Origin of the sequence: Edwardsiella anguillarum ET080813, assembly GCF_000264765.2 — a bacterium.
Lineage (GTDB): Bacteria > Pseudomonadota > Gammaproteobacteria > Enterobacterales > Enterobacteriaceae > Edwardsiella > Edwardsiella anguillarum.
Map to the genome: position 1 here is coordinate 1381716 of NZ_CP006664.1, position 54055 is coordinate 1435770.

The window sequence follows — 54055 nt, forward strand, 5'->3', positions numbered from 1 at the left end:
CGCAAGCTGCAGACCCTGATGGACGTCGGCCTGGGCTATATTCGCCTGGGGCAGTCGGCCACCACCCTCTCCGGCGGCGAGGCTCAGCGGGTCAAACTCTCACGCGAGCTCTCCAAGCGTGGCACCGGACAAACACTGTATATCCTGGATGAGCCGACCACCGGTCTGCACTTTGCCGACATTCAGCAGCTGCTGGCGGTACTGCACCAGCTACGCGATCAGGGCAACACCATCGTGGTTATCGAGCACAATCTGGACGTGATCAAAACGGCGGACTGGATCGTGGATCTGGGGCCGGAAGGCGGCAGCGGCGGCGGCGAGATCTTGGTCGCCGGCACGCCGGAGACCGTCGCCCGCTGTGAAGCCTCCCATACGGCCCGCTTCCTGCGTCCGATCCTGGACAATGCCTAAGGGAACCTGACGGCGTGGAAAAACACGCTGTCATCCGCCCCTACGCCGGATGCCACGCACCGGCGACGGGGCGCCGACGGAGGGGCTACTGCAGCGGGTGCGCGTCGCTGGCCTGGTGCAGCGCCAGCTGATAGGAACTGTCCACCAGCTGATACAGCAGCGAGTCGTTGATAGCGCCGTCCAGAAACACAGTGCTCCAGTGCGCCTTGTTCAGCCGACGGCTGGGCACGATGTCTTTATGCTGGCTGCGCAGTCGGGTGGCCTGCTCGCAGCTAGTTTTCACCGCGACCGCCGGACGCCCTTCGCCGTTTTCAACCATGGCGAACAAAATACCGCCGACGCGCGCCTGGTGCGTCCGCCAGCGGTTTTGCTGGCTCTGCTGCGCGCCGGGCTTTGACAGGCAGTATTGCATAAAAGCCGAATCATTCATCAATCCTATCCCCTTGTATGGTTGCTACAATACGGCGCGCGCCGCCCTGTATGCGGTGTTCGCCAAGCCAAATACCCTGCCAGGTTCCAAGCTGTAACGCGCCCTGGCGCACCGGCACCGTCAGCGAGACGCCCAGCAGAGACGACGCAATATGGGCGGGCATATCGTCCGCGCCTTCATCGTCGTGCGCATAGGGAGCGCCATCCGGCACCGTGCGCGAAAAATAACCTTCCATGTCATAGCGCACTGTGGGATCACAGTTTTCATTGAGGGTAAGCGACGCAGAGGTGTGCTGTAACAGCAGGTGCAACAGCCCGACCCGCACCTGACGCAGCGCGGGCAGGCCGGCAATAATCTCGGCAGTAATCAGGTGGAAACCACGCGCTCTCGCCCGCAGAACCAGGGTATGCTGATACCACATCTTGCGACGTCCTCAATAAGTATATTCTTTGTACAGTCGGCGGCAAGAAAACGCAGCGGAAAGTTCTGTAAAGATAGCCAGACGCCGCGTCAGTAACGCGTAGACACGGGGAGATACGCGTGCCTAAACGCAGAATCTACGCAGCGCCGGCCATTATTCCTGCGGCGCCATCACGCGAACCAGCGCGGTGGCCACGCGATCGAGGTTACTCTCGTTGAGTCCCGCCATGCACATACGCCCGCTGCCGACCAGGTAAACGCCGTCGCGCCGGCGCAGATCGCCGACCTGCTGCGCACTGAGTCCGGTATAGCTGAACATGCCCCGCTGCTGACACAGGTAGTCAAAGCGACGCGACGGCAGCGCCAGGTTGAGGCGCGACGCCAGCTGCCCGCGCATGGCGATGATGCGCAGGCGCATCGCCTCTACCTCTTCGCGCCACTGGCGCTGTAAATCGGCGTCATTCAGCACCGTAGCCACAAGGGCGGCGCCGTGCAACGGCGGGCTGGAGTAGTTGCGCCGCACCGTCGCCTTCAGCTGTCCCAGCACCCGCCCGGCCTCGACCTCATCGCTGCACATGACCGACAGACCGCCGACGCGCTCACCGTACAGCGAGAAAATTTTAGAGAACGAGTTGCTGACCAGGCAGGGCAGCCCTGCGGCGGCCATCGTCCGGATAGCATAGGCATCCTGCTCCATGCCGCCGCCGAACCCCTGATAGGCAATATCCAGAAACGGGATCAGCGCCCGACGTCGCAGCAGCGACACCAGACTATCCCACTGCGCCGGCGTCAGATCCGAACCGGTGGGGTTATGGCAGCAGGGGTGAAGTAGCACGATGCTGTGGGGCGGCAGCTGCGCCAACGTCTCCAGCATGGCATCGAAGCACACGCCCAGCGTCTGGGGATCAAAATAGGGATAGCGATGTACCCGGAAACCCGCGCCCTCGAAAATCGCGACATGATTCTCCCAGGTAGGATCGCTGACCCAGACCTCGGCACGGGGAAAATATCGCCGCAGAAAGTCTGCGCCCACCTTGAGTGCGCCTGACCCCCCCAGAGTCTGAATGGTCGCCACCCGCCGCGCGCGCAGCGCGGGATGATCCCCCCCCAGCAGCAGCGACTGTACCGCGCTGCGGTAGTCTGCCATCCCCTCCATCGGCAGATAGAGCGGCGCCGCCGGCGCCGCGGCGTTCAGCCGGGCCTGCGCCGTAGCGACGGAGGCCAGCATCGGCACCTCCCCCCGCGAGTCATAGTACAGGCCGATACTCAGATTCACTTTTTGCGCGCGGGCGTCCCGCTTATAGCTCTCCATCAGGGAGAGGATCGGATCGCCGGCATAGTCATCTACATGTTCAAACACGGGGGGCTCCTTGTTGGCACGGTCCTACGGTAAGGGAGCCATCACCGACGGTCAGCCCGGCACTGGCCGGGGCAGAACGTCGGCGCGCTCCTCGTCATAACATACCCTTAACCGAAGGGAAAACACCAGCGGGGTCACGCTCTCGCGGCGCCGCCTCTGCGCGGAGCTCCATCGCTGAGATGAATATGCTAAGGTGAAAATCTGACGGCCTATTCCCTACCCATCCGCAACGGAGATGCCCCATGTCCACCCCTCCCTTTATTACGCTGAATGACGGTAACCGCATTCCCCAGCTGGGGCTCGGCGTCTGGCAGGTCAGCGATACGCTGGCCCGTGACGTGGTCAGCGAGGCGCTGCGCGTCGGCTATCGCGCCATCGATACCGCCGCGATCTATGGCAATGAGAGCGGCGTCGGCCAGGCGCTGCAGCACAGCGGCCTGGCACGAGAGTCGCTGTTTATCACCACCAAGCTGTGGAACGCGGATCACATGGCGGTCGATCAGGCCTTTCACGCCAGCCTGCACAAGCTGCGCCTTGAGTATGTTGATCTGTACCTGATCCACTGGCCAATGGCGCTGCAGGATACCTTTGTTCACGCCTGGCGTCGGCTGATCGACCTGCGACGCCAAGGAGTGGTGAAAAGCATCGGGGTCTGCAACTTCAATATTGACCATCTCCAGCGCCTGCTGGATGAAACCGGCGTGGTGCCGACCATCAACCAAATTGAGCTACACCCACTGATGCAGCAGCGGGAGCTACAGTCATGGAATCATCACCACGGTATTGCCACGGAGGCCTGGAGCCCGCTGGCGCAGGGAGGAGAGGGCGTATTTGACGCGGAGCCGATCCGCCGTTTGGCGGCCAAATATGGCAAGACGCCGGCGCAGATCGTGATCCGCTGGCATCTGGACTGCGGGAGGATAGTGATCCCCAAAACGGTCTCGGCGATACGCCTGAGGGAAAATATCAACGTATTTGACTTTACGCTGGAGGCGAGCGAACGGGCGCAGATCGCCCGCCTGGAGTGCGGCAAGCGATTAGGCTCCGATCCCGCCACCTATATGCGCCTGTAGCCGGTGAGCGCAGCCCTGATGCTAAAGCATCAAGGCTGTCGGCAAGGGCGTTAGCGCGGCTTTTTAGCCTGTCCGGCGGGACGCGCCGGTCGGGCGTTACGCCCTTCGGGGCGAGCAGGACGGCCATTATTTCCCTTTCCGCCCGGACGGGCGGCAGGCTGTGCGGCGCCCTTCGCGGCCCCGCGCGTTGCTGGTCGTCCGCTACCCTGAGGATGTGCGCCGGTATGCTTGGTCATGGCTGGCGTCATATTGCGCTGGTAGCCGCGGCGCGCGGCGCGCTGCTCCTCCAGCGTCGGCGCAGGTACCAGACACTCGCGACGATTGCCGATCAGGTGCTGTAGCCCCATCTCCTCCAGCGCGGTGCGGATCATCGGCCAGTTGGCCGGATCGTGATAGCGCAGCAGCGCCTTATGCAGCCTGCGCTGACGCTCGCCCTTCGGCACCACCACATCTTCGCTCTTATAGTCCACCTTAGTCAGCGGGTTCTTGCCGGTGTAATACATGGTGGTCGAGTTGGCCAGCGGTGATGGATAGAAATTCTGCACCTGATCGAGGCGGAAGCGGTGCTGTTTTAGCCACAGCGCCAGATTGACCATATCCTCATCCCGGGTCCCCGGGTGCGCGGAGATAAAGTAGGGGATGAGGTACTGCTCTTTCCCGGCCTGCTTCGAATAGGCGTCAAACAGCTCCTTAAAACGGTAGTAGCTGCCCATCCCCGGCTTCATCATCTTGGACAGCGGCCCCTCTTCCGTATGCTCCGGCGCGATCTTCAGATAGCCGCCGACGTGATGCGTGGCCAGCTCTTTGATATAGCGCGGATCCTGTACCGCCAGATCGTAACGTACCCCGGAGGCGATCAGGATCTTTTTCACCCCCTGCAGATCGCGGGCACGCCGGTAGAGCTTAATGGTCGGCTCATGGTTGGTGTCCATATGACGACAGATATCCGGATAGACGCAGGAGGCGCGGCGGCAGGTCTGCTCCGCGCGCGGCGACTGGCAGCGCAGCATATACATGTTGGCGGTCGGACCGCCCAGATCGGAGATGATGCCGGTAAATCCGGGAACCTTATCGCGGATCTCCTCGATCTCGCGAATGATGGAGTCCTCAGAGCGACTCTGAATGATGCGGCCCTCGTGCTCAGTGATAGAGCAGAAGGCACAGCCGCCATAGCAGCCGCGCATGATGTTGACGGAGAAGCGGATCATGTCATAGGCCGGTAGGCGGGCCTTGCCGTAAGCGGGATGCGGTACGCGCTGGAACGGCAGGGCATAGACGCTGTCCATCTCCTCGGTGCTCAGCGGGATCGCAGGCGGGTTGACCCACACGTAGCGATCGCCGTGCTTCTGCATCAGGGCGCGTGCGCAGCCGGGGTTGGTTTCATGATGCAAAATACGCGAGGCGTGGGCATACATCACCTTATCGCCCTTCACCTTCTCAAACGACGGCAGCAGCACATAGGTCTTCTCCCACGGCTTTGGCTTAGGGGCGCGTACGCTGATCGGCGTCGCCTCATCCGCGGCCTTGGGCGAGCAGGCCAAATCATCGCCGTAGGGGTTCGGAATGGGATCAATGCGCCCCGGCATATCGATACGGGTCGAGTCCACTCCGCTCCAGCCCGGCAGGGCCTCTTTACGCATGACGGCGGTATTGCGCACGTCGCAGATAGAGGCGATGGGCTCACCCGCAGCTAAACGATGCGCAACCTCAACCAGCGGGCGTTCGCCGTTGCCATACATCAGCATATCCGCCTTGGCATCCACCAACACAGAGCGGCGTACCGTATCCGACCAATAGTCATAGTGCGCCACGCGGCGCAGGCTGGCCTCGATGCCCCCAAGGATAACCGGGACATCGCTGAAAGCCTCTTTGCAGCGCTGGCTGTATACCAGCGTGGCGCGATCCGGGCGCTTGCCGCCTTCGTTGTTCGGCGTGTAGGCATCATCGTGGCGCAGCTTACGATCGGCCGTATAGCGGTTAATCATCGAATCCATGTTCCCGGCGGTGACGCCAAAGAACAGGTTCGGTTTACCCAGACGCATAAAATCGTCTTTGCTGGTCCAGTCCGGCTGGGCGATGATGCCGACCCGGAAACCCTGCGCCTCCAGCATGCGGCCAACAATCGCCATGCCAAAGCTGGGATGATCCACGTAGGCATCCCCGGTCACGATGATAATGTCACAGCTGTCCCAGCCCAGCTTATCCATCTCTGCACGCGACATCGGTAAAAAAGGCGCGGTGCCGAAACATTCGGCCCAATAAGGGGTATAGGAGAACAGATCGCGCTCCGGTTGGATCAGGCTGACACTACTCATGACGGTACTCTTGTATTGATAAGACAGGCAGGTCTGGTGAACAAATCATCAGGATCAGGGCGGCGATTATACGCATTACGGCGGAGAAATGTGAGGGTTATTTGTCATTCCCCCGTCTACTGCTAGCCCGGGGAAATGGCGAGCAGAGCTTACTCCAGAGTGGGATTCATCTGACGCAGATCGTAAGGGGTTATCTGGTAAACGCAGTAGTTCAGCCAGTTACTGAACAACAGGTGACCGTGGCTGCGCCAGGTCGCCGACGGCGCATCGTCTGGGTTGTCGCGGGGAAAATAGTTAAACGGCAGCGCCGGCGCCAGACCCGCGTGCAGATCGCGCCAATACTCCGCGCCCAGCGTATGGGCATCATACTCCGGATGGCCCGTCACAAACACCGTCCGCTTATCGGCGCTGGCAAACAGGTAGGCGCCGGCCTGCGCAGACTCGGCAAAGATCTGCAGATCGGTATGCGTGCGGATCGCCTGCGACGGAAAGTCGGCATAGCGCGAGTGCGGCGCCAAAAAGCCGTCGTCAAAGCCGCGGGTCAGCAGCGCCAATGGATCGAGCGTCTTGTGCGCATATACTCCGGAGAGCTTCTGCGTCCGCGTCATCTTCGGTAGCCCATACAGTACATTGAGCGCCGCCTGCGCGGCCCAACAGACGAACAGGGTCGACGTCACGTGCGCCCGTGCCCAGGTAATAACCCGTACGATCTGCGACCAATAGGCAACGTCGCCAAAGTCCACCTGTCCCAGCGGCGCGCCGGTTACGATAAGCCCATCAAAGTTTTCTTGCTGAATGTCCTCAAAATGGCAGTAAAAGTTATTCAGGTGCTCCGCCGGCGTATTTTTTGACTCTCGCCGATCGATGCGTAGCAGCTGAATATCAATCTGCAGTGATGAGTTCGACAGCAGGCGCAGAAACTGATTTTCAGTCTCGATTTTCTTCGGCATCAGATTCAGCAACAGCACCTTCAGCGGACGAATCTCCTGCACCGCGGCCCGGGAGTCGGTCATGACAAAGACATTTTCATTACGCAAAAAATTAACGGCGGGCAACGCGTCGGGGATCCTGATTGGCATAAACGCTCTCCTGCGGCGATCAAAGGCGATCCTTGTCCATTTGGACATCTGGATAGCCAAATTAATCAGTTTTACACCGTTTGTACAGCGCAGACGCGTTGAGAAATTTTCATCTAGGCTGAGGGGGGCGCTACGGCGCCGCCCTCAACGGGCATTACTGCAGCTGCTGCAGGATGGTATAGGCGGCCTGAACCCGTGCCGGGTTCGGGTAGTTTTTATTGGCCAGCATCACGATCCCCAGCCGCGATCCGGGAATAAAGGCAATATAGGCGCCAAATCCATTGGTTGAACCGGTCTTGTGTACCCAGGAAGCCGCCTGCGGCGGCGTAGGCGGCACGAGCGGATGAACCTGCTGGGGCTGCAGAGCCACACGATTATCGCTGCCGTCTATCAAAGTCTGCGCCTTCAGGGGCCAGCTGAGCATCTCCCAGCCGAGCCCTTGATACATCTCACCAGACTGGTAGTAGCGCGACTGCGCCCGCAGCAAGGCCTGACGCAGCGTAGCCTGCGGTACCGCGGCGGGATCCAGGTTAGCCTGCAGCCAGACGGCCATATCCTGCGCGCTGGATTTAATGCCGTAGGCCTCCTGTTCCAGCATGCCCGGGCTCACGCGCAGTGCCCTACCCTCGCGGTATCCCCAGGCATACTCACCCTCAGCAACAGGCGGTACACGGAAATAGGTATGCTTCAACCCTAGCGGCTGCAGCACCCAGCGCGTCATCGCCTGGCTAAAATCCATCCCGCTGGGCCGCACCGCCAGCATGCCAAAAAGTCCAATGCTGGCATTGGAGTAGCTGCGCATCGTTCCCGGAGCCCAGCGTGGCTGCCAGCGCTGATAAAAGTCGAGCAGCTGCGCCGTATCGGTAACGGCATCGGGCACCTGCAGCGGTAGACCGCCCGCGGTGTAGGTCGCCAGCTGCTGCAGGGTTATCGCCCGCCACTGCGGGCCGTTTAACGCCGGCCATTGGGACGCGACCGTATCCTGCAGGCGGATATCGCCACGCTGCAGCGCATAGCCTCCCAGCACGCCGGTAAAGGTCTTGCTCACGGATCCCAGCTCAAACAACGTCTGTGGCGTCACCTCCCGCCGCGTAGCCTTATCGGCGACGCCATAGCTGAAATAGTAAGGAGTTCCCTGATAGATTACGGCCACGGCCATGCCGGGGATCTGCTGCTGCTGCATCAGCGCAGGGATCGTCTGCCTCACGGCCTCGGTAACCCGCATCGCTGCCGACGGCGGCGTAGAGGCCTGGGTTACCGGGGAGAGCAGCAGCGCGGAGAGCGCCAGTGTGCAGGATAATCGCGTGTTCATCATCACCAACCCATCATCAAAGCCAACGTTGAGTGCCGTATCACGCAGATCCTACTGCAGCGAAGATGCGGCGGCAGATCTCGCCAACGGCGCGTCTGACCGAGCACGATAGCGATACGGCCATCGAATACGTATAGGAAAACGCATAGTGTACGCCGCTGCATTTAACGGTGTGAATAGTATTAGGTCAACCGATTTCCCTTAAGCCAGCGACAGTGCGCAGAGACAGGTGGGCTAACCCTACGGGGGAGCCCTGCCCACGGTAGGGCAAAAAGCCGCCGGGCGGATAAACCCAAGGCCCCCGGCTTTCAGACATCGCTTCCTAGACGTTCCGTTCTGCTCCACGGCCGGCGCCGCGGTTCGCCTCAGGAGTCACCCACTGCCCGGCAAAACCTCGATAAACAAAAAGACCCCATGCTTGCGCATGGGGTCTTTCCGTTTGTTTGATGCCTGGCAGTTCCCTACTCTCGCATGGGGAGACCCCACACTACCATCGGCGCTACGGCGTTTCACTTCTGAGTTCGGCATGGGGTCAGGTGGGACCACCGCGCTATCGCCGCCAGGCAAATTCTGTTTTACCAACCGCCATCACTGGCCATCGGTTCCAATCTTGAACAAGCTAAATTCGTCTCTCTAAAAACACCTTCGGTGTTGTAAGGTTAAGTCTCACGGATCATTAGTACTGGTTAGCTCAACGTATCGCTACGCTTACACACCCAGCCTATCAACGTCTTAGTCTTAAACGTTCCTTCAGTGGGCTCAAGGCCCAAGGGAAGACTCATCTCGAGGCAAGTTTCGCGCTTAGATGCTTTCAGCGCTTATCTTTTCCGCACGTAGCTACCGGGCAATGCAATTGGCATCACAACCCGAACACCAGCGGTGCGTCCACTCCGGTCCTCTCGTACTAGGAGCAGCCCCTCTCAATCTTCCAACGCCCACGGCAGATAGGGACCGAACTGTCTCACGACGTTCTAAACCCAGCTCGCGTACCACTTTAAATGGCGAACAGCCATACCCTTGGGACCTACTTCAGCCCCAGGATGTGATGAGCCGACATCGAGGTGCCAAACACCGCCGTCGATATGAACTCTTGGGCGGTATCAGCCTGTTATCCCCGGAGTACCTTTTATCCGTTGAGCGATGGCCCTTCCATTCAGAACCACCGGATCACTAAGACCTGCTTTCGCACCTGCTCGAGCCGTCACTCTCGCAGTCAAGCTAGCTTATGCCTTTGCACTAACCTCCTGATGTCCGACCAGGATTAGCTAACCTTCGTGCTCCTCCGTTACTCTTTGGGAGGAGACCGCCCCAGTCAAACTACCCACCAGACACTGTCCCTACCCCGGATCACGGGGCCAGGTTAGAACATCAAACATTAAAGGGTGGTATTTCAAGGTCGGCTCCATGCAGACTGGCGTCCACACTTCAAAGCCTCCCACCTATCCTACACATCAAGGTTCAATGTTCAGTGTCAAGCTATAGTAAAGGTTCACGGGGTCTTTCCGTCTTGCCGCGGGTACACTGCATCTTCACAGCGAGTTCAATTTCACTGAGTCTCGGGTGGAGACAGCCTGGCCATCATTACGCCATTCGTGCAGGTCGGAACTTACCCGACAAGGAATTTCGCTACCTTAGGACCGTTATAGTTACGGCCGCCGTTTACTGGGGCTTCGATCAAGAGCTTCGCCTTACGGCTGACCCCATCAATTAACCTTCCAGCACCGGGCAGGCGTCACACCCTATACGTCCACTTTCGTGTTTGCAGAGTGCTGTGTTTTTATTAAACAGTTGCAGCCAGCTGGTATCTTCGACTGGCTTCGGCTCCATCCGCAAGGGACTTCACCTACATGCCAGCGTGCCTTCTCCCGAAGTTACGGCACCATTTTGCCTAGTTCCTTCACCCGAGTTCTCTCAAGCGCCTTGGTATTCTCTACCTGACCACCTGTGTCGGTTTGGGGTACGATTCAGTGTTATCTGGAGCTTAGAGGCTTTTCCTGGAAGCAGGGCATTAACCACTTCAGCACCGTAGTGCCTCGTCATCACGCCTCAGTGTTAAAGATGACCGGATTTGCCAGGTCATCACACCTACACGCTTAAACCGGGACAACCGTCGCCCGGCCGGTCTAGCCTTCTCCGTCCCCCCTTCGCAATAACACCAAGTACAGGAATATTAACCTGTTTCCCATCGACTACGCCTTTCGGCCTCGCCTTAGGGGTCGACTTACCCTGCCCCGATTAACGTTGGACAGGAACCCTTGGTCTTCCGGCGAGCGGGCTTTTCACCCGCTTTATCGTTACTTATGTCAGCATTCGCACTTCTGATACCTCCAGCAGCCCTCACAGGCCACCTTCAACGGCTTACAGAACGCTCCCCTACCCAACAACGCCTAAGCGTCGCTGCCGCAGCTTCGGTGCATGGTTTAGCCCCGTTACATCTTCCGCGCAGGCCGACTCGACCAGTGAGCTATTACGCTTTCTTTAAATGATGGCTGCTTCTAAGCCAACATCCTGGCTGTCTATGCCTTCCCACATCGTTTCCCACTTAACCATGACTTTGGGACCTTAGCTGGCGGTCTGGGTTGTTTCCCTCTTCACGACGGACGTTAGCACCCGCCGTGTGTCTCCCGTGATAACATTCTTCGGTATTCGTAGTTTGCATCGGGTTGGTAAGTCGGGATGACCCCCTAGCCGAAACAGTGCTCTACCCCCGAAGATGAGTTCACGAGGCGCTACCTAAATAGCTTTCGGGGAGAACCAGCTATCTCCCGGTTTGATTGGCCTTTCACCCCCAGCCACAAGTCATCCGCTAATTTTTCAACATTAGTCGGTTCGGTCCTCCAGTTAGTGTTACCCAACCTTCAACCTGCCCATGGCTAGATCACCGGGTTTCGGGTCTATACCTTGCAACTAGACGCCCAGTTAAGACTCGGTTTCCCTACGGCTCCCCTATTCGGTTAACCTTGCTACAAAATATAAGTCGCTGACCCATTATACAAAAGGTACGCAGTCACACCCCGAAGGATGCTCCCACTGCTTGTACGTACACGGTTTCAGGTTCTATTTCACTCCCCTCGCCGGGGTTCTTTTCGCCTTTCCCTCACGGTACTGGTTCACTATCGGTCAGTCAGGAGTATTTAGCCTTGGAGGATGGTCCCCCCATATTCAGACAGGATAACACGTGTCCCGCCCTACTCATCGAACTCACAGCTGTGCACCTTCGTGTACGGGGCTATCACCCTGTATCGCGCGACTTTCCAGACGCTTCCACTAATGCACAAACTGATTCAGGTTCTGGGCTCTTCCCCGTTCGCTCGCCGCTACTAGGGGAATCTCGGTTGATTTCTTTTCCTCAGGGTACTTAGATGTTTCAGTTCCCCTGGTTCGCCTCGTTAAGCTATGTATTCACTTAACGATAGTGCAACGGATTGCACTGGGTTTCCCCATTCGGACATCGCCGGCTAATAATGCTTCATATCAGCTCACCGACGCTTATCGCAGATTAGCACGTCCTTCATCGCCTCTGACTGCCTAGGCATCCACCGTGTACGCTTAGTCACTTAACCTCACAACCCGAAGATGTTTCACTTCGTGCTGTAAGCATTTGAGAGACTCTCGAATCACTTATTAAAAGCAATTCGATTGTTTTCGAATTTTCAGCTTGTTCCAGATTGTTAAAGAGCAAAATATTTCACAACATGCTGATTTATCAGTATGTTATGACATATGGTGGAGTCTATTCAGGATCTAACCGTAGACCTACCTGCGTGCAGAATACGAACTCTCGCAACTGAGCTATATCCCCATGACTTTACTGCCGATACCTTATTTCCACCGTCAGCTTCACCCAGGAAGGGAGTTGGTAGGCCAGATTGGACTCGAACCACCGACCTCACCCTTATCAGGGGTGAGCTCTAACCAGATGAGATACAAGCTTGCCTAAGGTATTTGCTCGAACATCTATCAGACAATCTGTGTGAGCACTACACAATTTCGTATCTTCAGGTAAGGAGGTGATCCAACCGCAGGTTCCCCTACGGTTACCTTGTTACGACTTCACCCCAGTCATGAATCACAAAGTGGTAAGCGCCCTCCCGAAGGTTAAGCTACCTACTTCTTTTGCAACCCACTCCCATGGTGTGACGGGCGGTGTGTACAAGGCCCGGGAACGTATTCACCGTGGCATTCTGATCCACGATTACTAGCGATTCCGACTTCATGGAGTCGAGTTGCAGACTCCAATCCGGACTACGACGTACTTTATGAGGTCCGCTTGCTCTCGCGAGGTCGCTTCTCTTTGTATACGCCATTGTAGCACGTGTGTAGCCCTACTCGTAAGGGCCATGATGACTTGACGTCATCCCCACCTTCCTCCAGTTTATCACTGGCAGTCTCCTTTGAGTTCCCGGCCGAACCGCTGGCAACAAAGGATAAGGGTTGCGCTCGTTGCGGGACTTAACCCAACATTTCACAACACGAGCTGACGACAGCCATGCAGCACCTGTCTCAGCGTTCCCGAAGGCACTCCCGTATCTCTACAGGATTCGCTGGATGTCAAGAGTAGGTAAGGTTCTTCGCGTTGCATCGAATTAAACCACATGCTCCACCGCTTGTGCGGGCCCCCGTCAATTCATTTGAGTTTTAACCTTGCGGCCGTACTCCCCAGGCGGTCGATTTAACGCGTTAGCTTCGGAAGCCACGCCTCAAGGGCACAACCTCCAAATCGACATCGTTTACAGCGTGGACTACCAGGGTATCTAATCCTGTTTGCTCCCCACGCTTTCGCACCTGAGCGTCAGTCTTCGTCCAGGAGGCCGCCTTCGCCACCGGTATTCCTCCAGATCTCTACGCATTTCACCGCTACACCTGGAATTCTACCTCCCTCTACGAGACTCTAGCTTGCCAGTCTTGGATGCAGTTCCCAGGTTAAGCCCGGGGATTTCACATCCAACTTAACAAACCGCCTGCGTGCGCTTTACGCCCAGTAATTCCGATTAACGCTTGCACCCTCCGTATTACCGCGGCTGCTGGCACGGAGTTAGCCGGTGCTTCTTCTGTAGGTAACGTCAATTGTGAACGCTATTAACGTTCACACCTTCCTCCCTACTGAAAGTACTTTACAACCCGAAGGCCTTCTTCATACACGCGGCATGGCTGCATCAGGCTTGCGCCCATTGTGCAATATTCCCCACTGCTGCCTCCCGTAGGAGTCTGGACCGTGTCTCAGTTCCAGTGTGGCTGGTCATCCTCTCAGACCAGCTAGGGATCGTCGCCTAGGTGAGCCATTACCTCACCTACTAGCTAATCCCATCTGGGTTCATCTGATGGCATGAGGCCCGAAGGTCCCCCACTTTGGTCTTGCGACGTTATGCGGTATTAGCTACCGTTTCCAGTAGTTATCCCCCTCCATCAGGCAGATCCCCAGACATTACTCACCCGTCCGCCGCTCGTCAGCGGAGAAAGCAAGCTTTCTCCCTGCTACCGCTCGACTTGCATGTGTTAAGCCTGCCGCCAGCGTTCAATCTGAGCCATGATCAAACTCTTCAATTAAAAGCTTGATGCTCAAAGAAATTAAACTGTTTATTCGTAATGAATTAACTGCTGTCACTCTTCAAGACTTTAAATATTTTGGCATTCCGAGGAATGCTTAATACGAATCTTGCGAGTGCCCACACAGATTGTCTGATAATTTGTTAAAGAGCAGTGACTTAGCAAGTTCTCCTTACCAAGTCGAGGTGGCGTATATTACGCTTTCCTCGGTGAGAGTCAACGTTTAATTTACCGTTTCACTCTCACTCTCCCCGGCTCATCCTGTGATGTTGTTCACATGTGCCGTGTCGATGGAGGCGCATTATAGGGCCTGTTTTACCGGGCGCAACCGCTATTTTGCCCCAAATGAACCGAATGGCGCATTACACAGCAATTGAACTGCTTATACCTCATTACGCACAGAGTTATCCACATATCGGCAGACGTTATCGATTGAATTCCCCCACCGGCGCGCTAGTATCGCCAACATCCCTTCCATTTTTCAGGCGGTCACCATGTCTCTATCCGTACGTCCCTATCTCTCTTTTATGCCGATCTTAGGCGAACGCCTCTTTATAGATGCAACCGCAACCGTGATTGGACAGGTCACGCTGGGTGATGACGTCAGTATCTGGCCTCAGGTCGTGATCCGTGGCGATGTTAACTCTATTGTCATTGGCGAGCGCAGCAATATCCAAGACGGCAGCGTGATCCATGTAGGCAACCGTTCCACGTCAACCCAGGGTCACCCGACCATTGTCGGCAGCGACGTGACGGTTGGCCATAAGGTGATGCTGCACGGTTGCTGTATTGGCGATAGAGTTCTGATCGGTATGGGCGCCATCGTTCTGGATGGTGTACAGATAGAAGATGAGGTCATTCTGGGTGCGGGAAGTCTGGTTCCGCCGGGAAAACGGCTGGAGAGCGGCTTTTTATATCTGGGCAGCCCGGCTCGCCAAATCCGGCCACTGACGACGCGGGAGCGGGCAGGGCTGCGCCAGTCGGCCGACAACTACGTTAACTGGAAGAACGACTATCTCTCACAGGCGGAAATCCACACCCAGCCCTGATCGTCATACGCTTCAGCGATAATTTCTCGCTCGGCATACTCCTCCAGCTGCCAGCGCAGGGCCTGAAACATCGTCAGCGGCGCCTGAGGCACCCCCTCCGCCCCCGCGCGGGTGGCCAAGACCTGCAGATCCGCCAGCCGAATAGCACAGGTGATCTGAAAGCCGTTGACCATCGCCGGAAAGGTGATGGTCGATGACGGTGCCTGCCACTGCTCCAGTTCGGGAAAGAGGATCGACTGATTCATCCCGCCTGCTCCTGGCGTAGCTGTATCAGCACCGGCGCTATCTGCGGCATGATGCCATGCCACAGCGAGAAGGCGTGTGCCGCCTGCGCCACCAGCATGCCGAAGCCATCAGCCAAGCGTACCGCGCCCTGCTGCTGAGCCCAGGCCAGAAACGGCGTCGCCCCCGCGCGATAAAACATGTCATAACAGGCGCAATCCGGGCGAATGATCGAGCGCGGCAGCGGCGGTACCTCACCCTGCAGCCCTGAGGCGGTCGCGTTAATAATGAGATCGAAGGTGTGGGAGCCAAGCGCGTCATAGGGTAATGCCTCAATCGCCCCCTGCGTCTGAAATGCAGCGGCCAGCGCCTGTGCCCGAGCATGGGTTCGGTTGGCCAGCGCGATCCGGCACCCCTGTTCCAACAGCGGCAGGATCACGCCGCGAGCGGCCCCACCGGCGCCCAGCAGCAAAACCCGACTCGCATCACCGATCATCGCCAGCCGATGTAAATCACTGACCAGCCCAACCCCGTCCGTGTTATCCCCCAGCAGACGGGCGTTTTGCCAATGCAGCGTATTCACCGCGCCGGCCAGACGGGCCCGCGGCGTCAAGACATCCGCCATCTGCCAAGCCTGCTCTTTAAAGGGGGTCGTGACGTTAGCGCCCCGCCCGCCCTGCTGAAAAAAGGCTATGGCAAAGGCGGGGAAATCATCCAGCGGCGCCAGCATCGCCTCATAGCTGAGCGCAATGCCGGTTTGTTGAGCAAAGAGCCGATGGATACGCGGCGACTGGCTGTGCTTTATCGGGTGACCAAAAACGGCAAATTGCTGCATCGCTTACCCCTGACGTAACAGTTCACCGCTCAGTGCATCGCGGATTTCTGATGGGTTTTGGCGGCCGCCGACCGGCGCATCCAGCACCGGAAAAGCCGAGCCAAACTGTTGGCGTACCTCGGCGGCCGTACGGCAAGGGGGCAGCCCGCTGAGGTTGGCACTGGTCGAAACCAAAGGTTTGCCATAGGAGCGGCATAGCTGCTGAACCTGCGGGTGCGCGCTGACCCGCACGGCCAGCGTGCTAAAGCGTCCGGTCAGCCAGCGCGGCGTATCCGCCCGGGCAGGCATTACCCAGGTCACCGGCCCAGGCCAGCGGGAGAAAACGGCAGCGCGAAGCTCCCCCTGCAGCGCCTCATCGCAGACATAAGGCAATAGCTGCTGATAATCAGCCGCAATAAGAATCAGCCCTTTGTCCCACGGGCGCTGCTTAAGATCCAATAGCGCCTGCACCGCAAGCTCGCTGTCCGGATCGCACCCGAGGCCGAAGACCGCCTCCGTGGGATAGGCAATAACACGCTGCTGGCGCAGGGCCGCCACCGCGGCGGCCAGTGAGTCACTCAGTTCTGTATCCATAGCTTCTTTATTATTGATCTATTGGGGTACCGTCAGGCGGCTCGGCCGCTTTCCCACACAGCTTGCTGGCGCAATAGAGACGCACGCCGCCTGCGCTTTTCTTTTCCACCAGGAGCGGGTAGTGGCAATGTGGGCAAACGCCGGAGACGGGTTTCAAATTCACGCTGAACTGGCAGTCTGGGTAGCGCTCACAGGCATAGAATGTTTTACCGTAGCGCGAGCGGCGCTGCAGCAGGTTACCCTTGCCACACTGGGGACACGCTAACTGCGTCTCATCCGGCTTATCGATAGCCTCAGTATGTTCACACTGAGGATAACCGTGGCACCCGATAAACATACCGTAGCGCCCCTGACGCAGCACCAGCACATCGCCACACAGTGGACATCGCTGTCCCTCAAGCACCTTAACAATATGTCCGTCGGCCGACTTCAGCGCACGGATATACTGGCAGGCAGGATAGCGGGAACAGCCCAGAAAAGGGCCATGCTTACCGCTGCGGATCACCAGTTCGGCGCCGCACTCGGGGCATGGCTCGCTTTTCTTGGCACCAAATAATGGGCCTTGCGTCATAATCTTATTTCTTTCAATAAACGAACTGGCCCCCGCTCAATGCAGGTAGCCTTCATGAACCTCAAAAAGCAGCTCTTCCATCTGCCGGTAGGTGTGCTCATGTCCCGGCGCGTTAAACAGCACCATCAGCACCACCCACTTCAGATCGTCCAGCTCAAACTGCTCGATCTCCAGCGCCATCACCCGATCGATAACCATCTCACGGATCTCCGGCGTCAATAGCTGAATCTGCTCCAAGAACAGCAGGAATCCACGGCACTCACTGTCCAAGCAGGTCATTTCATCCGCGGTGTAGAGGCGCAGCGCATGCGGATCGTCCACCGGCAGAACTACATCTCCCTCTTCCTGCATCATCGCCAGCTTTTCCAGCCAGTTCAGCGCCCGAAAGATATCCCCACGCTCAAAGCCCGCGCTGGTCAAATCGTCAGTTAGCTTATCCTGATCGATGTGCATCCCGGCCGTCGTGTGGATATAGGTCTCAAACAGATACATGAGTACATCGAACATGGCCAGCCCTCTTCACACGGACATAGCCGCCGGACACTACCTTAATCCATCCTGCTAACTCCAGTTCGAGCAGGGCTACTGCTACGTCTGGCACAGATCGACCGATGCGTTCGGCGACAGCGTCAACGGTTGTCACCTCATCCCCTACGTTAGCCAACACCTCGGCAAATGGCAATTGAGCATCGTCTTCACCGGCAGAAATATTCCCTTCTGTGAGCGGTGCCAACCAATGCAGCGGGCTGTTCAGTTGCTCAAGGATATCCGCCGGCGCCGTGATAAGAGAGGCGCCCTGTTGGATCAGCCAATGGCACCCTGCACTCTGCGGGCTGTCTAGCGAGCCGGGAATGGCGAACACCTCCCTCCCCTGATCCAATGCCAGACGCGCCGTGATCAGCGAACCGCTGCGCAGCGTCGCCTCGACCACTAGCACCCCCAGACTCAACCCGCTGATGATACGGTTACGCTGCGGAAAATAGGCGGGACGCGCCTCTGTCCCGGGAAAAAACTCAGACACCAGCGCACCGTCTGCCTCTAGAATGGCCTGCGCCAGCCAGCGGTGCGTCCGCGGCGCCACGCAGTCTGGCCCACTACCCAGTACCGCGATGGTTTTTCCCTGCGCCGACAGCGCACCGCGGTGCGCCAGACCATCGATTCCCAGCGCAAGGCCGCTGACGATCGTCAATCCGCTCGCCGCCAGTACCCGGGCAAAAAACGACGCCTGGCTATCGCCATAGCGGCTGGGCGCACGGCTACCGACAATGGCCAGCGCCGCCGTTGACAGCAGGTGGGGATCGCCGCAAACAAACAGCAGCGCAGGGGCGCCGGCGATCTGGCGCAGGCGATCGGGGTAGGCACCGTCGGCCAGCGTCAGCATCCCCCCCCGACCGCCGTCCAACCACGCCAGCGCCTCAGCGATACCCGTAGCGCCATGAAACTGCCGCTGCTGCGCAGAGGTCAGCCCGCCGGACGCCATCCCCTGCGCCGATACGCCCTGCTGCGCCAATATCTTCGCCGCATTAACGATATGGGGCGCCCCCAGCCCGCGAACCTGCGCGAGACGCAGCCAGATTTCGTGACCTTCCATTGCGCTCCCGCGGCTCTCGACCGATGTGTTCAATAGGTGAACAATACTGTCAATCAGGGGGAGAACTGTCTAGAATAGGAGTGAAAATCATTCCCTAGCTCAGAGGACGTTTAAAGAGATTTATGGCGGTATTGCAGGTATTACATTTCCCCGATGAGCGGCTTCGCACTATTGCCAAGCCGGTACACGACGTTACGCCCGACATCCAGCGTATTGTGGACGATATGTTCGAGACTATGTACGCGGAAGAGGGCATTGGCCTAGCTGCGACACAGGTGGACATTCACCAGCGTATTATCGTCATTGACGTGTCAGAGAATCGCGATCAGCGCCTGGTATTGATCAACCCGGAGCTGCTGCAGCATGAGGGGGAGGCCGGTATCGAAGAAGGCTGTCTCTCCGTTCCTGAACAGCGGGCGCTGGTGACCCGTGCGGAACACATCAAAGTGCGCGCCCTGGATCGCGACGGTAAGCTCTTTGAGCTGGAGACCGATGGTCTGCTCGCCATCTGCATTCAGCACGAGATGGATCACCTGATGGGTAAGCTGTTTATTGACTATCTGTCGCCGCTGAAGCGTCAACGCATCCGCCAAAAACTGGAAAAGCTGTATAAGCAGCAGGCCCGCGCCGTTAACTAACCCAAGGCAGGATACTCCCGTGTCTCATTCGCTCCGTATCATTTTTGCGGGTACGCCCGATTTTGCCGCCCGCCATCTTGAGGCGCTCCTGGCCTCGGATCATCAGATCGTCGGCGTCTTTACCCAGCCGGATCGACCGTCAGGGCGCGGTAACAAGCTGACGCCGAGCCCGGTCAAGGCCCTGGCGCTGCAGCATGATCTGCCGGTCTTTCAGCCGGCCTCTCTGCGGCCGGCTGAAAATCAGTGCCTGGTCTCCTCACTGCAGGCCGACGTCATGGTCGTGGTCGCCTACGGGCTGATCCTGCCCCAGGCGGTGCTGGATATGCCGCGCCTGGGCTGTATTAACGTACATGGCTCTCTGCTGCCGCGCTGGCGCGGCGCGGCGCCGATCCAGCGGGCGCTATGGGCGGGCGATAGCGCAACCGGCGTCACCATCATGCAGATGGACGTCGGGCTAGATACCGGTGATATGCTGTTGAAGCTGTCTTGCCCCATCACCCAGGACGACACCAGCGCCACGCTGTACGATAAGCTGGCCGCGCTGGGACCGCAGGGCCTGCTGACCACGCTGTCCCAACTGGCTGACGGCACCGCAAAGGCCCAGCAGCAGGATGATGCGCTGAGCACCTATGCGGAGAAGCTGAGCAAGGAGGAGGCGCGGCTGGACTGGTCGCTCTCCGCCGAGCAGCTGGCGCGCTGCGTACGCGCCTTTAATCCCTGGCCGGTCAGCTTCTTTATGCTGGAGGAGCAGCCGGTGAAAGTCTGGGAGGCAACGGCGCTTTCCCAGTATGCCAACACCGCACCGGGAACCATCGTCAGCGCCGACAAACAGGGGATCGCCGTCGCCACTGCGCAGGGGATACTGCTGTTAACCCAGCTGCAGCCGGCCGGCAAGAAAATCATGGCGGCCCGTGACCTGCTCAACTCACGTAAAGAGAGCTTTCTGCCAGGCACCGTTCTGGCATAAGCTCCGTCCGCCCGGCGCCGTCCGGGCGGAGATCGTCTACTTTCCTGTCCCCTGACGTCAGCGGCGGTGGGGTATTTCCCCCGCAAACCGTGATAAACTTCGAACAATATCCGATTTACTCGCAGCGACGGTCCCTTGTGTCAATGAAAAATACTCCCTATAACCTGCGTGCCATCGCGGCCCGCACGCTGAGCGCAGTCCTCGATCAAGGACAGTCCCTGAGCAGTGTACTGCCCGGCGCCGCCCAGCCTCTCAGCGATAAAGACCGAGCCCTGTTACAGGAGCTGTGCTTTGGCACGCTGCGGGTACTGCCGCAGCTGGAGTGGATAGTGCAGCAGCTGATGGCCAAGGTCCTGACGGGCAAACAGCGTCCGCTGCACTATCTGCTGCTGGTCGGGCTATATCAGCTGATTTATACGCGTATCCCTCCCCACGCCGCGCTGGCAGAAACCGTTGACGGCGCCGTTGCGCTCAAGCGCCCGCAGTTAAAGGGGCTGATCAACGGCGTGCTGCGCCAGTTTCAGCGCCAGCAGCAGCCACTGCTTTTACAGTCACAGCAGCATGCCAGCCATTGGCTGCATCCCTCATGGCTGCTTAAGCGTCTGCAGCAGGCCTATCCGGCGCAGTGGCAAAGTATCGCGGACGCCAATAATCAGCGCCCGCCGATGTGGCTACGGGTCAATCGGCGCCACCACGCTCGCGACGCCTATCTGGCGCTGCTGCAGCAGGCCGGTATTGACGCCGTCCCCCACGAAACTTTTCCTGACGCCCTCCGCCTGCAGGATCCCCAGCCGGTGTCACGCCTGCCGGGCTTCGAGCAGGGATGGGTTACGGTGCAGGACGCCAGCGCACAGCACAGCGTGGATCTGCTCGATCCGCAGGACGGCGAACAGATCCTTGATCTGTGCTGCGCGCCGGGTGGCAAAACCACCCATATTCTGGAGGCGGCGCCTAAGGCCCACGTACTGGCTGTCGACGTCGATGAGAACCGCCTCAAGCGGGTCCGCGAAAACCTGCAGCGGCTGCAGCAGCATGCCGAGATCCGCTGCGGCGATGGGCGCACCCCTGACGCATGGGCCAGCGGCCGGCAGTTCGACCGGATTCTGTTGGACGCCCCCTGCTCAGCGACCGGCGTCATACGCCGCCATCCGGACATCAAATGGCTGCGCCGCGACGGCGATATCGCCGAGCTGGCCGCACTGCAGCGCGAGATCATCGATGCCATCTGGCCTTTCTTGAAATCCGGCGGCGTGATGGTCTACGCCACCTGCTCCATTCTGCCGCAGGAAAACCAGGAGCAGATCCTCGCCTTCCTGTCTCGCCACCCGGATGCGCGCCTGAGCGACAGCGGCGATATACAGCGGCCCGGCCTTCAGTTTTTGCCGCAGCCCGACGCGGGCGACGGCTTCTTTTACGCTAAGCTGATAAAAGCATAATCCGCAGGCCGCCCGCCAGGCGGCCGGCGCTCGCCAAGCAGAGAACAGCATCATGAAAATTATCATTTTAGGTGCCGGCCAGGTGGGGGGGACCCTAGCGGAAAACCTGGTAGGTGAGAATAACGATATCACCATCGTCGACACCAACAGCGATCGCCTGCGTCAGCTACAGGATAAGTTCGATCTGCGCGTCGTGCAGGGCTATGGCTCCCATCCGCGGGTACTGCGTGAAGCCGGCGCGGACGACGCCGATATGCTGGTCGCCGTGACCAGCTCGGACGAAACCAACATGATCGCCTGCCAGGTCGCTTATTCCCTGTTCAGCACCCCAAACCGGATCGCCCGCATCCGCTCGACCGAATATATCCGCGAGCACGAGCGGTTATTCAACCCGGAGGCGGTTCCCATCGATCACCTGATCGCGCCCGAACAGCTGGTCACCGACTATGTCTACCGGCTGATCGAATATCCTGGGGCGCTGCAGGTGGTGAACTTTGCCGGGGGTAAGGTCAGCCTGGTAGCGGTCAAGGCCTACTACGGTGGGCCGTTGGTGGGCAATGCCCTGACCTCGCTGAAGGAGCATATGCCGCATATCGATACGCGCGTGGCGGCGATCTTCCGTCAGGATCGGCCAATCCGCCCGCAGGGATCCACGGTGATCGAGGCCGGCGACGAGGTCTTCTTTGTCGCGGCATCGCATAACATCCGGGCGGTAATGAGTGAGCTGCAGCGGCTGGAGAAACCCTATAAACGTATCATGATCGTCGGCGGCGGCAACGTCGGCGCCGGGTTGGCCCAGCGACTGGAGAAGGACTACAGCGTCAAGCTGATCGAACACAATGCTCAGCGCGCGGCCGAACTGGCCGAGAAGCTGCATGACACCATCGTCTTCTATGGCGACGCCTCCGATCAGGAGCTGCTGACCGAAGAGCACATCGATCAGGTGGATGTTTTCATCGCCCTGACCAACGATGATGAAGCCAATATTATGTCGGCTATGCTGGCCAAACGCCTTGGTGCCAAAAAGGTAATGGTACTGATCCAGCGCAGCGCCTACGTCGATCTGGTCCAGGGCAGCGTTATCGATATCGCCATCTCACCGCAGCAGGCCACCATTTCCGCTCTGCTCGGCCATGTGCGCAAGGCGGATATCGTCAGCGTCTCCTCCCTGCGACGCGGCGTGGCAGAGGCGATTGAAGCCATCGCGCACGGCGACGAAAGCACCTCGAAGGTGGTCGGACGGCGCGTAGAGGAGATTAAGCTGCCGCCGGGTACCACCATCGGTGCCATCGTACGGGGGGACGACGTGCTGATTGCCAGCCGTGAGTCCAAAATTGAACAGGGAGACCACGTGATCATGTTCCTGACGGACAAGAAATTTATATCCGACGTGGAGCGCCTGTTTCAGCCAAGTCCTTTCTTTTTGTAACTACGGCTATGCTCAACTATCGCTCCGTGCTGTACATCCTTGGGATGATGCTGTCGAAAGTGGCGCTGCTGATGTACGTGCCGCTGCTGTATGCCCTGCTCACCGGCACCGGTGGGGTTTACGAATTTCTGCAGGCGGTGATCATCACCCACCTGATCTCCCTGTTTTTGATCGCCCAAGGGCGCAGCCAGAAATTCTACCTGCGTATCCGCGATATGTTTCTGACCACGACCCTGGCGTGGCTGACGGCCTGCTGCTTCGGCGCGCTGCCCTTTGTGTTCATCAAACATATCACCTTTACCGATGCCTTCTTTGAGACCATGTCCGGGCTGACTACCACTGGCTCTTCGGTGCTGTCCAATCTCAACCAGATGGAACCCAGCGTCTTACTGTGGCGCTCGCTGCTGCAGTGGATGGGCGGCGTCGGGTTTATCGTGATGGCGGTCGCCATTCTGCCGTTTCTGGACGTCGGCGGTATGCGCCTGTTCCATACCGAATCCTCCGATTGGTCAGAGAAATCCTCGCCGCGGATGAAAGACGTAGCCAAAAGCATCATGGCGGTCTATGCGGTGCTGACGTTCCTATGCTACCTCGGCTATCGCTACGCGGGGATGAGCAACTTCGATGCGGTCAACCACGCCTTCGCAACCATCTCCACCGGTGGATTTTCAACTAACGACAAATCCATGGCGGCGTACTCCGTACTGGCACAGTGGAACGCGATCCTGTTTATGTTCCTCGGTTCCCTGCCCTTTCTGCTGTTCGTACAGGCGCTGCGTCAGCGCAGTCTCAGAACCCTGATGCGCGACCAGCAGCTGGTTGGCTTTAGCCGCTTTGTGCTGATCACCGGCCTGGTTCTCACGCTGTGGCTATGGCACAAGCACATCTTTGATTTTGAAGATAGCCTGCGCATCGCGTTTTTCAATTTGATCAATATTCTGTCGACCACCGGCTACTCGCTGGGCAACTTCGATCAGTGGACGCCATTCACCACGGTGCTGTTCGCCTCGGTCATGCTGTTGGGCGGTTGCTCCGGCTCTACCGCCGGCGGGATCAAAATGTTCCGAGTACAGATTGGCTTCGAAAGCCTGCATATAGAGGTACGCAAGCTGATCCATCCCAATGCCGTATTCCCACGCCGTTACAATAACCGGCCAATTACCAACGAAGTCAGCCGCTCGGTGATCGCCTTTATGATGGCGTTTATTGCGATCACCATGCTGATTGCCGCCGTCCTCGGGCTGTGCGGCGTCGATGCACTTTCGGCGATCACCGGCGCCATGACCGCGATGGCCAACGTCGGCCCGGGAATGGGGCCGCTGATCGGTCCCAGCGGCAACTTTGCACCGCTGCCCGACGTTGCCAAGTGGGCCCTGGCGCTCGGTATGCTCTTGGGACGGCTAGAGGTCATGACCATGCTGGTGCTGTTCTTCCCCAGCTTCTGGCGGCGCTGAGACTCCCAACGCGCTTCGCCTAGCAAAGCGGCGGTAAGTGATTACACTTATAGTATGAATAATTTAGGGGGTAGTTATGAGCCTACTGAAAGAGTTTCGTGAATTTGCCATGCGCGGCAACGTCGTGGATATGGCCGTCGGGGTTATCATCGGCGCCGCGTTCGGCAAAATCGTCTCCTCGCTGGTCGGGGATGTGGTCATGCCGCTGCTCGGGCTGTTGATCGGCGGCGTCGACTTTAAACAGTTTCACTGGGTGATACACGAGGCCGTCGGCAGCACCCCGGCCGTGGTCGTCAACTATGGACAGTTTATACAGACCATCTTCGACTTTATCATCGTCGCATTCGCCATTTTTATGGCGATCAAGCTGATGAACAAACTGCGGCGCCAAAAGGCGGCAGCAACGCCGCCGGCACCCAGCGCAGAAGCGGTACTGCTCACGGAGATCCGCGACTTGCTTAAAGCGCAGCAGCAAGACAAATAAACCGGACACCGCCGGGCGGCAGGCCTCTCTGCCGCTAGCGATCCGAGCGCGGAGTAAAGTAACCCCGTAAATCCACCCGTGGCAAAAACGCCTCGGCCCCCGCCTCCAGCGCTTCGAGAATAGAGCAGTAGGCGCTGCTGTGCGCCGTACCGCAGCAGGCATCACTCAGACGCCGCAGAGAATCGCGCATATACTCCAGCTCCCGCAGCTTACCCTCCACCTCACGCAGACGCCGTTCGACGATAGACTTCGACTCCTGACACGTGTGGTGGGCCGGGTCGACCCGGATCGAGAGCAGTTCCCGAATGGCCTCCAGCGATAACCCCAGGCGCTGGGCATAGCGAATGAAGCGCAGGCGCTGCAAGTCGGCGTCGCCGTATAAGCGATAGCCGCCCTCGGTACGCACCGCGTGAGACATCATCTGCTGCTTTTCATAGTAGCGGATAGTATCCGGCGTCACGCCGGCCAGCTTCGCCAGTTGACCGATACGGTACATGGTTACTCTCCCGTCGGTGTCAGCTGCCGACGCAGCGGCTCGCCGTAGGCTCCGCGCAGAAACGCGGTATCCATGCCGGCCTGCTGCAGGCGCAGCTCCAGCAGTGTCAGTCGCTTACTCAGCGCACGATAGTCGGGATGATCGCCGTCGATCCCCCGCAGCATCTCCAGCAGCGTAATCGCCTCGCGGCGCTGCTCCAGCGGCGGCGGTAGGCAGCCCGCATTCTTCAGCAGACGATAGCCGGAGCGCAGCTCGGCAGGAACATGACTGTCATCGTCCAGGATCAGCGGTCTTCCCTCGCCGGGCAGCGCAGAGAGCTCACCGCGCGCCTGAGCGTCGGCGATATGGCGTTCAGCCCAATCATCGATAATCGACATAGTGATTCCGGTTAGGTATCTGTATGCAGGGTAAAGCCAGACGGTGGGAAAATAAAGCGGGGTGGGTATTCAGGCAATAAAAAAACCGGGCCAAGGCCCGGCTTTCCTATGCATTAGCAGATTACTCTGCTGCAGCTTCTGCTTCAGATGCAGAACGATCAACCAGCTCGATGTAAGCCATCGGCGCGTTGTCGCCTGCACGGAAGCCACACTTCAGAATGCGAGTGTAGCCACCGGCACGGCTCGCGAAGCGCGGGCCCAGCTCGTTAAACAGTTTTGCCACGATCTCGTTATCACGAGTACGGGCGAATGCCAGACGACGGTTAGCAACGCTGTCGGTCTTGGCAAGAGTAATCAGCGGCTCAACCACGCGACGCAGCTCTTTCGCTTTCGGCAGGGTCGTCTTGATGATCTCATGACGAACCAGAGAACCGGCCATGTTGCGGAACATAGCCTGGCGATGGCTGCTGTTGCGGTTCAGTTGACGACCACTCTTACGATGGCGCATGACCTTATCCTTCTCAGTAAAACCTTAACCTGTGATCCAGTTACTCGTCAGCGATACTTGCCGGCGGCCAATTTTCCAGGCGCATGCCCAGAGAGAGACCGCGAGAGGCCAGCACGTCTTTAATCTCAGTAAGAGATTTTTTACCCAGGTTCGGCGTTTTCAGCAACTCAACCTCGGTACGCTGTACCAGATCACCGATGTAGTGGATAGCTTCTGCCTTCAGGCAGTTCGCAGAGCGGACAGTCAATTCCAGATCGTCAACAGGGCGCAGCAGGATCGGATCGAACTCAGGCTTCTCTTCTTTCACTTCCGGCTGACGTACATCACGCAGGTCAACGAAAGCTTCAAGTTGTTCAGCCAGGATAGTTGCCGCACGGCGAATTGACTCTTCCGGGTCAATGGTACCGTTGGTTTCCATCTCGATGACCAGCTTGTCCAGGTCGGTACGCTGTTCAACGCGCGCTGCTTCAACATTGTAGGCAATACGCTCTACAGGGCTGTAGCAGGCGTCGACCAACAGACGGCCGATCGGGCGCTCATCTTCTTCCGAATGAATTCGGGCAGACGCCGGCACATAACCACGACCACGCTGAACTTTGATACGCATATTGATAGATGCGTTTTCATCGGTCAGATGGCAGATCACATGGTGCGGCTTGACGATTTCGACATCACCATCATGGGTGATATCGGCTGCAGTCACAGGGCCAATGCCAGATTTATTCAGGGTAAGAATTACTTCATCTTTGCCTTGAACTTTCACCGCCAGCCCTTTCAGGTTGAGCAGGATTTCCAGGATATCTTCCTGTACGCCTTCTTTGGTGCTGTACTCGTGCAGTACACCATCAATCTCAACCTCGGTCACCGCGCAACCCGGCATAGATGAAAGCAGAATACGGCGCAGTGCGTTACCAAGAGTATGGCCAAAGCCACGCTCTAACGGCTCAAGGGTCACCTTGGCGTGCGTCGAACTCAGTTGCTCGATATCTACCAGGCGCGGTTTTAGAAACTCTGTCACAGAACCCTGCATTGTGTCCTCTCTTTGGTACTAAGCTTTACTTGGAGTAAAGCTCGACGATCAGGTGTTCGTTAATGTCCGCAGACAGGTCGGAACGTTCAGGCTGACGCTTGAACACACCTTCCATTTTAGCAGCATCAACTTCCAGCCAAGTCGGCTTTTCACGCTGCTCAGCCAGCTCCAGAGCGGCTTTAACGCGAGACTGCTTCTTCGCTTTCTCACGGACGCTGACTACGTCATTCGGAGATACCTGATAAGAAGCGATGTTAACAACGCGACCGTTTACTACGATAGCCTTGTGGCTAACCAGCTGACGTGCTTCTGCGCGGGTAGCGCCAAAGCCCATGCGGTAAACAACGTTGTCCAGACGACCTTCCAGCAGAGCCAACAGGTTTTCACCGGTGTTGCCTTTCAGACGTGCTGCTTCTTTGTAGTAGTTACGGAACTGACGCTCCAGAACGCCGTAGATACGACGAACTTTTTGCTTCTCACGCAACTGAACACCATAGTCAGACAGACGCGGCTTGCGCGCACCGTGCTGGCCAGGTGCCTGTTCAATTTTACACTTGGAATCGATCGCGCGAACACCTGACTTCAGGAACAGGTCGGTGCCCTCACGACGGCTCAGCTTGAGCTTAGGACCCAAATATCTTGCCATTTTCTTTCTCCAACTATCCGAGAAACGACGTTATACGCGACGTTTCTTCGGCGGACGACAACCGTTATGAGGGATCGGAGTCACATCAGTGATGTTCGTGATGCGGAAACCGGCCGCGTTCAGTGCGCGGATGGTAGATTCGCGACCCGGACCCGGTCCTTTAACCATAACTTCCAGATTCTTGATACCGTACTCTTTTACAGCTTCAGCGCAGCGCTCTGCTGCAACCTGAGCGGCAAACGGAGTGGATTTACGAGAACCACGGAAACCGGAACCACCGGCTGTTGCCCAACCCAGTGCGTTACCCTGACGATCAGTAATGGTAACGATGGTGTTGTTGAAAGAAGCATGGATGTGAGCCACACCGTCAGATACTTGCTTTCTTACGCGCTTACGTGCACGAATTGGTGCTTTTGCCATTGTTCAATCACCCCGACTATTTCTTGATCGGTTTACGCGGACCCTTGCGGGTACGTGCGTTGGTCTTAGTACGCTGACCGCGAACCGGCAGACCACGACGATGACGCAAACCACGATAGCAACCAATGTCCATCAGACGCTTGATGCTCAGGGTAACTTCACGACGCAGATCGCCTTCTACGGTGTATTTGGCGACTTCGTCACGCAGCGTTTCGATTTGCTCTTCAGACAGCTCACTGATCTTAACATTTTCAGCAATGCCCGCAGCGGCGCAGATAGCCTGTGAACGGGTTTTGCCGATGCCGAAGATCGCGGTCAGCGCGATCACGGTATGCTTTTGATCAGGAATGTTAATGCCTGCTATACGGGCCACTATGCACTCCTAGATTAATATACGACGGCACCACTCTGAAAAGCCCGTTTTCAGGATACTCAAATGGCGCCGTTGCAACAAACAAAAGATTGGCTGGCTAATCTAGCCAGCTCAACCCAACTTTGCAAGAAAAATATGCGAGATAATCAGCCTTGACGCTGCTTATGCTTCGGTTCTACGCTGCAAATCACACGCACAACACCGTTGCGCTTAACGATTTTGCAGTTACGGCATAATTTCTTGACGGAAGCACGAACTTTCATTTTACTCTCCGTAACTTCTCAAACTCACCTGGATTAGCGGTTATAGCCTTTCAGGTTCGCTTTCTTCAATGCAGACTCGTACTGACTGGACATCATCAGAGTTTGCACTTGAGCCATAAAGTCCATGATGACGACTACTACGATGAGTAGTGAGGTACCACCGAAATAGAATGGTACTTTCATCGCATCACGCATGAACTCCGGGATCAGGCAGATAAATGTAATGTACAGCGCACCAACCAGAGTCAGACGGGTCATTACCTTATCGATGTACTTCGCCGTTTGCTCTCCCGGACGAATTCCTGGTACAAATGCACCGGACTTCTTCAGGTTATCCGCTGTTTCACGCGGGTTGAAAACCAACGCCGTGTAGAAGAAACAGAAGAAGATGATTGCAGACGCATAGAGTAACACATAAAGCGGTTGCCCAGGCTGCAAATACAGCGAAATTGTAGTCAGCCAGTTCCAACCTGTACCGCCCCCAAACCAAGATGCGATCGTGGCCGGGAACAGAATGATGCTGGAAGCGAAGATTGCCGGGATAACCCCTGCCATATTCACTTTCAACGGCAAATGTGTGCTCTGTGCTGCGTAAACACGACGACCTTGCTGACGCTTGGCATAGTTAACGACGATACGACGCTGACCACGCTCCACGAAAACAACGAAGAAGGTTACTGCGAATACTAACACTGCAACCAACAGCAACAGAAGGAAGTGCAGGTCGCCCTGCCGCGCTTGCTCGATAGTATGGCCAATCGCCGGCGGAAGCCCCGCCACAATCCCTGCGAAGATAATGATCGAGATACCGTTACCGATACCACGCTCAGTGATCTGTTCGCCCAGCCACATCAGGAACATTGTCCCGGTAACCAGGCTCACAACCGCAGTGAAGTAGAAAGCAAAGCCCGGATTAATCACCAGGCCCTGCATTCCAGGCATATTCGGCAAACCGGTAGCGATACCGATCGACTGGAATATGGCCAGTACCAACGTACCGTAGCGGGTGTACTGGCTAATCTTGCGACGGCCAGCCTCCCCTTCTTTCTTTATTTCCGCCAGGGTGGGGTGAACCACCGTCAGCAGCTGGATAATGATCGACGCCGAAATATACGGCATGATCCCCAGAGCAAAGATAGAAGCACGGCTCAGAGCACCACCGGAGAACATGTTAAACATGTCGATGATGGTGCCCTGCTGTTGCTCGAGCAGTTTGGCAAGTACAGCGGCATCAATACCAGGGATCGGAATAAAAGAGCCAATACGGAAAACAATCAGCGCCCCAATAACAAACAACAGTCTGCGCTTGAGCTCGCCCAGTCCACCCTTGGCACTTTGAAAATCTAATCCCGGTTGTTTAGCCATCTGCTACTTATTCCTCGATTTTACCGCCAGCAGCTTCAATCGCAGCACGTGCGCCTTTGGACACACGCAGACCGCGCAGGGTTACTGCACGATTGATTTCACCAGACAGCATAACTTTGGCGAATTCGATCTGCGGGCCAATAACGTTAGCCGCTTTCAGCACGTTCAGGTCGATAACGTCGCCTTCGATCAGCGCGATCTCAGACAGACGAATTTCAGCCGTCACCATCGCTTTACGCGAGGTGAAGCCAAACTTCGGCAGACGACGGTACAGCGGCATCTGGCCACCTTCGAAACCGCGACGTACGCCACCGCCAGAACGAGACTTCTGACCTTTGTGACCACGACCGCCGGTTTTACCCAGGCCAGAACCGATACCACGACCCAGACGCTTGGAAGCGTGCTTGGAGCCTTCGGCCGGAGACAGAGTATTCAAACGCATCTGTTACTCCTCAACTTTAACCATGTAGGAAACCGCGTTGATCATACCACGAACGGCAGGAGTATCCTCACGCTCTACGGTGTGACCGATGCGACGCAGACCCAGGCCAAGCAGCGTTGCCTTATGTTTCGGCAGACGGCCGATCGCACTGCGGGTTTGAGTAATTTTGATAGTCTTTGCCATGGTCTATTACCCCAGAATTTCTTCAACGGATTTACCACGCTTGGCAGCGACCATTTCCGGAGATTTCATACTTTCCAGACCGTCGATAGTTGCACGAACCACGTTAATCGGGTTGGTGGAACCATATGCTTTAGCCAGAACGTTACGAACTCCAGCGACTTCCAGGACGGCGCGCATTGCACCACCGGCGATGATACCGGTACCTTCAGAAGCCGGCTGCATGAACACACGAGAACCCGTGTGAGCGCCCTTAACCGGGTGCTGCAGGGTGCCGCTGTTCAGCGCGACGTTGATCATGTTACGACGGGCTTTCTCCATCGCTTTCTGGATCGCTGCCGGAACTTCACGGGCTTTGCCGTAGCCAAAACCGACGCGACCGTTGCCATCACCCACTACAGTCAGTGCGGTGAAGCTAAAAATACGGCCACCTTTAACAGTCTTAGATACGCGATTTACCGCGATCAGCTTTTCCTGCAGTTCGCCAGCTTGTTTTTCGATGTGCGACATCTTACACCTCTACCTTAGAACTGAAGGCCAGCTTCACGGGCAGCATCTGCCAGTGCCTGGACACGACCATGATATTGGAAACCAGAGCGGTCGAAGGACACGTCCTTGACGCCTTTTTCCAGCGCGCGTTCAGCGATAGCTTTACCTACAGCTGCTGCGGCTTCTTTGTTCCCAGTGTATTTCAGTTGTTCACTGATTGCTTTTTCTACGGTAGAAGCGGCAACCAGGACTTCAGAACCATTCGGGGCAATAACCTGTGCGTAGATGTGACGCGGGGTACGATGTACCACCAGGCGAGTTGCACCCAGCTCTTTGAGCTTGCGGCGTGCGCGGGTCGCACGACGGATACGAGCAGATTTCTTATCCATAGTGTTACCTTACTTCTTCTTAGCCTCTTTGGTACGCACGACTTCGTCGGCGTAACGGACACCTTTGCCTTTGTACGGCTCAGGACGACGGTAAGCGCGCAGATCCGCTGCAACCTGACCGATCAGCTGCTTATCAGCGCCTTTCAGCACGATTTCAGTCTGAGACGGACATTCAGCAGTGATGCCTGCCGGCAGCTCATGGTCAACAGGGTGAGAGAAGCCCAGGGCCAGATTCACCACGTTGCCTTTAACTGCTGCACGATAACCAACACCTACCAGCTGCAGCTTCTTAGTGAAGCCTTCGGTAACACCGATAACCATTGAGTTCAGCAGTGCACGCGCGGTACCCGCCTGGGCCCAGCCGTCCACGAAGCCGTCGCGCGGACCAAAGGTCAGTGCGTTATCAGCATGCTTAATTTCAACAGCGTCGTTGATAGTACGAGTCAGCTCGCCGTTTTTACCCTTGATCGAAATAACCTGACCGTTGAGTTTTACCTCTACGCCGGCAGGAATGACGACGGGTGCTTTTGCAACACGAGACATTCTTTCCTCCGATTACGCTACGTAGCAGATAATCTCGCCACCCAGGCCAGCTTGGCGGGCAGCACGATCAGTCATGACACCTTTAGAGGTAGAAACAACTGCGATACCCAGACCGGCCATAACTTTCGGCAGCTCATCTTTTTTCTTATAGATGCGCAGACCAGGGCGGCTGATACGCTGAATGCTTTCTACTACCGGCTTGCCCTGGAAGTACTTCAGTACCAGTTCCAGAACAGGCTTGGCGTCGCCTTCGATTTTGAAATCTTCAATAAAACCTTCTTCCTTCAGCACGTTGGCAATTGCCACTTTCAGCTTGGAGGAAGGCATGGTGACCGCAACTTTGTTCGCGGCCTGACCGTTACGGATACGGGTCAGCATATCCGCGATCGGATCTTGCATGCTCATCTGTCTTTACTCCCGTGATTCAATTGGTGACAATTACCAGCTAGCCTTTTTCAGACCCGGAATTTCACCGCGCATAGCGGCTTCACGGACCTTGATACGGCTCAACCCGAACTTACGCAGGAAAGCGTGCGGACGGCCAGTTTGGCGGCAGCGATTACGCTGACGGCTTGGGCTGGAATCACGCGGCAGAGTCTGCAGCTTAAGTACCGCATTCCAACGATCTTCGTCGGATACGTTGACATCAGAGATGATCGCTTTCAGTTCAACGCGTTTGGCAAAGAACTTATCAGCTAATTTCACGCGCTTGACTTCGCGTGCTTTCATGGATTGCTTAGCCATTAGTAACCCTACCTTACTTGCGGAACGGGAAGTTAAAAGCAGTCAGCAGCGCACGGCCTTCTTCGTCAGATTTCGCAGTAGTGGTAATGGTGATGTCCAAACCACGAACGCGATCGACTTTGTCATAGTCGATTTCTGGGAAGATAATCTGCTCACGTACGCCCATGCTGTAGTTACCACGGCCGTCGAAAGACTTCGCGGACAGGCCACGGAAGTCACGGATACGCGGTACAGCAATAGAGATCAGACGCTCAAAGAACTCCCACATGCGTTCGCCACGCAGAGTTACTTTACAGCCGATCGGATAGCCCTGACGGATTTTGAAGCCTGCAACTGATTTGCGTGCTTTGGTGATCAGCGGTTTTTGACCGGAGATTGCTGCCAGGTCAGCTGCTGCGTTATCCAGCAGTTTCTTGTCAGCGATCGCTTCACCAACACCCATGTTCAGGGTGATCTTCTCGACCCGAGGGACTTGCATGACAGAATTGTAGTTAAACTCAGTCATGAGCTTTTTAACTACTTCGTCTTTGTAGTAATCATGCAGTTTCGCCATCGTACTACTCCAAATTACTTGATAGTTTCGCCATTGGACTTGAAGAAACGGACTTTTTTGCCGTCTTCAAACCGAAAGCCTACACGGTCCGCTTTACCGGTCGCCGCATTGAAGATTGCAACGTTGGAAACCTGAATAGCGGCTTCTTTTTCAACGATGCCACCCGGTTGGTTCAGGGCCGGAACCGGCTTCTGATGTTTCTTAACCAGGTTGATGCCTTCAACGACAACTTTACCAGAAGACAGGACGTTTTTTACTTTACCGCGCTTACCTTTGTCTTTGCCGGTCAGCACGATTACTTCGTCATCACGACGGATTTTCGCTGCCATGGATTCGCTCCTTAGAGTACTTCTGGTGCCAGAGAGATGATTTTCATGAACTTTTCAGAACGCAGTTCACGTGTCACCGGCCCAAAAATACGCGTACCGATCGGCTGCTCACTGTTGTTGTTCAACAGTACACAAGCATTGCCGTCAAAGCGAACGACAGATCCGTCAGGGCGACGTACACCCTTCTTGGTGCGCACCACTACCGCCTTCAGCACATCACCTTTTTTGACCTTACCACGCGGAATTGCTTCCTTGATGGTGATCTTGATGATATCGCCGATGCCTGCGTAGCGACGGTGCGAGCCACCCAGAACCTTGATACACATTACGCGACGCGCGCCGGAGTTATCGGCGACGTTCAGCATAGTCTGTTCTTGGATCATTTCAGTGCTCCGCTAATGTCAACTACTACTTCGAGACCCAGTGTGGGCCGTTAAAAATCCCCATAATTGAGGGCGCAGCATTATAACACTGCTTCCAGAATATGGGTAGAAAAAATAAACGGCTCAAAATCTGAGCCGTTTATCATTGCTGAGAGAGTGTACTGTATTACAGTACCGCTTTCTCTACAACGCGAACCAGCGTCCAGGATTTGGTCTTGGACAGCGGGCGGCATTCGCGGATTTCAACCACGTCACCGATACCGCATTCGTTGTTCTCGTCATGTACGTGCAGTTTGGTCGTACGTTTGATGAATTTACCGTAGATCGGGTGCTTCACCATGCGCTCGATAGCAACAACCATGGATTTCTCCATTTTGTTGCTAACTACGCGACCTTGCAGAGTACGGATTTTATCGGTCATTACGCACCCGCCTTCTCGTTCAGTAAAGTCTTAACACGTGCGATATTACGACGCACTTGCTTCAACAGGTGAGACTGTTGCAGCTGGCCGCCCGCCGCCTGCATGCGCAGATTAAACTCTTCGCGCAGCAGATTCAGCAGCTCGGTGTTCAGCTCTTCAACACTCTTCTCACGCAGCTCGTTTGCTTTCATTACATCACCGTCTTAGTTACAAAGGTGGTTTTGATAGGCAGTTTCGCTGCTGCCAGTTTGAAGGCCTCACGGGCCAGCTCTTCAGGCACACCGTCCATTTCGTACAGGACTTTACCCGGCTGAATCAGGGCTACCCAGTACTCAACGTTACCTTTACCTTTACCCATACGAACGGCCAGCGGTTTTTCCGTGATCGGCTTGTCCGGGAACACGCGGATCCAGATTTTACCCTGACGCTTAACAGCACGGGTCATAGCACGACGTGCTGCTTCGATTTGGCGGGCAGTCAAACGGCCACGGCCAACAGCTTTCAGACCGAAAGTGCCGAAGCTAACATCCGTACCCTGCGCCAGACCGCGGTTACGGCCTTTATGCACTTTACGGAATTTTGTACGCTTAGGTTGTAACATCAGCGACTCTCCTTACTTGCGGCCTTTACGCTGCTGCTTCTTAGGCTGAGCAGCCGGTTTTTCCGGTTGTTCAACAGCAGCCATACCACCCAGGATCTCACCTTTGAAGATCCATACCTTAACGCCGATTACACCATAGGTGGTGTGCGCTTCAGAGGTGTTGTAGTCGATGTCCGCACGCAGCGTGTGCAGCGGAACACGACCTTCACGGTACCATTCGGTACGCGCGATCTCAGCACCGCCCAGGCGGCCGCTGACTTCAACTTTGATACCTTTAGCGCCCAGACGCATAGCGTTCTGTACAGCACGCTTCATAGCACGACGGAACATAACGCGACGTTCCAGCTGTGAAGTGATGCTGTCAGCCACCAATTTGGCGTCCAGTTCCGGTTTACGCACTTCGGCGATGTTGATCTGTGCCGGTACGCCTGCAATCTCTGCAACGCCCTTGCGCAGTTTTTCTACGTCTTCGCCTTTCTTACCGATAACGATACCCGGGCGAGCGGTGTGAATGGTCACACGGATGCTCTTCGCCGGACGCTCGATAACGATGCGAGAAACGGACGCTTTTTCCAGCTCTTTGTTCAGGAACTGACGAACTTTAAAGTCGCTGTCCAGGTTGTCAGCGAATTCTTTAGTATTCGCATACCAGGTAGAGTTCCAAGGCTTCACAATACCCAGGCGAATACCATTAGGATGTACTTTCTGACCCATTGCTAGTCTCCAGAGTCTCAGCGATCGGACACAACCACAGTAATGTGGCTGGTGCGCTTCAGGATACGATCAGCGCGACCTTTTGCACGCGGCATGATGCGCTTCATGGTCGGGCCTTCGTCGACGAAGATCTTGGATACTTTCAGATCATCGATGTCAGCGCCATCGTTGTGTTCTGCGTTAGCAATGGCAGATTCCAGAACCTTTTTGACCAGTACAGCCGCTTTCTTGTTGGTGTAGGTCAGAACTTCCAGAGCCTGTGACACTTTCTTACCGCGGATCAGGTCAGCCACCAGGCGAACCTTCTGAGCAGAAGAGCGAGCATGGCAATGCTTAGCAATAGTTTCCATCTCTTCCTCCTACCTTATTTCTTTTTGGCTTTTTTATCAGCCGCATGGCCGCGATAAGTACGAGTCGGCGCGAATTCACCCAGTTTGTGGCCGACCATTTCATCGACGACAAATACCGGAACGTGCTGACGACCATTATGGACAGCGATGGTCAAACCGATCATGTTTGGAAAGACCGTTGAACGACGGGACCAAGTCTTAAGTGGCTTTTTGTCTCCGCTTTCCACCGCTTTCTCTACCTTCTTCAGCAAGTGCAGGTCAATAAAAGGACCTTTCTTGAGAGAACGTGGCATGGTTTATCCTCTAATTATTTTTTACTACGGCGACGTACGATGAATTTATCAGTACGCTTATTGCTGCGGGTCTTCTTACCTTTGGTCTGAACGCCCCACGGGGTTACCGGGTGCTTACCAAAGTTACGACCTTCACCACCACCGTGCGGGTGGTCTACCGGGTTCATCGCAGTACCGCGAACGGTCGGACGAACACCACGCCAGCGTGCAGCACCTGCTTTACCCAGAACGCGCAGCATATGCTCAGCGTTACCGACTTCGCCCAGCGTGGCGCGGCAGTCAGCCGGGATTTTACGCATTTCGCCAGAGCGCAGACGCAGGGTGACATAGGCACCATCGCGTGCAACGATCTGAACGTAAGCACCAGCGGAACGCGCCAGCTGGCCGCCTTTGCCCGGCTTCATTTCTACGTTATGAACGGTAGAACCAACCGGGATATTGCGCATCGGCAGGGTGTTACCCGCTTTGATCGCAGCGTCGACGCCAGACTGAATCTGATCGCCAGCTTTCAGGCCTTTCGCCGCCAGGATGTAACGGCGTTCGCCGTCTTTGTACAGAACCAGCGCGATGTTCGCGGAACGGTTCGGATCGTACTCCAGACGCTCGACAACAGCCGGGATACCGTCTTTATTGCGTTTGAAGTCAATCAGACGATACTGCTGCTTGTGACCACCACCGATGTGACGGGTGGTGATGCGGCCGTTGTTGTTACGACCACCGGTCTTGCTGTTTTTCTCCAGCAGCGGGGCGAACGGTTTGCCCTTGTGCAGCTCAGGGTTAACCACTTTAACAACGTGGCGACGACCCGGAGATGTCGGTTTACATTTAACAATTGCCATTGTTCGCTACTCCTCCGACTTACTCTGCGCCGCCGATGAAGTCCAGATTCTGGCCTTCTTTCAGGGTGACGTAAGCTTTTTTCCAGTCGCTACGACGACCGATACGCTGACCGTGACGCTTCACTTTCCCTTTAACAACCAGGGTGCGAACGGTGTCAACTTCAACTTCGAACAGTTTCTTAACTGCGGCTTTGATTTCTGCTTTGGTTGCATCTGTAGCAACTTTGAGAACGATGGTGTTGTTCTTTTCCATCGCCATAGACGCTTTTTCAGAAACGTGCGGCGCGCGCAGTACTTTCAGCAGACGTTCTTCACGGATCATGCCAGCATCTCCTCAACTTGCTTAACAGCATCAGCAGTCATAACCACTTTGTCGAAGGCGATCAGGCTAACCGGGTCGATGCCTGCTACGTCGCGTACGTCAACCTTGAACAGGTTGCGAGCGGCCAGGAACAGGTTCTCGTCGACTTCGCTGGTTACAATCAGCACATCGTCCAGCGCCATGTCTTTCAGTTTCTGTGCCAGCAGCTTGGTTTTCGGCGCTTCAACAGAGAACTTCTCGACGACGATCAGACGATCTTGACGTACCAGTTCGGACAGGATGCTTTTCAGCGCGCCGCGGTACATCTTTTTGTTAACTTTTTGACTGTGGTCCTGCGGACGAGCAGCGAAGGTCACGCCACCAGAGCGCCAGATCGGGCTCTTGATAGAGCCAGAACGCGCACGGCCGGTGCCTTTCTGGCGCCACGGTTTTTTACCGGAGCCAGTAACTTCAGCACGGGTCTTCTGAGCACGAGTACCCTGACGGGCACCGGCTGCATAAGCCACAACAACCTGGTGAACCAGCGCTTCGTTGAAATCACGACCGAAGGTAGTTTCGGAAACAGTCAGCGCGCTTTGCGCGTCTTTCAATACTAATTCCATTGCTATCTCCTCACGCCTTCACAGCTGGTTTAACGATCAGGTCGCCACCGGTAGCACCCGGGACTGCACCTTTAACCAGCAGCAGGTTGCGCTCAGCGTCAACACGTACTACGTCCAGGCTCTGAACGGTTACACGCTCGTTACCCAGCTGACCTGCCATTTTCTTACCCTTGAACACTTTGCCCGGAGTCTGGTTCTGACCGATAGAACCCGGTACGCGGTGAGACAGGGAGTTACCGTGAGTAGCGTCCTGGGTACGGAAGTTCCAGCGCTTAACGGTGCCGGCGAAACCTTTACCTTTGGAGATACCGGTAACGTCTACTTTTTTAACGTCAGCGAAGATTTCTACGGAGATGTTCTGACCGATAGTGAACTCTTCACCTTCAGACAGACGGAATTCACGCAGAACGCGGCCGGCTTCAACGCCAGCTTTCGCGAAGTGACCCGCTTCCGGTTTGGTTACACGGTTAGCTTTTTTGCTACCAGTGGTAACCTGGATGGCGCGGTAGCCGTCGTTGTCCAGATCTTTGACCTGAGTAACGCGGTTTGCTTCGATTTCGATAACGGTTACAGGGATAGAAACGCCATCTTCAGTGAAGATGCGGGTCATACCCACTTTTTTCCCGACTAAACCAATCATTGTTTCAACCTCTCAATCGCTCAATGTCCTGATTAACCCAGGCTGATCTGCACGTCTACACCGGCAGCCAGATCCAGACGCATCAGAGCATCAACGGTTTTCTCGGTTGGCTCAACGATGTCAACCAGACGCTTGTGAGTGCGGATTTCGTACTGATCGCGCGCGTCTTTGTTAACGTGCGGAGAGATCAGAACGGTAAAGCGCTCTTTGCGGGTCGGCAGCGGGATCGGACCACGAACCTGCGCACCAGTGCGCTTGGCAGTCTCGACGATTTCCGCGGTTGATTGATCGATCAGACGATGATCAAATGCTTTCAGGCGGATACGGATTCTTTGGTTCTGCATGAGACCAGAGCTCCAATTATTTTATAAACGTAGAAAATTACTCCTCGCACCCATTTCGATTGACGGGGGAGTGTAATCGTTCATTTCATAACCCCCATATCGGGAGTATTGTTTGGCGGAACGCGCCGCCGCTGATCGAAATCAGGCTGCCAATATTAGGCAGCCCGCGCATTATACTTAGATCTGGCCAGGAAGCAAGGCCGGATGCAAAATAACCAGCGACAGGCGACAAAACGCCGTGAAAAAGGGCGCCGTAGCGCCCTCTTTCTGGTGTTATTGCTGGCTATCGATTACTCGATAACTTTAGCAACAACGCCCGCACCAACGGTACGGCCGCCTTCGCGGATTGCGAAGCGCAGACCATCGTCCATGGCGATCGGGTGAATCAGGGTAACAACCATCTTGATGTTGTCGCCCGGCATTACCATCTCTACGCCTTCCGGCAGTTCGATGGTGCCCGTTACGTCAGTAGTACGGAAGTAGAACTGCGGACGGTAGCCTTTGAAGAACGGAGTATGACGGCCGCCTTCATCCTTGCTCAGGATATACACTTCGGATTCGAACTTGGTGTGCGGAGTGATGGAGCCCGGCTTAGCCAGTACCTGACCACGTTCGATCTCGTCACGCTTGGTACCACGCAGCAGAACGCCAACGTTCTCACCGGCACGGCCTTCGTCCAGCAGTTTGCGGAACATTTCCACGCCGGTACAGGTGGTTTTGGTGGTCGGCTTGATACCAACGATTTCAACTTCGTCACCCACCTTGATGATACCGCGCTCTACACGACCGGTAACAACGGTACCACGGCCAGAGATAGAGAATACGTCTTCGATCGGCAGCAGGAACGGCTTGTCGATGTCACGCTCAGGTTCCGGGATGTAGGAGTCCAGCGTCTCGGCCAGTTCGATGATCTTGGCTTCCCACTCGGCTTCGCCTTCCAGCGCTTTCAGCGCAGAACCGCGGATTACCGGGGTATCGTCGCCCGGGAAGTCGTACTGAGACAGCAGCTCACGAACTTCCATCTCAACCAGCTCCAGCAGCTCTTCGTCATCAACCATGTCGCACTTGTTCAGGAACACGATGATGTACGGAACGCCTACCTGGCGACCCAGCAGGATGTGCTCACGGGTCTGCGGCATCGGGCCGTCAGTCGCAGCAACAACCAGGATTGCGCCGTCCATCTGAGCCGCACCGGTGATCATGTTTTTAACATAGTCGGCGTGCCCCGGGCAGTCTACGTGAGCGTAGTGACGGGTCGGGGTATCGTATTCAACGTGAGAGGTGTTGATGGTGATACCACGTGCTTTTTCTTCCGGCGCGTTATCGATCTGATCGAATGCGCGAGCGCTACCGCCGTAGGTTTTAGCCAGAACGGTGGTGATAGCAGCGGTCAGGGTAGTTTTACCGTGGTCAACGTGGCCGATAGTACCGACGTTAACGTGCGGTTTAGAACGTTCAAATTTTTCTTTAGACACGGTTATATTCCTTATCTTGCGCCCTCACCGAAGGAGAGGGCGCGGGATCAATATGTTAAAGCAGAGGCTTATTTGCCACGTGCTTCAATAACGGCCTGAGCGACGTTAGTCGGTGCTTCAGCATACTTCAGGAACTCCATGGAGTATGAAGCACGGCCCTGGGTCTGAGAACGCAGGTCAGTAGCATAACCAAACATTTCAGACAACGGAACCTGCGCACGAACAGTCTTGCCAGTCGCAGTATCTTCCATACCTTCGATCATGCCGCGACGACGGTTCAAGTCACCGATAACGTCACCCATGTAATCTTCCGGAGTTTCTACTTCAACCTTCATGATCGGCTCGAGCAGAACCGGCTTAGCGCGTTTGAAGGCTTCTTTAAACGCGAGAGAAGCAGCCAGTTTGAACGCCAGTTCAGAGGAGTCAACGTCATGGTAAGAACCGAAGTGCAGACGTACGCCCAGATCTACTACCGGATAACCGGCCATCGGACCCGACTTCAGCTGCTCTTGGATACCCTTGTCAACTGCCGGGATGTATTCACCCGGAATCACGCCGCCCTTGATGTCGTTGGTGAAGGTGTAGCCTTCGCCACCCGGCTCCAGCGGGAACATGTCGATAACGACATGACCGTACTGACCGCGACCACCGGACTGTTTGGCGTGTTTACCTTCCACATCCTTGACGGTGTCACGGATGGTTTCACGGTAAGCAACCTGCGGTTTACCGACGTTGGCTTCAACGTTGAACTCGCGCTTCATACGGTCAACGATGATTTCCAGGTGCAGTTCACCCATACCGGCGATGATGGTCTGGTTAGATTCTTCATCAGTCCATACGCGGAAAGACGGGTCTTCCTTGGCCAGACGGCCCAGTGCTAGGCCCATTTTCTCCTGGTCAGCCTTGGTTTTCGGCTCAACGGCGATGGAGATTACCGGCTCAGGGAATTCCATACGCTCCAGGATGATCGGTGCGTTCTGGTCGCACAGGGTATCACCGGTGGTGACGTCCTTCAGACCGATTGCTGCAGCGATGTCGCCCGCGCGAACTTCTTTGATTTCTTCACGCTTGTTGGCATGCATCTGAACGATACGGCCGAAACGCTCACGCGCAGACTTCACAGAGTTCAGTACGGTATCACCGGAGTTAACCACACCGGAGTACACGCGGAAGAAGGTCAGGTTACCCACAAACGGGTCGGTAGCGATTTTGAACGCCAGCGCCGCGAACGGCTCGTTGTCGTCAGAGTGACGCTCAGCCGGGGTATCTTTACCGTCGTCCAAAATACCTTTGATCGCCGGAACGTCAGTCGGTGCCGGCAGGTATTCGATGACCGCATCCAGCATTGCCTGCACGCCCTTGTTCTTGAACGCGGAGCCGCAGGTAACCAGGATGATTTCGTTGTTCAGTACGCGCTGACGCAGAGCTTTTTTGATCTCTTCTTCAGACAGCGCTTCACCGCCCAGGTATTTGTCCATCAGCTCTTCAGAAGCTTCAGCGGCGGACTCAACCAGGAACTGGTGCCATTCGTTAGCCAGCTCAGCCATATCAGCCGGGATCTCTTCATAGGTGAAGGTCACGCCCTGATCGGCTTCATTCCAGTTGATGGCTTTCATTTTAACCAGGTCAACGACACCGGTGAATCCGTCTTCAGCACCGATAGCCAGCTGCAGCGGAACCGGGTTCGCGCCCAGACGAGTTTTGATCTGGTTAACAACTTTCAGGAAGTTCGCACCCATGCGGTCCATTTTATTGACGAACGCGATGCGCGGAACCTGATATTTGTTTGCCTGACGCCATACGGTTTCAGACTGCGGCTGAACACCACCAACGGCGCAGTAAACCATTACCGCACCATCCAGTACACGCATGGAACGTTCTACTTCGATGGTGAAGTCAACGTGCCCCGGGGTGTCGATGATGTTGACACGGTGCGGTTCAAACTGTTTGGCCATACCGGACCAGAAAGCGGTGGTCGCAGCGGAGGTAATGGTAATACCACGCTCCTGCTCCTGCTCCATCCAGTCCATGGTGGCAGCGCCATCATGAACTTCACCGATCTTGTGGTTTACACCGGTGTAGAACAGGATACGTTCGGTAGTAGTGGTTTTACCGGCGTCGATGTGTGCGCTGATACCGATGTTACGGTAACGCGAAATGGGTGTTGTACGAGCCATTTGATTCCTCTATATCCTAGGACGTTCAAGTTAAGTTACCCAAAGCGGGCTGCTTAAGCCTAAGCGCCCGCTTGGTGACTAACATACCGATGATATTACCAGCGGTAGTGAGCGAACGCCTTGTTGGCTTCTGCCATACGGTGAACGTCTTCACGTTTCTTAACTGCAGTACCTTTGTTTTCTGCAGCGTCAGAAAGTTCGTTCGCCAGACGCAGAGCCATGGATTTATCACCGCGTTTACGAGCAGCTTCTACGATCCAACGCATTGCCAGGGCATTACGACGGACCGGACGAACTTCAACCGGAACCTGGTAGGTGGAGCCACCAACGCGACGAGATTTAACTTCGACGGTCGGGCGCACGTTTTCGAGAGCGGTCTCGAAAGCTTCCAGTTCAGTTTTGCCAGAGCGCTGAGCCAGGGTCTCCAGCGCGCTGTATACGATTGATTCTGCAGTAGATTTTTTACCATCTACCATCAGGATATTAACAAATTTAGCCAGCAGTTCTGATCCGAACTTCGGATCCGGCAGGATTTTACGCTGACCAATTACGCGACGACGTGGCATGGAAATACTCCGTTGTGAATTCAGGATTGTCCAAAACTCTACGAGTTTATTTTGACATTAAAGTTAAAACGTTTGGCCTTACTTAACGGAGAACCATTAAGCCTTAGGACGCTTAACGCCGTACTTAGAGCGGGATTGCTTACGGTCTTTAACACCGGAGCAGTCCAGAGCACCGCGCACGGTGTGATAACGCACACCCGGCAGGTCTTTAACACGACCACCACGGATCAGGATCACGGAGTGCTCCTGCAGGTTGTGACCTTCACCACCGATGTAGGAAGTCACTTCGAAACCGTTGGTCAGACGAACACGGCATACTTTACGCAGTGCGGAGTTCGGTTTTTTCGGAGTGGTGGTATATACACGGGTACATACGCCACGTTTCTGCGGGCAGGCTTCCAGCGCTGGAACGTTGCTTTTCTCAACTTTCTTAGCGCGTGGCTTGCGAACCAGCTGGTTGATAGTTGCCATTAAAAGCTCCTGGTTTTTGCTTTTCGTAAACACGTAATAAATCGCCCCATACTGCACACTGGATAGACCAAGGGCAAAATATGGGGACGCAGAATTTTATGGCTGAGTCGGAAGGGTGTCAAGAAATATACAAGATATTCGGCGCGATACTGTCAACAAACACGGCCTGTACCGTCACCAGGCCATCTGACGCGGATGCGCCTCGCTCAGCGCGACAAATTCGCTATAGCCGATCAGCTGACACGCGGGTGCGACATACGCCGTCAGCCCCCGCGCGAGCACATCCTCCCGCAGCACATGCAGCGCCACCGGCAGAGCGCTCAGCGCCGTCAACCCTGCGCTGCCCGTCAGCGCGCACAGAACGCCGTCCTGCAGCAGAACCAGCGCATCGCCGGGGCGCACCAGCGCCGCCAGCGCCGTGAAATCGACGCCCCCCTGCGGTGAGCGGGTCAATGTATGTAACATCGCGGAGTCCCCAGCGTTAAAAGGTCAAAATGACATCGCACTCATCCAGACGCGCGCGCAGCGTATCGGCCGCCAGCGCCTCGGCGGGGATAACCCAGCCGGCGTCACTGCTTAGCCCCCGCGCGGCCAACGACGCGGCGCACAGGTAGATCTGCTCGATATCATACAGCGCCATCACGCCAAACGTGGCGACGTAATCGCGCGCCAGAATAGCCGACGGCTGCTGATCGGGCAGCAGCTGGAAGACCGCATCGCCGATAAAGAACACGGCAATATCCTCGCAGAATGCGGAGGCCGCCAGCAGCGCATCCAGTCCCTCTCGCCCGGCGCTCGTCGTATGGGGGGGCTGGGTAAAAACAAAGGCAAGCCGTCTCATCTCTCCCCCTAGAACTGCATGGTGCGATCGCACACCAGCATCGCTTCCGCCAGCGCACCCAGGCCGCTCAGCGTAAAACCGGGCTGCAGATTACCCGACGTCAGCCCTCGCTGTTCGGCCGCCGCTGTCGATACAACGCCGCGGCGCAGCGCGGCGGCGACGCAGACATTCAGCGTCACGCCGTGCTGCTGCGAGAGCTGTTGCCAGGCCCGCACCAGATCAAACTCATCCGCCGCCGGCTGCGTCAGCTGATTGGCGTTGAGCACCCCTTCGCGATAGAAGAAAACGCTGTGCAGCGTATGCCCCGCCGCCAGCAGCGCGAGGGCAAACTGATAGGCGCTGCTGGCGGCCTGCGTACCGTAAGCCGGCCCATTCACGACCAGTGAGTAGCTCAGCATGGCTCAGTTACCCTGCACGTCGCCGTTCTTAAACTGGCGAATGTAGAGATAGACCGTATGCTTGGAAATATTCAGGCGATCGGCCACCTGGTTGATCGCATCCTTGATATCAAAGATCCCCTTCTCATGCAGCGTAAACACGATCTGGCGATTCTTGGCATTGTTGGATACCGTCCGGTCGGCGTTCACCTCTTCGATGGTGTACTCCAGCGTCTGGGCCACCAGCTCATCCACCGATGAGGCAAAGTTCACCGCCGAAGAGACCTCCTGGGTCGCTTTGGGGATAAAGGTCTCCATGATCTGGGAAAACGGCACATCCAGATTCATGTTAATACACAGCAAGCCGATCACCCTCTGCTCTCGGTTGCGGATGGCGATGGTCACCGACTTCATCAGATCGCCGCTTTTGGCGCGGGTAAAATAGGCGCGCGAGACGCTGCTGTCCTCCCCGGCCATATCGTGCAGCATGCGCAGGGCCAGATCGGTTATCGGAGAGCCAATTTTACGCCCGGTGTGTTCACCGTTGGCGATCCGCACCGCCGAACACTTCAGATCCTCCAGCGAGTGCAGAACGATCTCACAGTGCGGGCCGATCAGCATCGCCAAGCCATCCACCACGGCCTCGTAGGATTTAAGGATCGCCTGATCGAGCGGGGTGAAAGGGCGTTCATCCAACAGATCCAGCTCACTGATATCAGCCGTAACAAGCGTATTTGACATTAACCACTCCCATCGTCGAACCAGACTCACCCATCCCTGACTGGTCCGGAAAAAATAGCGTAATTTTTAAAAAATTTTAGCAAAGACGCTCTATTTAAATCCTTGATGGCGCCAAGGTAAATGCCTTTTTACCCGCCGGCGATGCAGGCACGCAACAAAAACCCCCTGAGAGCGGTGCCCTCAGGGGGTTTGTCTAATCAGCGCGCGATTTATTTAGCAGAGGTCGCAGCAGCTGCTTCGTCTTTCGCGCCCGGCGCAGCATCCGCCTTCGCCGCCGGCTTCACGTCCAGCAGCTCAACCTCAAAGACCAGCGTAGAGTTAGCCGGGATCCCCGGAACGCCGGTTTTACCGTAGGCCAGATCCGGCGGGATAACCAGCTTGATCTTGCCGCCTTTCTTGATGTGTTTCAGACCTTCGGTCCAACCCGGGATCACCCCGTCCAGACGGAAGGAGAGCGGCTCACCGCGGCTGTAGGAGTTATCGAACTCGGTACCATTGATCAGCGAACCCTTATAGTTCACCACCACGGTATCGCTATCCGTCGGCACTGGCCCGGTCCCCTCTTTCTGGACCAGATACATCAGGCCGCTAGCGGTGGTTTTCACCCCTTTTTCTTTGGCAAACGCCGCGCGGAACTTCTGCCCCGCCTCCGCGTTCTCTTTGGCTTCCTGCTCCATCTTCGCCTGGGCCGCGCTCTTCACACGGCTCTCGAAAGACTGCAGCGTCTGCTCGATCTGCTGATCACTGAGCTTGCTCTTACCGGCAAACGCATCCTGTACCCCGGCGATCAGCTGATCTTTATCTAGCTTGATACCCAGCTTCTCTTGCTCTTTCAGTGAGTTGTCCATATAACGACCCAGAGAGGCACCCAGTGCGTAAGCGGCCTGCTGATCGTCATTCTTGAACTGGCTATTGGCGGCAGCCGGAGCAGCGGTATCCGCCTTGGCTGCGTCCGCTGCAAACGCCGAGGCATTCAGCGCCAGAGCCATGGTCGTGGCTAGCGCGGTAACTTTAAAAAAAGATTTCATCCATTTCTCCAAAATTAAGGCACTTGCCTTAAATCACGATGAGCAACAGTACTGGGCTACTATAGCTGGCGCCCTTACCAGAAAACAATCAATAAGCCAGCATACAGTGTAAATTCAGACCTGTGTTACGTAAAAAAGTTTCTCGCGACGCGCTGATAGCGGTAGACGACTACGCAAATCCATACAATTCGCGCTACCATAGCCCGCTCATCGCCCCATCCTGGCGTAATCAAAAAAGAGCAAGAATGTAATAATCGGAAAATAGAGGAATTTTTTATGGAATCATCGTCCAACGGACTGACTGAGCTGGAGCGCCGTCTGGAGCAGATGGAGAGCCGGATCGCTTTTCAGGAGATCACCATTGAGGATCTTAACCAGACGGTGATCGCACTGCAGCTGGAGCTCGGGAAATACCGCGAGCAAATGCGCCTGCTGCTCGACAAGTTCAGGGCCGTGCAGCCCTCAATGATGGCGCACCCGTCAGAAGAGACGCCGCCGCCCCACTACTGAGGCGGCGCGGCGCAGACAATAAAAAAGCGGTCATTTGACCGCTTTTTTTACAGGGGCAAGCACAAAAGCATCAGTGGCAGCCGCAGCCGCCGTGGCCTTTACCTTTGCCCTGGCCGCCGCAGCAGGTATCGCCTTCTGCGTGCTCGTGATCGTGGTCATGACCGCCGCAGCATTCGCCTTCGCCGTGGCTATGACCGTGACCGCCGCAGCACTCACCCTCGCCGTGACCGTGGCCGCCGCAGCAGCCTTCACCATGATCGTGCGCGCCATGCACATGACCGTGCTCCAGCTCTTCAGCGGTCGCTTCACGAATGGCGACAACTTCGACGTTGAAGTTCAGGTTCTGACCCGCCAGCATGTGGTTACCGTCAACCACGACATAGTCATCGCCCACCTCGGTGATTTCAACCGGTACCGGGCCCTGATCGGTTTCCGCCAGGAAACGCATGCCAACCTGCAGCTCGTCAACCCCCATGAAGACATCCTTCGGTACACGCTGTACCAGGTTGTCATCATACTGGCCGTAGGCATCATTAGCCGGAACATGCACGTCGAAACGATCGCCGACGACGTGACCTTCCAGCGCTTTTTCCAGACCGGCAATCAGAGAGCCATGGCCGTGCAGGTAGTCCAGCGGTGCTGACACCGGAGACTCATCAACCAATACCCCGTCTTCCGTACGCACCTGATAGGCCAGACTGACCACCAGGTCTTTAGCTACTTTCATGATATCTCCTAGCGTTTGAAACTAAATCCGAGCGGATTGTAGCGGAATTTCGCGCCACTGTACGGTTCAGGATAAAAAAAGCTGCGCCGCCGCACCCGCTTTGTCCCTTCAGGGTTTAAAACGGCCAATGATCCGGCCAGACGCCCCCACCGGTGCCGATGGCGTCATTCGATGGCCGCAGCGCACACACTGCGCCTGTACCGGCTCATCCTCATTGGCCTGCCACAGCGCCAGGCTATCTATGGCGTGACAGGCGGGGCAGCGCGCCCCGGCAATAAATCGCTTCTTCACGCTTCATCCTCCGGCCACTCATCATCCCAGCCATTCATTTGATGCTGCTCATGCAGCATCTCGCGCTGAAAGATCTCCTCCAGCTCACGCCGCGCCTCGCGAATGCGGGAGATTTGCGCGATCTCCCCCTGCCGATGCGGCATCAGTTCGCGCAGCATACGCATATCCAAACGGCGGAAATGCTGCTGGGCCCGGTAGGCCTGATGCGGGTGCATTCCGGTTTCAATCAGGCTCTTACGCCCCAGCTCCAGCGCGCTGGAAAAGGTCTCCCGGCTAAACTGCGTCACGCCGGCCTGCAGCAGCTCGTGGGCCTCGACCCGCCCGCGGGCGCGCGCCAGAATGCGCAGCCGTGGAAAGTGCTGTTGACACAAGCGAACCACCGCCATGGTCTCCTCCGGCTCGTTGCAGGTGATGACGATAGCCTCTGCCCGCGCCGCGCCCGCCGCATGCAGCAGATCCAGGTGGGTGGCGTCGCCGTAATACACCTTGTAACCGTAGCGGCGCATCATGCTGACCACGCTGACGTCGCGCTCCAGTACGGTGACCCGCGTTTGATTGGCCATCAGCAGCCGACCGATAACCTGGCCGAAACGGCCAAAACCGACCAGGATCACCTGTGGCTCATCATCGGCGACATAGGGTTTTTCCGCACTCTCCTCCGCCGGGTTCAACCGCTGGGCCAGCAGGCGATCGAGCGCCTGCATCAGCAGCGGGGTAGTCACCATCGACAGCGTCACCACCACCAGCAGCAGCGCGCTCTGCTGGGCGCTCAGCAGGTGCTGGGCGGCGGCGGCGGAAAACAGCACAAAGGCGAACTCGCCCCCCTGGCTGAGCACCGCCGCAAACTGCAGCCGCACCGCGCTGCGTATCCGCGACAATCGCGCCAGCAGATACAGCACGGCACTTTTGACCACCACCAGCGCGACGACCGCGGCCAGGATCTGCGCCCAGTAGGCATACAGCACGCCCAGGTTGAGCGCCATACCGACCGAAATAAAAAATAGCCCCAGCAGCAGTCCCTTAAAGGGCTCAATGGCGATCTCAAGCTCGTGCTGAAACTCGCTCTCCGCCAACAGCACCCCGGCGATAAAGGTCCCCAGCGCCATTGAAAAGCCCAGCATATCCATCAGGAGCGCGGAGCCGAGCACCACCAACAGTGCCGCAGCGGTAAAAATTTCACGCACACCGGTGGCGGCGATATAGTGAAACAGCGGGCGCAGCAGTAGCCGTCCGCCGATCCAGATACCGGCCAGTGCGCCGAGCTTCAGCGCAATGTGTCCCCAGCTGATGGCGTGATCGGCCCCCCCGGCCAAGATCGGCATCAGAGCCAGCGCCGGCACGACGGCGATATCCTGGAACAGCAGCACGGCAAACCCGAGACGGCCGCCCTGATTGCGGTTCATCCCCTTTTCGCGCATCAGCTGCAGCGCCATGGCCGTCGACGACATGGCCAGACCAATCCCGCCGATGACCGCCGCCTGCCAGGCAAACCCGCTGGCGACCAACAGCCCGCCGAGCAGCAGCGCGCTCAGCAGCAACTGGGCGGCACCGGCGCCGAAGATCAGCCGCCGCAGACGCCACAGCTTGCCCGGGTTCAACTCCAGCCCGATGATAAACAGCAGGAAGACCACGCCCATCTCCGAAAAGTGCAGGATCTCCTCCACATCCCGGATCAAACCGATACCCCAGGGACCGATGGCGATCCCGGCGATCAGAAAGCCGAGCACGGCACCGATGCCCAAACGGCGGGCGATGGGCACCGCCAGCACCGCGGCAAACAAAAACAGCACCACCGCCGGTAGCAGGGAGGGCTCAGCATTCATCATCATCTCCGGCGGGCAGCGGCGCCGCTAACCATGTGGCATAGTCATGCGCCTGGGCGTGCAGCATCTCCAGCTTCTGGCGCCGCGCCCAATAGATCGTCAGCGGCGCCAGCCAGCGCATATGGCAGCGCAGCGCCGTCAGCTCAAACGGACGCAACACCTCGCCCATGGTGTAATGGTTATAGCCACCCAACTGATAGGCCCCCTCAGGCTCGCCGGTAGTGACCACCGAGCGCCAATACTTATCGCGCAGGGCATACCCCCCCACGCCGCTGGCGAAACCGCGCGCTAACACGCGATCCAGCCACTCTTTAAGCAGGGCCGGACAACTGTAATTATACAGGGGGTGTTGAAACACGATGACCTGATGATTGCGCAGCAGATGCTGCTCATGATGAATATCGATAAAAAAATCTGGATAGTGGGCGTACAGGTCATGCACCGTCACGTTACTCAGGCGCCGGGCGGCCTGCAGCAACAGCTGATTGGCCACGGATGACGGTGACTCGGGATGAGCATAAATCAGTAACACCTTCGGCGGGTGCGCCATGCTTCCTTCTCCTCGTGCGTCCGAACGTCGTCATTGCCGGACTTTTCAGCTACCATGCGACCCTGAATGACGGAATAACGCCGCACATCGCCATTAGCCCGCCGCGTTATTTACGTCGCCACAACGCCAATTTAACACACACTCAATAGACGACGCTTTATGATTGTTTTCTCATCGCTCCAAATTCGTCGCGGCACCCGGGTGCTGCTGGACAATGCCTCGGCAACGATCAACCCCGGCCAAAAGGTGGGCCTGGTCGGCAAAAATGGCTGTGGGAAATCAACGCTGCTGGCGCTGTTGAAAAATGAGCTGAGCGCCGACGGCGGTAATCTGACCCTGCCCGGTAACTGGGCCATGGCCTGGGTTAACCAGGAGACGCCGGCGCTGGAAACGCCGGCGCTGGAGTATGTGCTCGACGGCGATCGCGAGTTCCGCCAGCTGGAGCAGCAGCTCGATGATGCCAACCAGCGTAACGATGGCAACACGATCGCGCTGATCCGCGGCAAGCTGGACGCCATTGCCGCCTGGACCATTCGCGCCCGAGCCTCCAGTCTGCTGCACGGCCTCGGCTTCAGCCAGGAACAGCTCATGCAGCCGGTGAAATCCTTCTCCGGCGGCTGGCGCATGCGCCTGAACCTGGCACAGGCGCTGCTGTGCCGCTCCGATCTGCTGCTGCTCGACGAACCGACCAACCACCTGGATCTGGACGCGGTGATCTGGCTGGAGCGCTGGCTGAAAAGCTATCCGGGCACACTGATCCTGATTTCACACGACCGTGACTTCCTCGATCCTATCGTGGACAAAATTGTACATATCGAACAGCAGCAGCTGTTTGAATACAGCGGAAACTACTCCTCTTTCGAACTGCAGCGCGCCGGGAAACTGGCGCAGCAGCAGGCGATGTATCAGAGCCAGCAGCAGCGTATCGCCCATCTGCAAAGCTATATCGACCGCTTCAAGGCCAAGGCCAGTAAGGCCAAGCAGGCGCAGAGCCGGGTAAAAATGCTGGAACGTATGGAACGCATCGCGCCGGCCCACGTCGATAACCCGTTCCACTTCAGCTTCCGCGCGCCGGAAAGCCTACCAACGCCGCTGCTGCGTATGGAGCACGTCAGCGCCGGCTACGGCGAGCGCACCGTACTCGCCTCGATTAAGCTCAACCTGGTACCCGGTTCGCGCATCGGTCTGCTGGGACGTAACGGCGCCGGTAAATCCACCCTGATCAAGCTGCTGGCCGGCGAGCTAGCGCCGCAGCAGGGGGAGGTCGGGCTGGCCAAGGGCGTTCGTCTGGGATACTTCGCCCAGCATCAGCTAGAGTATCTTCGCGCCGACGAATCGCCACTGCAGCACTTAGCCCGCCTGGCGCCGCAGGAGAGCGAACAGCAGCTGCGCGACTATTTAGGGGGCTTCGGTTTTAACGGTGATAAAGTCAGCGAGGCGACCGCGCGCTTTTCCGGCGGCGAGAAGGCGCGCCTGGTACTGGCGCTGATCGTCTGGCAGCGTCCGAACCTGCTGCTGCTCGACGAACCGACCAACCATCTGGATCTGGACATGCGCCAGGCGCTAACCGAAGCGCTGATCGATTTCGAGGGCGCGCTGGTGGTAGTCTCGCACGATCGCCATCTGCTGCGATCCACCACCGACGATCTCTATCTGGTGCACGACGGCCAGGTCGAGCCGTTCGCCGGTGATCTGGACGACTACCAGCGCTGGATGATCGATCTGCAGCGCCAGGAAAACCAGGCGCCGGCGGATCAGGATGGCGCGCAAACGACCAACAGCGCCCAGGCCAGAAAGGATCAGAAGCGTCGCGAGGCCGAGTTCCGCAGCCAGACTCAGCCGCTGCGCAAGCAGATCGCCGCGCAGGAAAAGCGTATGGAGACCCTGAGCGCCCAGCTCAATACGCTGGAGGAACGCCTCGCCGACGGCGCGCTGTACGATCCGGCGCATAAAGAGGAGCTGAACGACATTCTGCAGCGCCAAAGTCAGACCAAGCTCGGTCTGGAGGAGGCGGAGCTGTGCTGGCTCGATGCGCAAGAGCAGCTCGAAGCGATGTCTCGCGCCTTCACGGAGAGCGATAACGCCTGAGCGTCGCCTAGGCCGCCAGCGTACCCAGCGCTCGCCCCAGGCGGGCCATTCCCTCGTCGATCTCCGCCGTCTCGATCACCAGAGACGGCGTAAAGCGCAGCGTATCGGCGCCGGCGTTCAGCAGCATCACCCCCTGCTCCGCCGCCGCGTGCAGAATGTCTCGGGCACGTCCACGGTAGGCGGGCGACAAGGCCGCCCCCAGCAGCAGCCCCTGTCCGCGGATGTCGCTAAACGTCCCGTGACGCCGGTTAAGGGCCTGCAAATGGCTAACCATGGCCTGTCGGCGCGTCGCCACCCCGGCGAGGATCTGCGGCTGGCTGATGATATCGAACGCCGCTTCCGCCACCGCACAGGCCAGCGGATTGCCGCCATAGGTCGTGCCGTGGCAGCCCACCGTCATCGCTGAGGCGATCGCTTCGGTGGTCAGCATGGCGCTGATAGGAAAACCGCCGCCCAGTGCCTTGGCGCTGGTCAGAATGTCCGGCGTCACGCCGTAGTGCATGTAACTAAACAGCCTACCGCTGCGTCCTATCCCGCT

At 56.9% G+C, this 54055-nt stretch carries 67 protein-coding genes, 1 tRNA gene and 3 rRNA genes (2 of these 71 only partly in view); 11 read left to right on the forward strand and 60 right to left on the reverse strand.

What is annotated here, in order from left to right; genetic code table 11:
* A protein-coding gene (gene uvrA / locus ETEE_RS06150) for an excinuclease ABC subunit UvrA (protein WP_034165234.1) crosses the window boundary here: on the forward strand, nucleotides 1-411 show its 3' portion. It extends 2421 nt beyond the left edge of the window; the window shows 411 of its 2832 coding nt (coding positions 2422-2832); its start codon lies beyond the left edge, outside the window; it ends in the stop codon at nucleotides 409-411.
* A gap of 85 nt (nucleotides 412-496) precedes the next feature.
* Here the strand turns inward: uvrA and ETEE_RS06155 are convergent, their stop codons facing one another.
* The 3 genes from ETEE_RS06155 to ETEE_RS06165 form a co-directional block, all read right to left on the reverse strand.
* Complete coding sequence (locus ETEE_RS06155) at nucleotides 497-841, reverse strand: MmcQ/YjbR family DNA-binding protein (protein ID WP_034165233.1); 345 nt, start codon at nucleotides 839-841, stop codon at nucleotides 497-499.
* Nucleotides 834-1262 carry a secondary thiamine-phosphate synthase enzyme YjbQ gene (locus ETEE_RS06160; protein WP_034165232.1) on the reverse strand — a complete coding sequence of 143 codons (429 nt, stop codon included), beginning with the start codon at nucleotides 1260-1262 and terminating at the stop codon, nucleotides 834-836. The genes ETEE_RS06155 and ETEE_RS06160 overlap by 8 nt, the downstream gene beginning before the upstream one ends.
* Nucleotides 1263-1415: 153 nt before the next feature.
* The gene (locus ETEE_RS06165) at nucleotides 1416-2621 is read right to left on the reverse strand and encodes an amino acid aminotransferase (RefSeq protein ID WP_034165231.1); all 1206 of its coding nucleotides are present in this window, start codon (nucleotides 2619-2621) and stop codon (nucleotides 1416-1418) included.
* Nucleotides 2622-2863: 242 nt separating this feature from the next.
* On the opposite strand from ETEE_RS06165, the gene dkgA reads away from it, so the two are divergent.
* The gene (gene dkgA, locus ETEE_RS06170) at nucleotides 2864-3694 is read left to right on the forward strand and encodes a 2,5-didehydrogluconate reductase DkgA (protein WP_034165230.1); all 831 of its coding nucleotides are present in this window, start codon (nucleotides 2864-2866) and stop codon (nucleotides 3692-3694) included.
* A 50-nt stretch (nucleotides 3695-3744) separates the two neighbouring features.
* On the opposite strand, the gene ETEE_RS06175 is transcribed toward dkgA, so the two are convergent.
* The 7 genes from ETEE_RS06175 to ETEE_RS06205 all read right to left on the reverse strand — a co-directional run bounded on the left by ETEE_RS06175 (nucleotide 3745) and on the right by ETEE_RS06205 (nucleotide 13947).
* Nucleotides 3745-6009 (reverse strand): YgiQ family radical SAM protein, encoded by a 2265-nt coding sequence (locus ETEE_RS06175; protein WP_034165229.1) that lies wholly within the window; start codon nucleotides 6007-6009, stop codon nucleotides 3745-3747.
* Between the two features lie 149 nt (nucleotides 6010-6158).
* Nucleotides 6159-7088, reverse strand: coding sequence for a homoserine O-acetyltransferase MetA (metA, locus tag ETEE_RS06180; RefSeq protein ID WP_034165228.1), 930 nt, complete (start codon nucleotides 7086-7088; stop codon nucleotides 6159-6161).
* Nucleotides 7089-7242: 154 nt separating this feature from the next.
* Nucleotides 7243-8403, reverse strand: a complete 1161-nt coding sequence (ampC, locus tag ETEE_RS06185; RefSeq protein WP_071881895.1) for a class C beta-lactamase — start codon at nucleotides 8401-8403, stop codon at nucleotides 7243-7245.
* 445 nt (nucleotides 8404-8848) lie between these two features.
* Nucleotides 8849-8964: ribosomal RNA gene (gene rrf, locus ETEE_RS06190) — 5S ribosomal RNA — on the reverse strand.
* Between the two features lie 91 nt (nucleotides 8965-9055).
* Nucleotides 9056-11963: ribosomal RNA gene (locus ETEE_RS06195) — 23S ribosomal RNA — on the reverse strand.
* Nucleotides 11964-12257: 294 nt separating this feature from the next.
* Nucleotides 12258-12334: transfer RNA gene (locus tag ETEE_RS06200), tRNA-Ile, on the reverse strand.
* Between the two features lie 69 nt (nucleotides 12335-12403).
* Nucleotides 12404-13947: ribosomal RNA gene (locus ETEE_RS06205) — 16S ribosomal RNA — on the reverse strand.
* The 16S, 23S and 5S rRNA genes sit together here with 1 tRNA gene alongside, the layout of an rRNA operon.
* Before the next feature lie 494 nt (nucleotides 13948-14441).
* On the opposite strand from ETEE_RS06205, the gene ETEE_RS06210 reads away from it, so the two are divergent.
* Nucleotides 14442-14996 (forward strand): gamma carbonic anhydrase family protein, encoded by a 555-nt coding sequence (locus ETEE_RS06210; RefSeq protein ID WP_034165744.1) that lies wholly within the window; start codon nucleotides 14442-14444, stop codon nucleotides 14994-14996.
* On the opposite strand, the gene ETEE_RS06215 is transcribed toward ETEE_RS06210, so the two are convergent.
* Genes ETEE_RS06215 through dprA form a run of 6 tightly spaced genes read right to left on the reverse strand, consistent with a single transcriptional unit; the run spans nucleotide 14960 to nucleotide 18788 of the window.
* Nucleotides 14960-15241 (reverse strand): DUF1488 family protein, encoded by a 282-nt coding sequence (locus tag ETEE_RS06215; RefSeq protein WP_034165745.1) that lies wholly within the window; start codon nucleotides 15239-15241, stop codon nucleotides 14960-14962. The two genes, ETEE_RS06210 and ETEE_RS06215, sit on opposite strands and share 37 nt — an antisense overlap.
* Nucleotides 15238-16053 (reverse strand): shikimate dehydrogenase, encoded by an 816-nt coding sequence (aroE, locus tag ETEE_RS06220; protein ID WP_034165746.1) that lies wholly within the window; start codon nucleotides 16051-16053, stop codon nucleotides 15238-15240. The genes ETEE_RS06215 and aroE overlap by 4 nt, the downstream gene beginning before the upstream one ends.
* Nucleotides 16054-16056: 3 nt before the next feature.
* On the reverse strand, nucleotides 16057-16626 hold the full coding sequence (gene tsaC / locus ETEE_RS06225) for an L-threonylcarbamoyladenylate synthase type 1 TsaC (RefSeq protein WP_034165747.1): 570 nt from the start codon (nucleotides 16624-16626) through the stop codon (nucleotides 16057-16059).
* A 10-nt stretch (nucleotides 16627-16636) separates the two neighbouring features.
* Nucleotides 16637-17197: a DNA topoisomerase family protein gene (locus tag ETEE_RS06230; RefSeq protein ID WP_034165748.1), complete on the reverse strand. Its 561-nt coding sequence runs from the start codon at nucleotides 17195-17197 to the stop codon at nucleotides 16637-16639.
* Between the two features lie 36 nt (nucleotides 17198-17233).
* Nucleotides 17234-17704, reverse strand: coding sequence for a DUF494 family protein (locus ETEE_RS06235; protein ID WP_034165749.1), 471 nt, complete (start codon nucleotides 17702-17704; stop codon nucleotides 17234-17236).
* Nucleotides 17676-18788: a DNA-processing protein DprA gene (gene dprA / locus ETEE_RS06240; RefSeq protein ID WP_034165750.1), complete on the reverse strand. Its 1113-nt coding sequence runs from the start codon at nucleotides 18786-18788 to the stop codon at nucleotides 17676-17678. The genes ETEE_RS06235 and dprA overlap by 29 nt, the downstream gene beginning before the upstream one ends.
* 122 nt (nucleotides 18789-18910) lie before the next feature.
* Here dprA and def point away from each other — a divergent pair, with 122 nt between their 5' ends.
* From def to mscL, 6 genes are all read left to right on the forward strand, one after another.
* Entirely contained in the window at nucleotides 18911-19426 is a 516-nt protein-coding gene (gene def, locus ETEE_RS06245) for a peptide deformylase (RefSeq protein WP_034165751.1), read from the forward strand.
* A gap of 19 nt (nucleotides 19427-19445) precedes the next feature.
* Nucleotides 19446-20393 carry a methionyl-tRNA formyltransferase gene (fmt, locus tag ETEE_RS06250; RefSeq protein WP_034165752.1) on the forward strand — a complete coding sequence of 316 codons (948 nt, stop codon included), beginning with the start codon at nucleotides 19446-19448 and terminating at the stop codon, nucleotides 20391-20393.
* A 143-nt stretch (nucleotides 20394-20536) separates the two neighbouring features.
* Nucleotides 20537-21829, forward strand: a complete 1293-nt coding sequence (gene rsmB, locus ETEE_RS06255; protein ID WP_034165753.1) for a 16S rRNA (cytosine(967)-C(5))-methyltransferase RsmB — start codon at nucleotides 20537-20539, stop codon at nucleotides 21827-21829.
* Nucleotides 21830-21881: 52 nt separating this feature from the next.
* Nucleotides 21882-23258, forward strand: coding sequence for a Trk system potassium transporter TrkA (gene trkA / locus ETEE_RS06260; protein ID WP_015872757.1), 1377 nt, complete (start codon nucleotides 21882-21884; stop codon nucleotides 23256-23258).
* An 8-nt stretch (nucleotides 23259-23266) separates the two neighbouring features.
* A complete protein-coding gene (locus tag ETEE_RS06265; protein ID WP_034165754.1) occupies nucleotides 23267-24712 on the forward strand; it encodes a TrkH family potassium uptake protein in 1446 nt (481 codons plus the stop codon).
* A gap of 76 nt (nucleotides 24713-24788) precedes the next feature.
* The gene (gene mscL / locus ETEE_RS06270; protein WP_034165755.1) at nucleotides 24789-25196 is read left to right on the forward strand and encodes a large-conductance mechanosensitive channel protein MscL; all 408 of its coding nucleotides are present in this window, start codon (nucleotides 24789-24791) and stop codon (nucleotides 25194-25196) included.
* A gap of 34 nt (nucleotides 25197-25230) precedes the next feature.
* Here the strand turns inward: mscL and zntR are convergent, their stop codons facing one another.
* From zntR to fkpA, 39 genes are all read right to left on the reverse strand, one after another.
* Nucleotides 25231-25692: a Zn(2+)-responsive transcriptional regulator gene (gene zntR / locus ETEE_RS06275; protein WP_034165756.1), complete on the reverse strand. Its 462-nt coding sequence runs from the start codon at nucleotides 25690-25692 to the stop codon at nucleotides 25231-25233.
* Nucleotides 25693-25694: 2 nt separating this feature from the next.
* Nucleotides 25695-26069, reverse strand: a complete 375-nt coding sequence (locus ETEE_RS06280) for a DnaJ family domain-containing protein (protein ID WP_034165757.1) — start codon at nucleotides 26067-26069, stop codon at nucleotides 25695-25697.
* A 121-nt stretch (nucleotides 26070-26190) separates the two neighbouring features.
* Complete coding sequence (gene rplQ / locus ETEE_RS06285; RefSeq protein WP_015872763.1) at nucleotides 26191-26577, reverse strand: 50S ribosomal protein L17; 387 nt, start codon at nucleotides 26575-26577, stop codon at nucleotides 26191-26193.
* 40 nt (nucleotides 26578-26617) lie between these two features.
* A complete protein-coding gene (locus tag ETEE_RS06290) occupies nucleotides 26618-27607 on the reverse strand; it encodes a DNA-directed RNA polymerase subunit alpha (RefSeq protein ID WP_005290354.1) in 990 nt (329 codons plus the stop codon).
* A 25-nt stretch (nucleotides 27608-27632) separates the two neighbouring features.
* The gene (rpsD, locus tag ETEE_RS06295) at nucleotides 27633-28253 is read right to left on the reverse strand and encodes a 30S ribosomal protein S4 (RefSeq protein ID WP_005290355.1); all 621 of its coding nucleotides are present in this window, start codon (nucleotides 28251-28253) and stop codon (nucleotides 27633-27635) included.
* Nucleotides 28254-28283: 30 nt separating this feature from the next.
* Nucleotides 28284-28673 carry a 30S ribosomal protein S11 gene (gene rpsK / locus ETEE_RS06300; protein ID WP_002919257.1) on the reverse strand — a complete coding sequence of 130 codons (390 nt, stop codon included), beginning with the start codon at nucleotides 28671-28673 and terminating at the stop codon, nucleotides 28284-28286.
* A gap of 16 nt (nucleotides 28674-28689) precedes the next feature.
* The gene (gene rpsM, locus ETEE_RS06305; protein WP_012850017.1) at nucleotides 28690-29046 is read right to left on the reverse strand and encodes a 30S ribosomal protein S13; all 357 of its coding nucleotides are present in this window, start codon (nucleotides 29044-29046) and stop codon (nucleotides 28690-28692) included.
* Nucleotides 29047-29192: 146 nt separating this feature from the next.
* Nucleotides 29193-29309, reverse strand: a complete 117-nt coding sequence (gene rpmJ, locus ETEE_RS20000; RefSeq protein ID WP_008815462.1) for a 50S ribosomal protein L36 — start codon at nucleotides 29307-29309, stop codon at nucleotides 29193-29195.
* Nucleotides 29310-29342: 33 nt separating this feature from the next.
* Nucleotides 29343-30674, reverse strand: coding sequence for a preprotein translocase subunit SecY (secY, locus tag ETEE_RS06310; RefSeq protein ID WP_005290357.1), 1332 nt, complete (start codon nucleotides 30672-30674; stop codon nucleotides 29343-29345).
* Between the two features lie 7 nt (nucleotides 30675-30681).
* The gene (gene rplO / locus ETEE_RS06315; RefSeq protein ID WP_005290360.1) at nucleotides 30682-31116 is read right to left on the reverse strand and encodes a 50S ribosomal protein L15; all 435 of its coding nucleotides are present in this window, start codon (nucleotides 31114-31116) and stop codon (nucleotides 30682-30684) included.
* Between the two features lie 3 nt (nucleotides 31117-31119).
* On the reverse strand, nucleotides 31120-31299 hold the full coding sequence (gene rpmD, locus ETEE_RS06320; protein WP_005290362.1) for a 50S ribosomal protein L30: 180 nt from the start codon (nucleotides 31297-31299) through the stop codon (nucleotides 31120-31122).
* A 6-nt stretch (nucleotides 31300-31305) separates the two neighbouring features.
* Nucleotides 31306-31806, reverse strand: coding sequence for a 30S ribosomal protein S5 (gene rpsE / locus ETEE_RS06325; protein WP_005290366.1), 501 nt, complete (start codon nucleotides 31804-31806; stop codon nucleotides 31306-31308).
* Between the two features lie 14 nt (nucleotides 31807-31820).
* Nucleotides 31821-32174 carry a 50S ribosomal protein L18 gene (gene rplR / locus ETEE_RS06330; protein ID WP_012850020.1) on the reverse strand — a complete coding sequence of 118 codons (354 nt, stop codon included), beginning with the start codon at nucleotides 32172-32174 and terminating at the stop codon, nucleotides 31821-31823.
* 9 nt (nucleotides 32175-32183) lie between these two features.
* Entirely contained in the window at nucleotides 32184-32717 is a 534-nt protein-coding gene (rplF, locus tag ETEE_RS06335; RefSeq protein WP_012850021.1) for a 50S ribosomal protein L6, read from the reverse strand.
* Nucleotides 32718-32729: 12 nt separating this feature from the next.
* Nucleotides 32730-33122 (reverse strand): 30S ribosomal protein S8, encoded by a 393-nt coding sequence (gene rpsH / locus ETEE_RS06340; RefSeq protein ID WP_005290373.1) that lies wholly within the window; start codon nucleotides 33120-33122, stop codon nucleotides 32730-32732.
* Between the two features lie 33 nt (nucleotides 33123-33155).
* Nucleotides 33156-33461, reverse strand: coding sequence for a 30S ribosomal protein S14 (gene rpsN, locus ETEE_RS06345; protein ID WP_015872764.1), 306 nt, complete (start codon nucleotides 33459-33461; stop codon nucleotides 33156-33158).
* 13 nt (nucleotides 33462-33474) lie between these two features.
* On the reverse strand, nucleotides 33475-34014 hold the full coding sequence (rplE, locus tag ETEE_RS06350) for a 50S ribosomal protein L5 (RefSeq protein WP_005290377.1): 540 nt from the start codon (nucleotides 34012-34014) through the stop codon (nucleotides 33475-33477).
* Nucleotides 34015-34028: 14 nt separating this feature from the next.
* A complete protein-coding gene (gene rplX, locus ETEE_RS06355; protein ID WP_005290378.1) occupies nucleotides 34029-34343 on the reverse strand; it encodes a 50S ribosomal protein L24 in 315 nt (104 codons plus the stop codon).
* Nucleotides 34344-34354: 11 nt separating this feature from the next.
* Complete coding sequence (gene rplN / locus ETEE_RS06360) at nucleotides 34355-34726, reverse strand: 50S ribosomal protein L14 (protein ID WP_005290380.1); 372 nt, start codon at nucleotides 34724-34726, stop codon at nucleotides 34355-34357.
* Between the two features lie 166 nt (nucleotides 34727-34892).
* Nucleotides 34893-35147, reverse strand: a complete 255-nt coding sequence (gene rpsQ / locus ETEE_RS06365) for a 30S ribosomal protein S17 (RefSeq protein ID WP_012850026.1) — start codon at nucleotides 35145-35147, stop codon at nucleotides 34893-34895.
* The gene (gene rpmC, locus ETEE_RS06370) at nucleotides 35147-35338 is read right to left on the reverse strand and encodes a 50S ribosomal protein L29 (RefSeq protein WP_005290385.1); all 192 of its coding nucleotides are present in this window, start codon (nucleotides 35336-35338) and stop codon (nucleotides 35147-35149) included. Before rpmC ends, rpsQ begins: the two co-directional genes overlap by 1 nt.
* Nucleotides 35338-35748 carry a 50S ribosomal protein L16 gene (rplP, locus tag ETEE_RS06375; RefSeq protein WP_005290387.1) on the reverse strand — a complete coding sequence of 137 codons (411 nt, stop codon included), beginning with the start codon at nucleotides 35746-35748 and terminating at the stop codon, nucleotides 35338-35340. Before rplP ends, rpmC begins: the two co-directional genes overlap by 1 nt.
* A gap of 12 nt (nucleotides 35749-35760) precedes the next feature.
* Nucleotides 35761-36462, reverse strand: coding sequence for a 30S ribosomal protein S3 (rpsC, locus tag ETEE_RS06380; RefSeq protein WP_005290389.1), 702 nt, complete (start codon nucleotides 36460-36462; stop codon nucleotides 35761-35763).
* 17 nt (nucleotides 36463-36479) lie between these two features.
* Nucleotides 36480-36812, reverse strand: coding sequence for a 50S ribosomal protein L22 (gene rplV / locus ETEE_RS06385; protein WP_012850028.1), 333 nt, complete (start codon nucleotides 36810-36812; stop codon nucleotides 36480-36482).
* Nucleotides 36813-36826: 14 nt separating this feature from the next.
* Nucleotides 36827-37105, reverse strand: a complete 279-nt coding sequence (gene rpsS, locus ETEE_RS06390; RefSeq protein WP_005290393.1) for a 30S ribosomal protein S19 — start codon at nucleotides 37103-37105, stop codon at nucleotides 36827-36829.
* 14 nt (nucleotides 37106-37119) lie between these two features.
* Entirely contained in the window at nucleotides 37120-37944 is an 825-nt protein-coding gene (gene rplB, locus ETEE_RS06395) for a 50S ribosomal protein L2 (RefSeq protein ID WP_012850029.1), read from the reverse strand.
* A 19-nt stretch (nucleotides 37945-37963) separates the two neighbouring features.
* Nucleotides 37964-38266 (reverse strand): 50S ribosomal protein L23, encoded by a 303-nt coding sequence (rplW, locus tag ETEE_RS06400; RefSeq protein WP_005290397.1) that lies wholly within the window; start codon nucleotides 38264-38266, stop codon nucleotides 37964-37966.
* Nucleotides 38263-38868 carry a 50S ribosomal protein L4 gene (gene rplD, locus ETEE_RS06405; RefSeq protein WP_012850030.1) on the reverse strand — a complete coding sequence of 202 codons (606 nt, stop codon included), beginning with the start codon at nucleotides 38866-38868 and terminating at the stop codon, nucleotides 38263-38265. The genes rplW and rplD overlap by 4 nt, the downstream gene beginning before the upstream one ends.
* A 10-nt stretch (nucleotides 38869-38878) precedes the next feature.
* Complete coding sequence (rplC, locus tag ETEE_RS06410; RefSeq protein WP_015872767.1) at nucleotides 38879-39508, reverse strand: 50S ribosomal protein L3; 630 nt, start codon at nucleotides 39506-39508, stop codon at nucleotides 38879-38881.
* 32 nt (nucleotides 39509-39540) lie between these two features.
* A complete protein-coding gene (gene rpsJ, locus ETEE_RS06415; RefSeq protein ID WP_001181005.1) occupies nucleotides 39541-39852 on the reverse strand; it encodes a 30S ribosomal protein S10 in 312 nt (103 codons plus the stop codon).
* 290 nt (nucleotides 39853-40142) lie between these two features.
* A complete protein-coding gene (gene tuf, locus ETEE_RS06420; RefSeq protein WP_038631315.1) occupies nucleotides 40143-41327 on the reverse strand; it encodes an elongation factor Tu in 1185 nt (394 codons plus the stop codon).
* A 68-nt stretch (nucleotides 41328-41395) separates the two neighbouring features.
* Entirely contained in the window at nucleotides 41396-43504 is a 2109-nt protein-coding gene (fusA, locus tag ETEE_RS06425; protein WP_034163833.1) for an elongation factor G, read from the reverse strand.
* Nucleotides 43505-43599: 95 nt separating this feature from the next.
* Nucleotides 43600-44070, reverse strand: coding sequence for a 30S ribosomal protein S7 (gene rpsG / locus ETEE_RS06430; protein WP_012850033.1), 471 nt, complete (start codon nucleotides 44068-44070; stop codon nucleotides 43600-43602).
* 96 nt (nucleotides 44071-44166) lie between these two features.
* Nucleotides 44167-44541 carry a 30S ribosomal protein S12 gene (rpsL, locus tag ETEE_RS06435; protein WP_012850034.1) on the reverse strand — a complete coding sequence of 125 codons (375 nt, stop codon included), beginning with the start codon at nucleotides 44539-44541 and terminating at the stop codon, nucleotides 44167-44169.
* Nucleotides 44542-44715: 174 nt separating this feature from the next.
* Nucleotides 44716-45006, reverse strand: coding sequence for a sulfurtransferase complex subunit TusB (tusB, locus tag ETEE_RS06440; protein ID WP_034163835.1), 291 nt, complete (start codon nucleotides 45004-45006; stop codon nucleotides 44716-44718).
* 16 nt (nucleotides 45007-45022) lie between these two features.
* Nucleotides 45023-45382, reverse strand: a complete 360-nt coding sequence (gene tusC / locus ETEE_RS06445) for a sulfurtransferase complex subunit TusC (protein WP_034163836.1) — start codon at nucleotides 45380-45382, stop codon at nucleotides 45023-45025.
* An 8-nt stretch (nucleotides 45383-45390) separates the two neighbouring features.
* Nucleotides 45391-45780, reverse strand: coding sequence for a sulfurtransferase complex subunit TusD (tusD, locus tag ETEE_RS06450; RefSeq protein ID WP_034163837.1), 390 nt, complete (start codon nucleotides 45778-45780; stop codon nucleotides 45391-45393).
* A gap of 3 nt (nucleotides 45781-45783) precedes the next feature.
* Nucleotides 45784-46500, reverse strand: a complete 717-nt coding sequence (locus ETEE_RS06455; protein ID WP_012850038.1) for a helix-turn-helix transcriptional regulator — start codon at nucleotides 46498-46500, stop codon at nucleotides 45784-45786.
* A gap of 209 nt (nucleotides 46501-46709) precedes the next feature.
* Entirely contained in the window at nucleotides 46710-47528 is an 819-nt protein-coding gene (gene fkpA, locus ETEE_RS06460) for an FKBP-type peptidyl-prolyl cis-trans isomerase (protein WP_034163838.1), read from the reverse strand.
* A 276-nt stretch (nucleotides 47529-47804) separates the two neighbouring features.
* On the opposite strand from fkpA, the gene ETEE_RS06465 reads away from it, so the two are divergent.
* Nucleotides 47805-48038, forward strand: a complete 234-nt coding sequence (locus ETEE_RS06465) for a SlyX family protein (RefSeq protein ID WP_034163839.1) — start codon at nucleotides 47805-47807, stop codon at nucleotides 48036-48038.
* A gap of 70 nt (nucleotides 48039-48108) precedes the next feature.
* Here the strand turns inward: ETEE_RS06465 and slyD are convergent, their stop codons facing one another.
* The 4 genes from slyD to kefG all read right to left on the reverse strand — a co-directional run bounded on the left by slyD (nucleotide 48109) and on the right by kefG (nucleotide 51429).
* Nucleotides 48109-48765 carry a peptidylprolyl isomerase gene (gene slyD / locus ETEE_RS06470; RefSeq protein ID WP_034163841.1) on the reverse strand — a complete coding sequence of 219 codons (657 nt, stop codon included), beginning with the start codon at nucleotides 48763-48765 and terminating at the stop codon, nucleotides 48109-48111.
* 108 nt (nucleotides 48766-48873) lie between these two features.
* Entirely contained in the window at nucleotides 48874-49056 is a 183-nt protein-coding gene (locus ETEE_RS06475) for a YheV family putative zinc ribbon protein (protein ID WP_034163842.1), read from the reverse strand.
* A complete protein-coding gene (gene kefB, locus ETEE_RS06480) occupies nucleotides 49053-50879 on the reverse strand; it encodes a glutathione-regulated potassium-efflux system protein KefB (protein ID WP_034163844.1) in 1827 nt (608 codons plus the stop codon). Before kefB ends, ETEE_RS06475 begins: the two co-directional genes overlap by 4 nt.
* Complete coding sequence (kefG, locus tag ETEE_RS06485; RefSeq protein ID WP_034163846.1) at nucleotides 50869-51429, reverse strand: glutathione-regulated potassium-efflux system ancillary protein KefG; 561 nt, start codon at nucleotides 51427-51429, stop codon at nucleotides 50869-50871. Before kefG ends, kefB begins: the two co-directional genes overlap by 11 nt.
* 159 nt (nucleotides 51430-51588) lie before the next feature.
* Between kefG and ETEE_RS06490 the strand changes: the two genes are divergently transcribed.
* Entirely contained in the window at nucleotides 51589-53517 is a 1929-nt protein-coding gene (locus tag ETEE_RS06490; protein ID WP_034163848.1) for an ABC transporter ATP-binding protein, read from the forward strand.
* A 7-nt stretch (nucleotides 53518-53524) separates the two neighbouring features.
* Here the strand turns inward: ETEE_RS06490 and ETEE_RS06495 are convergent, their stop codons facing one another.
* Nucleotides 53525-54055, reverse strand: partial view of an aspartate aminotransferase family protein gene (locus ETEE_RS06495; RefSeq protein WP_034163849.1) — the 3' end only. It continues 684 nt past the right edge of the window; 531 of the gene's 1215 nt are visible here — the last part of the coding sequence; its start codon lies beyond the right edge, outside the window; its stop codon occupies nucleotides 53525-53527.

Excerpts from the sequence above, each read along its gene's own strand:
- ETEE_RS06155 (WP_034165233.1), bottom strand. The coding sequence starts at position 841 with ATGAATGATTCGGCTTTTATGCAATACTGCCTGTCAAAGCCCGGCGCG.
- ETEE_RS06160 (WP_034165232.1), bottom strand. The coding sequence starts at position 1,262 with ATGTGGTATCAGCATACCCTGGTTCTGCGGGCGAGAGCGCGTGGTTTC.
- dkgA (WP_034165230.1), top strand. The coding sequence starts at position 2,864 with ATGTCCACCCCTCCCTTTATTACGCTGAATGACGGTAACCGCATTCCC.
- ETEE_RS06175 (WP_034165229.1), bottom strand. The coding sequence starts at position 6,009 with ATGAGTAGTGTCAGCCTGATCCAACCGGAGCGCGATCTGTTCTCCTAT.
- metA (WP_034165228.1), bottom strand. The coding sequence starts at position 7,088 with ATGCCAATCAGGATCCCCGACGCGTTGCCCGCCGTTAATTTTTTGCGT.
- ampC (WP_071881895.1), bottom strand. The coding sequence starts at position 8,403 with ATGATGAACACGCGATTATCCTGCACACTGGCGCTCTCCGCGCTGCTG.
- ETEE_RS06210 (WP_034165744.1), top strand. The coding sequence starts at position 14,442 with ATGTCTCTATCCGTACGTCCCTATCTCTCTTTTATGCCGATCTTAGGC.
- ETEE_RS06215 (WP_034165745.1), bottom strand. The coding sequence starts at position 15,241 with ATGAATCAGTCGATCCTCTTTCCCGAACTGGAGCAGTGGCAGGCACCG.
- aroE (WP_034165746.1), bottom strand. The coding sequence starts at position 16,053 with ATGCAGCAATTTGCCGTTTTTGGTCACCCGATAAAGCACAGCCAGTCG.
- tsaC (WP_034165747.1), bottom strand. The coding sequence starts at position 16,626 with ATGGATACAGAACTGAGTGACTCACTGGCCGCCGCGGTGGCGGCCCTG.
- ETEE_RS06230 (WP_034165748.1), bottom strand. The coding sequence starts at position 17,197 with ATGACGCAAGGCCCATTATTTGGTGCCAAGAAAAGCGAGCCATGCCCC.
- ETEE_RS06235 (WP_034165749.1), bottom strand. The coding sequence starts at position 17,704 with ATGTTCGATGTACTCATGTATCTGTTTGAGACCTATATCCACACGACG.
- dprA (WP_034165750.1), bottom strand. The coding sequence starts at position 18,788 with ATGGAAGGTCACGAAATCTGGCTGCGTCTCGCGCAGGTTCGCGGGCTG.
- def (WP_034165751.1), top strand. The coding sequence starts at position 18,911 with ATGGCGGTATTGCAGGTATTACATTTCCCCGATGAGCGGCTTCGCACT.
- rsmB (WP_034165753.1), top strand. The coding sequence starts at position 20,537 with ATGAAAAATACTCCCTATAACCTGCGTGCCATCGCGGCCCGCACGCTG.
- trkA (WP_015872757.1), top strand. The coding sequence starts at position 21,882 with ATGAAAATTATCATTTTAGGTGCCGGCCAGGTGGGGGGGACCCTAGCG.
- ETEE_RS06265 (WP_034165754.1), top strand. The coding sequence starts at position 23,267 with ATGCTCAACTATCGCTCCGTGCTGTACATCCTTGGGATGATGCTGTCG.
- mscL (WP_034165755.1), top strand. The coding sequence starts at position 24,789 with ATGAGCCTACTGAAAGAGTTTCGTGAATTTGCCATGCGCGGCAACGTC.
- zntR (WP_034165756.1), bottom strand. The coding sequence starts at position 25,692 with ATGTACCGTATCGGTCAACTGGCGAAGCTGGCCGGCGTGACGCCGGAT.
- ETEE_RS06280 (WP_034165757.1), bottom strand. The coding sequence starts at position 26,069 with ATGTCGATTATCGATGATTGGGCTGAACGCCATATCGCCGACGCTCAG.
- rplQ (WP_015872763.1), bottom strand. The coding sequence starts at position 26,577 with ATGCGCCATCGTAAGAGTGGTCGTCAACTGAACCGCAACAGCAGCCAT.
- ETEE_RS06290 (WP_005290354.1), bottom strand. The coding sequence starts at position 27,607 with ATGCAGGGTTCTGTGACAGAGTTTCTAAAACCGCGCCTGGTAGATATC.
- rpsD (WP_005290355.1), bottom strand. The coding sequence starts at position 28,253 with ATGGCAAGATATTTGGGTCCTAAGCTCAAGCTGAGCCGTCGTGAGGGC.
- rpsK (WP_002919257.1), bottom strand. The coding sequence starts at position 28,673 with ATGGCAAAAGCACCAATTCGTGCACGTAAGCGCGTAAGAAAGCAAGTA.
- rpmJ (WP_008815462.1), bottom strand. The coding sequence starts at position 29,309 with ATGAAAGTTCGTGCTTCCGTCAAGAAATTATGCCGTAACTGCAAAATC.
- secY (WP_005290357.1), bottom strand. The coding sequence starts at position 30,674 with ATGGCTAAACAACCGGGATTAGATTTTCAAAGTGCCAAGGGTGGACTG.
- rplO (WP_005290360.1), bottom strand. The coding sequence starts at position 31,116 with ATGCGTTTGAATACTCTGTCTCCGGCCGAAGGCTCCAAGCACGCTTCC.
- rpmD (WP_005290362.1), bottom strand. The coding sequence starts at position 31,299 with ATGGCAAAGACTATCAAAATTACTCAAACCCGCAGTGCGATCGGCCGT.
- rpsE (WP_005290366.1), bottom strand. The coding sequence starts at position 31,806 with ATGTCGCACATCGAAAAACAAGCTGGCGAACTGCAGGAAAAGCTGATC.
- rplR (WP_012850020.1), bottom strand. The coding sequence starts at position 32,174 with ATGGATAAGAAATCTGCTCGTATCCGTCGTGCGACCCGCGCACGCCGC.
- rplF (WP_012850021.1), bottom strand. The coding sequence starts at position 32,717 with ATGTCTCGTGTTGCAAAAGCACCCGTCGTCATTCCTGCCGGCGTAGAG.
- rpsH (WP_005290373.1), bottom strand. The coding sequence starts at position 33,122 with ATGAGCATGCAAGATCCGATCGCGGATATGCTGACCCGTATCCGTAAC.
- rpsN (WP_015872764.1), bottom strand. The coding sequence starts at position 33,461 with ATGGCTAAGCAATCCATGAAAGCACGCGAAGTCAAGCGCGTGAAATTA.
- rplE (WP_005290377.1), bottom strand. The coding sequence starts at position 34,014 with ATGGCGAAACTGCATGATTACTACAAAGACGAAGTAGTTAAAAAGCTC.
- rplX (WP_005290378.1), bottom strand. The coding sequence starts at position 34,343 with ATGGCAGCGAAAATCCGTCGTGATGACGAAGTAATCGTGCTGACCGGC.
- rplN (WP_005290380.1), bottom strand. The coding sequence starts at position 34,726 with ATGATCCAAGAACAGACTATGCTGAACGTCGCCGATAACTCCGGCGCG.
- rpsQ (WP_012850026.1), bottom strand. The coding sequence starts at position 35,147 with ATGACCGATAAAATCCGTACTCTGCAAGGTCGCGTAGTTAGCAACAAA.
- rpmC (WP_005290385.1), bottom strand. The coding sequence starts at position 35,338 with ATGAAAGCAAACGAGCTGCGTGAGAAGAGTGTTGAAGAGCTGAACACC.
- rplP (WP_005290387.1), bottom strand. The coding sequence starts at position 35,748 with ATGTTACAACCTAAGCGTACAAAATTCCGTAAAGTGCATAAAGGCCGT.
- rpsC (WP_005290389.1), bottom strand. The coding sequence starts at position 36,462 with ATGGGTCAGAAAGTACATCCTAATGGTATTCGCCTGGGTATTGTGAAG.
- rplV (WP_012850028.1), bottom strand. The coding sequence starts at position 36,812 with ATGGAAACTATTGCTAAGCATTGCCATGCTCGCTCTTCTGCTCAGAAG.
- rpsS (WP_005290393.1), bottom strand. The coding sequence starts at position 37,105 with ATGCCACGTTCTCTCAAGAAAGGTCCTTTTATTGACCTGCACTTGCTG.
- rplB (WP_012850029.1), bottom strand. The coding sequence starts at position 37,944 with ATGGCAATTGTTAAATGTAAACCGACATCTCCGGGTCGTCGCCACGTT.
- rplW (WP_005290397.1), bottom strand. The coding sequence starts at position 38,266 with ATGATCCGTGAAGAACGTCTGCTGAAAGTACTGCGCGCGCCGCACGTT.
- rplD (WP_012850030.1), bottom strand. The coding sequence starts at position 38,868 with ATGGAATTAGTATTGAAAGACGCGCAAAGCGCGCTGACTGTTTCCGAA.
- rplC (WP_015872767.1), bottom strand. The coding sequence starts at position 39,508 with ATGATTGGTTTAGTCGGGAAAAAAGTGGGTATGACCCGCATCTTCACT.
- rpsJ (WP_001181005.1), bottom strand. The coding sequence starts at position 39,852 with ATGCAGAACCAAAGAATCCGTATCCGCCTGAAAGCATTTGATCATCGT.
- fusA (WP_034163833.1), bottom strand. The coding sequence starts at position 43,504 with ATGGCTCGTACAACACCCATTTCGCGTTACCGTAACATCGGTATCAGC.
- rpsG (WP_012850033.1), bottom strand. The coding sequence starts at position 44,070 with ATGCCACGTCGTCGCGTAATTGGTCAGCGTAAAATCCTGCCGGATCCG.
- rpsL (WP_012850034.1), bottom strand. The coding sequence starts at position 44,541 with ATGGCAACTATCAACCAGCTGGTTCGCAAGCCACGCGCTAAGAAAGTT.
- tusB (WP_034163835.1), bottom strand. The coding sequence starts at position 45,006 with ATGTTACATACATTGACCCGCTCACCGCAGGGGGGCGTCGATTTCACG.
- tusC (WP_034163836.1), bottom strand. The coding sequence starts at position 45,382 with ATGAGACGGCTTGCCTTTGTTTTTACCCAGCCCCCCCATACGACGAGC.
- tusD (WP_034163837.1), bottom strand. The coding sequence starts at position 45,780 with ATGCTGAGCTACTCACTGGTCGTGAATGGGCCGGCTTACGGTACGCAG.
- ETEE_RS06455 (WP_012850038.1), bottom strand. The coding sequence starts at position 46,500 with ATGTCAAATACGCTTGTTACGGCTGATATCAGTGAGCTGGATCTGTTG.
- fkpA (WP_034163838.1), bottom strand. The coding sequence starts at position 47,528 with ATGAAATCTTTTTTTAAAGTTACCGCGCTAGCCACGACCATGGCTCTG.
- ETEE_RS06465 (WP_034163839.1), top strand. The coding sequence starts at position 47,805 with ATGGAATCATCGTCCAACGGACTGACTGAGCTGGAGCGCCGTCTGGAG.
- slyD (WP_034163841.1), bottom strand. The coding sequence starts at position 48,765 with ATGAAAGTAGCTAAAGACCTGGTGGTCAGTCTGGCCTATCAGGTGCGT.
- kefB (WP_034163844.1), bottom strand. The coding sequence starts at position 50,879 with ATGAATGCTGAGCCCTCCCTGCTACCGGCGGTGGTGCTGTTTTTGTTT.
- kefG (WP_034163846.1), bottom strand. The coding sequence starts at position 51,429 with ATGGCGCACCCGCCGAAGGTGTTACTGATTTATGCTCATCCCGAGTCA.
- ETEE_RS06490 (WP_034163848.1), top strand. The coding sequence starts at position 51,589 with ATGATTGTTTTCTCATCGCTCCAAATTCGTCGCGGCACCCGGGTGCTG.